Below are 56,817 nucleotides of genomic sequence, written 5' to 3' on the forward strand. Positions count from 1 at the left end.
TTGAGATCGTTTTGATAAGTATATTTAGTCTAGACTTTTTAATTGACTTATTATGATTGGCTTATTTTTTATTTGGCAATTGTTCTATTTTTCTGCTTTTGTTCAATCAGAAACAAACCTGACTACGGGCAGTAATCAAGTTCAGGATTTCGAATCTGAAATTTCTATTCAAAGCTACCCTGATGAGTTTTTGCCAAGTTGGTATGCTAATGAAATTAGAAGTACTTCCTCTCGCATTTATCAAGCAAATGGGTTGGGGAAAAATGGCAGTAAAGCTTTAGCCGTTCAGCCAATCTCTACTTTTGACGGTGAAGTGATTATTCGTCTTTCTCCTCAAGAATTTGATGATCCTAAAGTTCGGTTTTGGGCAAGGTCGGTCAAAAACGGAACTGGTGATCGACCTGCTTTGGTTTCATTTCGATGGGGAGAGCAGCTGATGGGGAATTATTCAGTTCGAGAAATTCTTGCTGGAGCAAATGAATTTGGGAATGAGGACCAGGAATTCAGATTGTTTGAGTTGGAATTACCAGATGAATATAATGGTGCCGAGGAAATTTTCCTTATGCTAGAAATCCGTTATGGACCTGGGTCAGGAAGCTGCGCAAAATGGCTGATGGATGACTTTGAGTTTGGAGAATTTTTAGCGGATACAACGCCTCCAAAGATTACAAGGGTTCGTGGGTATGATGAAGGACAAATTGAAATTCAGTTTGATGAAGCGGTAGATCCAGTCTTTTCTGAATTTGCATTTAACTATAGCATGAGTGAACTAGAACCGTCATTTGTGAATAGGAAGTCAGATTCCCTGGTGTATTTAAATTTCGTTGAAAAGCTTGAACATGGGAGAAGCTATGAGTTGAAAGTATCCAAGATTCCGGATTTGGAAGGAAACTTTCTAAAGGATACCCTAATTTCCTTTCAGTTTTTTGATCCGACTTTTATCTCTTACAAAACCCTTGTGATCAATGAAATCATGCCAGCTCCAAAAGCCGATCTTGATCTTCCAAATATTGAATATGTAGAGATTTTTCATGCTGGGGAATATCCTATTCGTCTAGAAGGGTTGTCCTATTCCAATTCTCGATCGACTGTGGTTTTGCAGGAGGCATGGATTCAGCCAAATGAGTTTTTTCTTTTGGCACCAGAAAATCAAGCTTCACAATTGAAAGAATATGGTGAAGCCATAGGTGTTAAATCTTGGCCGACATTGTTAAATTCAGGCGATCAATTGAATTTGAAAGATGATCAGGGAAATGTGATCGACATAATTTCTTACTCAACGAGTAGTTGGGCTGGAAGTGAATTTGCAAACGGTGGATACAGCCTAGAAGTAGCTAATCCATTTTATGCCTGTGAGCAAAATGATTTGTTGAGAGCTTCAATTGACCCGCTTCGGGGTACTCCTGGACGGCAGAATTCAGTATTTGATTTGACTCCTGACGAGACAGAACCAGTTCTTAACTCTTATGAATTCATCACTTCGAAAAGTCTTTTGCTGACATTTTCCAAACCAATTCTTTCTGGATTTGATAATTCAGGTTTTGAGTTGGATCCAAGTTTGGAGATAGATTCTATTATTCAGCCAAATTCCAGCCAAGTTCATATTGTCTTCGCTTCGGAAGTTGCTGCCAATACAATTTATAAACTGAGCATAAATAATTTGTCTGATTGCTCTGGGAATGAATATGTCCAAGTCGAGCCTTTGGAGCTCGTATTGCCTGTGGATGCAAAGATTGGCGATGTGTTGATCAATGAACTTCTCTTTAACCCGAGGACAGGTTCACCCAAGTTTGTAGAGTTGGTCAACATCACAGATAATTTTTTAGAGTTGAAGCATTGGAAACTTGCAAATCTTGATGAAACTGGAGGAGCGGATCAGGTAAAAAAAATCAGCGAATCTTCAGTTATTATTCCACCCAAAGGCTTTCTAGCGATCACTACCAGCCCAGAACAATTGAAGCTAGATTACCCCAAATCTACATTCTCAGAATTCATAAAAATAGCAACCCTTCCTAGCTATCCAATAGCTGGTGGAACTGTGGTTTTATTGGATTCAGCTGGAGTTTTGGCTGAGGCTTTTTCTTACTCAGAAGATCTCCATCACCCATTGTTGAGGGATCCGAAAGGTGTTTCTCTAGAGCGGCTTTCGACGGAATCTCCAGCTTCTTTATCAGCAAATTGGCACTCCGCCTCAGCAATTGAGGAATATGCCACTCCAGGGCGAAAGAATTCTCAGTTGATTTCCGGAGAATTCGAAGGAGAGTTGATTCTAATTGACCCAGAAGTCTTTGACCCGGAAGGAAGCAATGGAAATACATTTACCTCTATTCGTTACGAGCTTGATCAAGCTGGGTGGATCGGGAGTTTTCGGATTTATTCTACTACAGGTCAGTTGATGGCATCACTAGCTCAAAATGAGCTATTGGGTGTGTCAGGTTTGTTTACTTGGACCGGTACAGATAGTAAGGGAAAAATCGTGAGACCTGGTTATTACATACTGCTGGTAGAATTATATGACCTCTCTGGAAAGCTGAAAACAGTTCGAAAATCGATTATCGTGGCAACAAGATTGTAATTTTAATAGAGGGTTTTTTGAGTTTCAATCTTAGAAAATAGTATCTTAAGAGACTAACACCCCAAAATCATGGCTAAAGATCTTATTACCGAAGCTTTGCAGACGATTCACCTGCAACATGGCAAAGACCTCAAAGAGGTTGGCCAATACCTGAATATGAAATATCGGATTGATGTTGAACCTGTGGTTTTGCAGAAACGATTACAGAAAATGTTACAGGAAGAAAAAGCCGTCGCATGACGGTTTTTTATTTTACTTGATCTATTCAAGGTCAAATAATTTGATCCTGTATATTAATTTTTCAACAGGAATTACACAATTGAATATATCCTTTCAGATGTTTCTATTGTTAAAATTTTTCTACAAACTAAATGGTGGTTTACAAGATTGGGCTTGTAGTGTTTTGATTATCAGCTTTTTGAAACATTTCCTAAGGTTTGATTTCACTTTTTAGTGTCTTTGGACGTAAATAATGCATGTTTTTGTCATGGTAAGACCATCATGCCTCTTGCTTATGAATATAATTCTGGAGTGAAATTTTCATGTAAAAGCTGTGTCTTGAATCCTTGTAAATCCAACCCGTAAATGTATTTTAGGGAACTATTTCTAAAATGAACCGTCCCAATACTGTTATCTAATATTAGTTGGCTATGAGCAAGGAAGAAAAGACCGCATATTCTCAGGAAGAATTACAAGAATTCGAGGGGATAATATTAAAGAAACTTCAAAGTGCAAAAGAGGAACTTCACGCCTTGAAAGAGTCATTGAGTAAGAAAAATGATAGTGGCACTGACTACACAGCTTCTACCTCCAAATTACTGGAAGATGGCGCTGATACACTTGAGCGTGAGAGTCAGAACCAACTGGCAGCTAGACAGCAAAAGTTTATCTATAATCTGGAAAATGCGTTGATCCGTATCAAAAATGGCACTTATGGTATTTGTGTTGATACAGGAAAACTGATCGCAAAAGAAAGATTGATGGCTGTCCCACATACGATGCATTCTATCGAAGCAAAACTCGCTAAAAAGTAAGTTTTGGATTTTCTCCATAGGCATATTGAAGCATTGATTTTTTGTGCTCCAGATCCTTTACCCAAGGAGGAGATAAAAAAATGCCTTTCAGAAATGTTTGAGGCTGAGATTCCTATGGAGCATATTGATGAGGCGATTGATGAATTGATCGAAAAATACCTTTCAGAGGAATTTTCATTTCAATTGGAGCAATCAGGAGGAGGATATCAATTTTTGACAAAGCCAGCCTATCAAACCTCTATCAGCATCCTTCTTCGACAGCAATCTCAGAAGCGACTGTCAACTGCGCAGCTTGAGACGCTGTCTATTATTGCTTATAAGCAACCAGTAACCAAGGGTGATATCGAACAAATTCGGGGAGTAAATAGTGATTACTCAGTGCAAAAGCTATTAGAAAAAGAACTAGTCGATATCAAGGGGAAGTCAGAAGGCGTTGGGAGGCCTATGTTATATGGTACCTCCCGGAAATTCATGGAATACTTTGGCATAAATTCACTTTCTGAATTGCCTCAGCCAAAGGATTTTTCTCAGCCAGACAATCAAATAGGAGAGGAACGGGATTAAGCGCTTGGTTTTACTTTAGCCATTTGCGCTATCAAATATTTTCTACCGGAATTTATCTCCTCACATAACACGCGTGTTCTCCGTGTTTCTCCTTTTTCAAATTCTCTTCCTGATAACAAAAACCTACTTCCAGGCTTCAAATCAGAAAGGAAAATGACATCAGAGTGAATACTTTTTTCATCATATTTACTCATTTCCTTCATCAGAAATAGATCACGCGACGAGCTGGCCTTAGGGTTACTCATGTGCTTGCGCAAAGGAATGAGTAGATCGATAGGAAAAATCTCCGTTGAGAGGATAGGGAACATTAATCGTTGAAAAGTAGATTTCCATTCCATTCCATGGGGTGCGATAGTTCGGCCATATCGTACATAGGCGTGAAGATGAGCAACTTCATGAATGTATGTAAGCAGAAACTGATAGGGGTTGAGATCAGCGTTGATAGTGATCGTTTGGATCGTTCTGTCAGAGCGAAATCTAAAATCTCCCAACTTTGTTTTTCGCGAAGCAGTAGTTTGAAACGAAAACTGTTCTTTTTCCCAAAGATCCACGGCATAGTCGACAGCAAAGGAGGGGATTCTTTTAGAAAGGATTTGTCTGAGTTGATCTGAACCGCTCATTTCGAAAAGTACAAAAAAAAGAGCCCCGACATGCGGGGCTCAATACATTTAGGAAGGGAAGAATTATTGAGCAGGCTCAACAACCTCAGCAGTCTCTACTACAACAGTAGTATCAGCTTCGATAATGATTTCTTCCTCTACAACTGGCTCTTCAACTACCTCGATAGTCTCAACAGTCTCTTCTTTAACTTCTTTGTTACCGCATGAAGCTACAGCGAACATGCTAGCGATTGCGAAAATTGCAAATACTTTTTTCATTTTTTGTGGTTTTCTTAATTACTCTGCAAATGTATTACAGTTTTGATCAATAAAACAATAGGGATGCAAATATATTTTTATTTGTTTTTGTAAATAATTTTTACCGGAACTCCCTCGAAATCAAAGTTTTCCCGAAGCCTATTTTCAAGGTACCTTGTGTATGGGGATTTGATGTATTGAGGTAGGTTACAAAAGAATGCAAACACGGGGTTTTTTGTAGGAAGCTGTGTGGAATATTTGATTTTGATGTATTTCCCTTTCCATGCTGGTGGTGGGTATCTTTCGATTTCCGCGAGCATAACATCATTCAATTTAGAGGTGGCAATGCGACGAGTTTTGTTTTCGTAGACTTTCACTGCCAGCTCAATTGCCTGGAAAATTCGTTGTTTTTCTAGTACTGAAGTAAAGATGATCGGGATCCACTTGTTTTCACCCAATTTCTCCAACATATCATCTTTGATCTTGCCCATGGTTTTATGATCTTTTTCGATCAAGTCCCACTTATTAACCATGATCATTACGCCCTTATTGTTTTTAATTGCAAGAGAAATCAGATTCATATCCTGTGCTTCCATTCCTCTGGTGGCATCCACCATTACCATTACTACGTCGGATTCTTCCAAAGTCCTTAATGAACGCATGACCGAATAGAATTCTACATCCTCAGTGACCTTGGACTTTTTTCTGATTCCAGCAGTATCTGTAATGATGAAGTCTTGCCCATAGAGTTGATAGCGCGTGTGGATAGAATCTCTTGTGGTTCCTGCTTCATCCGTTACTATAGAACGGTCTTTGCCTATCAAGGCATTCAAGAAGGAAGATTTTCCTGCGTTCGGTCTTCCAAGAATCGAAATCTTTGGAGTATCAGCATCAGGATCTTCGATTCCTTCGTCTTCAAAGTGGGTGATTACGGCGTCCAAAAGCTCTCCAGTACCACTTCCACTTGCAGAAGCAACAGGATAGACCTCAAAGTCACTCACTCCTAATGCATAAAACTCATGAGCAGCGAAGCTTTTTTCTTGATTATCAGCTTTGTTGGCAACAACATAGATCGGCTTCTTACTGGATCGAAGTTCTTTTGCGAACTCACTGTCCAGATCTGTGAGTCCCGTATGACAATCAACAATAAATAAAATCACATCAGCTTCTTCGATAGCAAGCTTTACCTGCTTACGGATCTCTGCCTCATACATATCATCTGAGCCAGTAACATATCCTCCAGTATCAATTACTGAAAAGAATTTACCAGCCCATTGCGCATGTCCGTAGTGACGATCACGCGTCACGCCACTCATGTTATCCTCAATCGCCTTTCGTTCTTCTACCAGACGGTTGAAAAGAGTGGATTTGCCCACGTTAGGTCTTCCTACAATCGCTACTATATTTGCCATGATCAGGTTGGGTCGTACCCAAATTTTTTCAGTTTCAATTTATTTTTTCTCCAGTCTTGCTCCACCTTCACAAAGGTTTCAAGGAAGACTTTCTTGCCGAAGAACTTTTCCAATTCTTCACGGGCTTGTATCCCTACTTTCTTTATTGCAGCACCTTTGTCTCCAATGATTATTCCTTTTTGGCTATCTCGTTCTACATAAATTATAGCACGGACACTAATGATGTTTTTTTTCACTTTAAAGTCTTCTATTGAGACTTCAGAGCTGTATGGGATTTCTTTTTTGTAATTCTCAAATATTTTTTCGCGGATAATCTCAGAGGCAAAGAACCGCTCAGATCGATCTGAAAGTTCCGCTTTATCATAAAATGCCGGATGCTCAGGAAGTCTGTCGAGAATTTCTTGCATGATTTTGTCCGTATTGAATTTTTCTCCTGCGGAAATTGGAATTACTAACTCAGACTTAATTCTCGATGTCCAGTAGGCAGTAATTTCTTCCAGCTGACCTGGTTTTGCTAAGTCAATCTTATTGATAACTAGTAAAACAGGCACGCCAGACTCGTTGATTTTCTCTATCACATGCTCAATATCCGCATCTGTCTCATAAAGATCTGTGACAAAAAGAATGATGTCAGCATCTTCAAGCGAGATATTTACGAAGCTCATCATGTTCTTCTGCAGCTCGTATTGTGGCTTGAGCATTCCAGGAGTATCCGAAAATACAATCTGGTAATTATCAGCATTCGTCAATCCAATAATCCTGTGCCGAGTAGTCTGAGCCTTGGATGTAATGATAGAAAGCCGCTCACCTACCAAGATATTCATCAATGTAGACTTGCCCACATTTGGTTTTCCTATGATGTTGACGAAGCCTGCCTGATGTTTTGGTAAATCCATTGTAGAAATTTTTTACAAAGGTACTTGATTTTTAGAGACTCCAGACGTTTTTGGAGTTTTGGCGAAATAAAATTTGGCTTCAAGAACGTCTTAAATGTCTGCCTTCTAATCATTGATGTAATCGATTGATTGACAAATGTCTGCTCATATTTTCGAGAAAATTATTCCAATTGAATTAGGACTCACATGTTGAAATTTGATGCCGGAGTAATAATATTTTTCTTATCTCTAGTTTGCATTACAAAAATAAACACCTACTTTTGTATCACAATTAGCCACAAGGGCAGATTTAGATAAGAGAAAATAAGCATTAAGCTTTAAAAATATATCGCGGGGTGGAGCAGTTGGTAGCTCGTCGGGCTCATAACCCGAAGGTCATTGGTTCGAGTCCAATCCCCGCTACTACGAAGCCGGTCAGAAATGATCGGCTTTTTTGCTTTTATAAAAATAATGGAAGGAGATTCTCATTACTTGTCTCAATTCATCCTTACCAACTTGTTGTATTTATTCCTGTACTCAATCGGAGTGAGGCCTGTGATTTTTTTGAAAGTAGTCCGAAAGGCTTTTGTATCCGTGTATCCCACATCAAACATTACTTCTGAAATATTTTTAAGGGAAGTTTCGAAGCTTCTTTTTGCTGCTTCCACTTTCACCCGCTGAATGTATTCCAGCACAGAATTATTGGTAACCCGCTTGAATCTACGCTCAAAGCTCCTTCTTCCAACAGCTACTTCATCAGCCAGTGCATTGACAGTAATCCTTTCTTCCAGTTTTTTTTCTATGTATTCCTGAGCTTTTTTCACAGCTTCATCCTGATGCGATTTTTGACCTTTAAACATGGAGAAGGAATTCTGGCTATCTCTGTCTATATCTATGGCAAAATACTTGGCTGTCAGAATTGCGATTTCCCGATCTGCATATTTTTCTACCAAGTGCAGTAATAAGTTCCAGTAAGAATTGGCTCCGCCACTGGAATATATGCCATTTTCTTCCGTCACAATAGCTCCATCCTGAACTTCCACTTCAGGATAGAACTCGCGAAAAAGATTTGTAAATCCCCAATGTGTAGAACATTTTTTGCCATCCAGCAGACCTGTAGCTGCCAGCAGAAATGCGCCTACGCAAAGAGATGCGATTTCAGTTCCGGATTCATATTGAGCTTTTATCCAAGGAATGTAGGCTTTGTTTGCTTCTACAGCCATTTTCATATCTCCAAAAAGTGCAGGAATCACCACCAAATCGGGTTTCGTTGCATTATCTAAAAGTTGATTTGGAAAAACGGAATAGCAGTCACCGTTTAATTTAACTTCTCGATTCAATCCGACCAATTCTACCTTGAAAAGTGGAGTGCCTCCTGATTTGACCATGAAATCATTAACAGCAGAAAAACAATATTGGGGATCCGCAATTGCCTGTAAAACAGATTGTTCAGGAACTAGAATAGCAATGTTCTTCATGTGTTTTTAATTGAATTCGTTTGGCTAAATAGCCTTTGCTAATTTCGATTCAGGAGAAACTCGTATGATTAACAATTAACTTAACCTCTCATGCTGAAGTCATGCTCTATTATCATAAGTTGAATTTAATATTTCCCGTCGCAATTCGCCCATTATTTGTCTGAATTGACCAGGGGGCAAAGTAGTTTGACTTCCTAAATTTGTTAAGTAAATTTTTGTAATTAAATCAGAAAACCATGGATACTACTCAAAAAACCAAAATCACAGTTCATGTCGTCGTAGATGTTTCTCTTGAAAAGGCTTGGGATTATTTCACCAAACCAAAGCATATTGTGAATTGGAACTTTGCTTCTCCCGAGTGGCACACGACCAAAGCTGATGTTGACCTTCAGCCTGGCGGAAGCTTTACTTCCCGAATGGAGGCTAAGGATGGGAGCATGGGATTTGATTTTGGTGGAGTCTATCAGGAAGTAGAAACTCATTCCCATTACTCTTATATTTTGGAAGATGGGCGCACTGTAAAAGTGAAGTTTGAGGAAGTGCCTGTTGGTGTTAAAATCACTGAGGTTTTCGATGCTGAAATGGAAAATTCAGTAGAAATGCAAAGAGATGGATGGCAGGCTATTTTGGTAAACTTCAAAACTTATACAGAATCTGAATCAAACTTGATCACCTTACATTTTGAGGTTTTGATCAAAAAAACCAGAGAAGAAGTCTATAAAGTCATGCTGGAAAAGCCTACATATGAGGAGTGGACGGATGTTTTTTCTCCAGGCTCTACGTTTATAGGAACATGGGAGGAAGGGACCAAAATCTATTTCGTTGCTCAAGGAGAAGAAGGGAATCAAAATGGTATGGTAAGTAAAATAATTAAAAATGATCCGGGAAAGCATGTAGATATAGAGCATCTTGGAGAGCTAAAGGAAGGAGTAGAAATCTTGGAAGGAAAAGAAGTAGAAATGTGGAAAGGTGCTCATGAGAAGTACACTTTCGAGAAAAAAGGAGGAGATACCTTAGTTAAGATAGATCTGGATTCTTCTATGGAGTTCGATGAATATTTCTCTGGAATGTGGCCAAAAGCATTGGACAAACTCAAAAAAATCTGTGAGAGAAATGGATAGTCATTCTGTAAACACGCTAAATAGTGCCATTTACCCTTGCTTGTGGTTTGATGGTAATGCAAAGGAGGCTGCAGAGTTCTATTGCTCATTATTTTCTGATTCCAAAATCGTATCTGAAAACCGGATGGTAGTCATTTTTGAGTCTTCAGGTCAGCAGTTTATGTGCCTCAATGGAGGGCCAGAATTCAAGTTTACACCTGCGATTTCCTTTTACACCATTATTCCTGATGAAACTGAGATCCAAGCAGTCTGGGATAAACTCATCGACAATGGAAGGGCATTGATGCCTATGGATTCTTATCCTTGGAGCAAGAAGTACGGTTGGGTGCAAGATCAATTCGGCGTGACTTGGCAATTAACTATTGATAAACCAGCCGATTCTGAGGAGAAATTCATCCCAGCTTTATTGTTCTCCGGTACTAATTTTGGCAAGGCTGAGGAAGCAATCGAATTCTACACCGGGATTTTCTATAAGTCTTCTATAGAGCTGATCTCAAGATATGAGGTTGATGATCCTAATGGTCAAGATGGTAAAATCAATCATGCTCAGTTTGAATTAAACGGGAAATTGTTTGCAGCAATGGATAGTGCGATCGTCCATGATTTTGATTTCAACGAAGCACTTTCATTGGTGGTAGAATGCAGAGATCAGGAGCAGATTGATTATTTCTGGGAAAAGCTTTTGGAGGGTGGAGGAAAGGAAAGTCAATGTGGATGGCTGAAGGATAGGTTTGGAGTTTCTTGGCAGATTGTACCTGAAATCCTTTCTGCCTTAATGTCTGATCCTGAGCGATCTGGGCGAGTTGTTCAGGCTTTTATGAAAATGAAAAAGTTTGATATTGAGACGCTTAAAAACGCATAAAATCAATTCTTATCCTGCTTCTCAAGAAGCAGGATTTTTTAATGGTCCCCAGTAAATCAATAGAGAAATTACTCCTCCACCAACCTACCTCTGTACACTGTAAAATCCTCCTGCTCCTCTTCGCCAGTATGTTTTTTCATCCACCAGATATCTTCTCCAAGTACAGAGAAATCATATAGAATCATTTCTGGCAAACTTAGAGGGACAATGTCTCCCTTTTGAGTCAATATCACTGTTCGTTTTTTTGATTCTTCGTAGAGCTTAGCCTTTAGCTCTTTGGAAACTTCCCCTGAAGCTGCTAGCGCCAAGTCACCCTTGTCTGCTGGTGTTGGCTTATATGTTATTAATATATCTTCTCCATATTTTTCCAAATTGAGAACTGACGAGGGATAAGGGTTGATCTTATTGTCTGAAATTTTACCGAAGTCCACTGCTCCTTTTTCGAATCCCTCCCCAGCTACAAATCCGGTTAGATCTAGCTTTGTTTGATCTTTTAAAATAGGCTCTTCTCCAGACCAGTCATAGGTATAAAGAATAGGCTCATTCTGAAACACGAGATATAGCAGTTGAGATTTCTCATCGTATGTGAATACTGGTCTGAAATCGCCGAAGAGAAATACATTTCCATTTAGAAATTGAGATCCTTCTGGGAATGGTAGAAAGGTTTTGGTTTCCTCAGTTTCAAGATCTGTTAGTATCAAGTTGTTTCTTGCTTGGAGGTATTCAGGGCCGTAGTCGCCTGTCGTGTCTTCAATTATGTCCAGTGAATATAGTAAGTATTCCTTTCCTTCTTTTTTGATAACCTGATAGGATTTAAAAAGTGAAAAAGGTCCTCCCAAACTCCATTGGTGCTGATAGATTCCAAAGTTCTGAACGATGTCGCCATTTTTCTTGAATACTTTTAGGCCTTGCATTATATCCAAAATCACCAAATTACCTGATTTATCTAGTGTTAAATTTCCACTAGCCATGGAGAAAGCTCCCGGAATATCACCAGTCTTGTCCCATTTATATGTTGGGTTTCCATCTCTGTCGAATACATAAACATCAGAAGTAGCTCTATCCCTAAAAACAACATGATCCTTATCGGCTGTCTGAAACATGAAAATTCGGGCAAGAATACCTTTTACAGTAACAGAATCTACTGTTTCCATGCGGTAGCGAGGAAGGTCATTTGCATTGTTTTCAGACTGATTTTCTTTGGTTTGGCAAGAAAAAACCAGGAAAGCGAAAAAGGCAAAAATGCAGGTAGTCTTCATACGTGTAGTTTTATGACTACTAGTATAAGGAAAAAATAACCGATTACCTTAGGTCAATAACTTCTATCCCTGGGAATTGCTTTGTGTCAAATACAAAATAAGAAGATGGGAGATTAGCCTGAGGTTTTAGATTCTTGAACGTGTAAGAAAAGACACCTCCCTGACCGTCAAACATCTCCCAGCCTAGTAGATTTGAAGTGCTTTTATCGATCATCAATTTTACCTGTTCGAAAGGGGCGTTGTTCTTCTCCGCAAGTAATTCTACTATCTGCGCAGTCTTACCTTGGAATTGCTTTTCCGCGAGGAGCTTGTAACTGTAACCTGATTCGTAAAGTCTATAAATGTTTGAAGGTGTTAACTCTCCCTCCATTTGATCTGCATCATTGATGGTCACTTCCTTGTAATTATCCGATTGGATAAAAGTCCAGACTGTTTTACCGTCATTATAGATTTCCTGATCGGGGAGTTTAAGTCGGTATTGTTCGCCTTTTACAGCGATATCACCTGATTGTCGATCTCCGGGGCCAGAGGCATCTTGGAAGGTGAAGTCAAAATTTGCCGTAAAACCATTCATTGCTTGAAACTTTTGGCTCATTGCATCTAAAACAACTTTTGCTTTAGGATCTTTTTGAGCGGATGCTTCGAATGAGAATAGTAGGGCTAGAAAAAGCGTATAAACTAGGGCGATTTTTTTCATGTAATGGGCTGTTTGAACTAATTGAACAGCTTCTACAAACTATTCAATAACCGTTCCAAACTAGCTTCATCCTGAATAAGCACCTCACGTGCTTTGGAGCCTTCGAATGCGCCGACGATCCCTGCAGCTTCTAATTGATCGATGATCCTACCGGCGCGATTGTAGCCAAGTTTAAGCTTACGCTGTATTAAGGATGTGCTTCCTTGTTGGTGCATCACCAGTAGCCTTGCAGCGTCATTGAAAAGTGGATCAAGATCTGAGAAATCAACATCTCCAATAGAATTGTCAGAATCTTCTCCTTCAAACTCAGGAAGTAAATATGCATCTGAATATCCTTTTTGCTCGCCAATCCAATCACAAATAGAATCCACCTCAGGAGTATCCAAGAAGGCACATTGGATTCGAGTCACTTCAGAACCATGAGATAAAAGCATGTCTCCCATACCGATCAACTGATCAGCTCCCCCAGCATCGAGAATAGTGCGGCTATCGATTTTGGATGTCACCCGGAATGAAAGTCTTGCAGGGAAATTCGCCTTGATTATACCGGTTATCACGTTTACAGAAGGTCTTTGCGTGGCGACTACCAAGTGAATACCAATTGCACGGGCCAATTGTGCGAGTCGTGCAATCGGGCCTTCGATTTCCTTACCTGCAGTCATCATCAAATCAGCAAGCTCGTCAATTACCAAGACGATGTATGGCATAAAGCGATGTCCATTTTCTGGATTGAGCTTACGCGCTACGAACTTCGCGTTGTATTCCTTGAGATTTCTTGTGCCGGCATCTTTCAGAAGATTGTATCGATTGTCCATTTCGATACAAAGAGAATTTAGCGTATAAATCACCTTTTTGGTATCGGTGATTATGGCCTCTTCAGCTCCTGGAAGTTTTGCCAAAAAGTGCCTCTCGATCTTGTTGAAAAGGGTTAATTCTACCTTTTTAGGATCTACCAGAACAAACTTCAATTGTGAAGGATGCTTCTTGTAAATCAGCGAAGCCAAGATCATGTTCAAACCTACAGACTTACCTTGACCAGTAGCACCAGCCATCAGTAGGTGTGGCATTTTTGCCAAATCAACGACAAAGACTTCATTGGAAATAGTTTTTCCAAGTGCGATAGGGAGATCTTTATCAGAGCGCATGAATTTCTCAGTACCTAATACTGCCCGAGCTGGAACTAATTCTCTGTTTTTGTTTGGCACTTCTATACCGATCGTACCTTTTCCGGGAATTGGAGCTATAATCCTAATTCCTAATGCAGCTAAGCTCAGTGCAATATCATCCTCCAAATTCTTGATTTTGGAGATTTTGACACCAGGTTCTGGGACGATTTCGTAAAGTGTCACTGTCGGTCCAATTGTCGCTTTGATCTCCTGAATTCCAATCTTGAAGTTTTCAAGAGTCTCAACAATCTTGTTCTTGTTGTCTTCAAGTTCCTGACGACTTACTGTGACTTTTTGAACGTCGTATTCATTCAGCAAATCAAGCGTAGGATATTTATAGTGTGGAAGGTCTAGGGTAGGATCATACGCGTCTAAATTTTCGACTTCCTCAGCTGTTTTTTCTTCACCTGCAGGCTTTACGACAGAGAAGTTTTTTTCGTCAGCTTTCTTTTCTTCCTCACGATCAACAATAGGATCCAAGATGTTCAATTGAGGAACATCGAAAGCAATCTCCTCTTTTTTAGGCTTTGGAGGTGACTCAGGAGTTAGTGCTATAGGTGACGTTGCTTTTTCATCTTCCTCTTGACCCTTGACAGTCCAAGAACTACCGTCGTCGTCAATTTCTTCTTCATCTTCTAATTCCTCATCCTCTTTGAAAGGGTTTTTAACAGGAGAAGCAGCGACGGTTTCTAGCTCATCTTCTTCCAATTCAGAATCGGAAGTCTTCGCACTAAACCAGTCCAATTTGTCAATGTCAAAAAAGAAAATCACAAAAATGAGCATGGATCCGCCCAGTAGAATGAACGTGCCCCAGCTCAGAAAATCCGCGGAAAGCTTAGCCAATTCATAGCCAAATCCGCCCGAAAGAAAGCTCCAATAAGAGTAACCTTGGATCAAAATGACCACATATCCTGTCAATAAACCTAGCCAGAATGTGAAGAAAAGAGCGAATGATGTATAACGTGTGAGGGAAACTAGAGAGATTTTGAAAGCCCATTTGAACCCAAGCAAAAACAGAAAGGGAGGAAATAAGAAGGCTGCAATTCCAAACCAGCGATAGATCATCCAGTTTCCTGCTTGTGCACCTAGGTATCCTAGCCAATTAGTGGATTCACGGGCAGTATCTCGAATCGCCTCGTCGGGATTATTCATAACCAGACTTTGATCCGCAGGGCCATTTAGGAGGTAGCTGATAAATGCAATAAACAGAAAAATAGCTGTAGACATTAGCAGAATTCCCAGCGTCAAGCTGATCTTGGCCGTTTTTATCTTACCAAAAGAAAGACTCGGTGCTTTGAAGCCTGCTCCTTTCTTTTTGGTGGGTTCTCCTTTTTTTCTAAAAGTATTGGTCCTTGGTGAATTGGTGGCCATGTATTCGATTCAAATCCGATTTAAGATAAGATTAATGAAATTAGATTGACAAATTATTGCGAAAAATGAGCCAATAATCCTTTTTTAATCTTTTTGATCAACCCAGGTCCCTCATAAATCATGCCCGAGTACACCTGGATTAGGCTAGCCCCAGCTTCGAGTTTTTCTATTGCGTCTTCGGCTGAAAAGATTCCACCCACTCCGATGATTGGAAAGGCTTTATTCGACTTTTCGGATAGGTATCGGATTACTTCAGTACTCCGCTTACCTAACACTTTTCCACTTACTCCTCCTGCGCCAATTTCATTTACTTCAGCTTTTGAAGTGCTCAGTTGCGAACGGTCTATCGTTGTATTGGTCGCAATTACGCCATCGATTTTCGTTTCTTGGACTATTTCTACGATATCATCTAATTGCCCATCTGTCAAATCCGGAGCAATTTTCAGCAAGATTGGTTTTGGCTTGGACTTCAGATCATTTGCATTTTTTACTGCCTGTAGTAAGGCTTTGAGTGGCTCTTTTTCCTGCAAATCCCGAAGATTTGGGGTGTTTGGAGAACTTACATTTACGACGAAATAATCCACGTAATCATGCAGTGCTTCCAGGCAAATTAAATAATCATCTACAGCATTTTCGTTCGGAGTGACTTTGTTTTTACCAATATTCCCTCCCACCAAGACGTTTGACTTGCGTTTTTTCAAACGCTCTACTGCCTCGAAAACTCCTCCATTATTGAATCCCATACGATTGATAAGTGATTCGTCTTGAGGAAGTCGAAATAAACGAGGCTGAGGGTTTCCTTCTTGAGGCTTTGGTGTTAGTGTTCCGATTTCGATAAAACCAAAACCTAGCATAGCCATTTCATCAATGACCTTCGCGTCTTTATCAAATCCTGCAGCCAAGCCTACGGGATTCTTGAATTTCAATCCAAAAACTTCCCTTTCTAGCCTTTTGTCTTCCAGTTTGAAAGTCGATTCTACTATCGAGCCTATAATTGGAAGGTTGAAACTGAAGCGTGTCAGATCTACCGTAAAGTGATGTGCATCTTCAGGGTTTTTTAAGAAAAAAAGTGGTTTGAGTAGGGATTTATACACGGAGTTTTTGATTGCGTTCTTGGGGCAAAGATATCGTTTTATAAAATTTGACGATTGGAAAAGTCAAATCAATTTTATTCAACCGTTAAGTGCAGATAGGATTCAAAAGCACATCAACCAAAGTTGAGGCGCCGGGGCATCTTCGTTTTTCCTAGAACTAAAAAAAGGCTACTGGATTTCTCCAATAGCCTTTTCAGTCTAAGAGATAAAATTAATTATCTATCAGTTCTAGTGTTTGTGCCATCAACTCTTGGCTTATTTTCTCTGTTTGCTACATCCCAAACTGTGTGGAAAATCAACCTAGCTCTTTTTTCCATTAACGGGAATTCGATTTTATCCACCGTATCAGTTACTTGGTGATAATCGTCATGAACTCCGTTGAAGAAGAATGCTACTGGGATGTTATGCTTCGCAAAGTTGTAATGATCTGATCTGTAGTAGAATCTGTTTGGATCATCTTCAGCGTCATATCTATAATCCAAGATCAAGTCAGAGTAAGTGATGTTGTTGTATTCTAAGATTTTTTTCAAATCTGTAGAAAGCATTTCAGAACCGATCACATAGACGAAATCTGTATTTTCAGCATCTTGATATTCGTAATCAATTCGACCCACCATGTCAATATTGAAGTTTACTACTGTGTTTTCCAGTGGGAAAATCGCATTATCAGAGTAGTACTCAGATCCCAAAAGTCCTTTTTCCTCACCAGTTACATTTAGGAATAGAATGGATCTTCTTGGTTTGATGCCGTCTTTTGCTGCCATTGCAAATGCTTCAGCAATTTCAGTAACAGAAACAGTTCCTGAGCCATCATCATCAGCTCCGTTGAATACTTCGCCTGTGCTGCTTACTCCTACGTGATCATAGTGAGAAGAAATAACAACTAACTCATCTTTCTTATCAGTTCCTTCTAAGTAGCCCATTACGTTTGAGCTTTCTACCTCTTCAACTATCTTCTCGATTTGGTAGGTAGCTTTTTGAGACTTGATAGACTCAGGATTTGTTTTTGCTGCTTCTTTAAGCTCTTCTACAGGCGTGTTGAATAATTCTCCCATTTTGTCAGAGCTTACCATAAATACTGGTTTTTGCTCAACTTCCTTAGGGAAGCCAATTCTTCCTTTACCTGATAAGCTTTTGTAACGGTTAGCAATACGGTCAAAATTAGCCTGACCTTCCATAGTTACTATCACGATTCCTGCTGCACCAGCATCCATCACCTGGGTCAAAAGATCGTTTGACCTTACGCCTACAGCCCAGATGCCCACCAGCTTGTCTTTTACGTCAACTTTAGCAAGGTTTTCTTCAGATACTAGACCAAGGAAAACTAGGTCAGTTTTCGCTGCTTTCTTCATATCACCGTCTCCTATGAAAACGAAATCCTCATTATTGACCAATTTATTTTTGCCTACTTTCAGAGAAACATCACCAAAAGAAGCGCTTACTAACTCTACTGGCTGTAAGTAACTTCCAGCTACAGGGCCAGTTAAGCCAATTTTCTTGTAAAAGTCTGCTAAGTAGTTAGCGGCAACTTTTTGTTCTTCGGAGCCTGTATCTCTACCCTTCATTTCGTCTGAAGCTAGGTAGGTAAGACGTTCTTTCAGGTCTTCGGCGGTGATGGTGTTGGCGTACTTCACCTGTGCAGGTTGCTGAGCCAACGACGGAAGTGCAAGGCCAAGAGCCATTGCGCCCGTCAATAACAGACTTTTGTTCATCAGTTTATAGTTAGGTTTTTTTGATTTCAGATTGAAATTTCTCTAAGCTCACTCAAATAACCAAAGAGTGATTAAAGGTCTGATTTCAATCTATTTGCATTTCAGGCGCTAAACTAGAGAAATTTTCTACCCTACAATAAACCGTTTATAAATTTTGATCGAACAAAAAGGAAATAATGGGGTTCATGAAAGCATTATCTTTCAATAAATTGTACCTTTGCACCTTGAAAAATCAGCAGATTTCAAACCCAAATAGTTCATCGTCTTAACGTTCTTATATGAAGATCAATCTTTCTAATGCTGTCAAATTTGAGAGCAGACACAATGGCCCGACAGATGCAGAGATCTCAGCGATGCTGGAGAAAATCGGAGCTTCAACTTTAGAGGAATTAATCAACCAAACCGTACCAAAATCTATCCAACTGGAGCGCCCGTTGGATCTTCCGGCAGCAAAGTTGGAATCTGAGTTTTTGAAGGATTTCAAAAAACTTGCTTCTAAAAACAAAGTATTCAAGTCATTTATAGGCTTAGGGTATTACGACACATTAGTCCCTGGAGTGATTTTGAGAAACGTCCTTGAAAACCCAGGATGGTATACTGCCTACACTCCCTATCAGGCAGAAATCGCACAAGGCAGATTGGAAGCTTTGATCAATTTTCAGACCGTAGTGATGGAATTGACAGGAATGGAGCTTGCAAATGCTTCGCTTCTTGACGAAGGAACTGCAGCTGCTGAGGCGATGAATATGCTTTTTGCTGCAAAGCCACGAGAAAAAAAGAACGCGACAAAATTCTTTGTAGACGAGAAAGTATTTCCGCAGACCAAAGCTGTCCTTGAGACAAGAGCTGAGCCAGTAGGAATTGAGCTGGTTTATGGGTCCATTGATACTTTGGACTTGACTGACGAGAATCTTTTTGGAGTATTGTTCCAATACCCAGATGCTGACGGGGAAGCGCGTGATTACTCTGCGATTGTGGCCGCTGCCAAAGAAAACAATGTAACTACAGCGTTTGCTGCTGATCTTTTAGCTTTAACTCTGTTAACCGCTCCTGGAGAAATGGGTGCTGACGTAGTGGTTGGATCTTCCCAGCGTTTTGGAGTACCAATGGGCTATGGTGGACCTCACGCTGCATTCTTTGCTACCAAAGAAGCTTACAAGCGTCAGATTCCGGGAAGAATCATTGGTGTTTCTCAGGATCGGGAAGGCAACAAAGCTTACAGAATGGCTTTGCAAACCCGTGAGCAACATATCAAAAGAGAAAAAGCAACTTCAAATATTTGTACTGCACAGGTTCTTTTAGCTGTAATGGCTAGTTTCTATGCAGTCTATCACGGACCAAAAGGTCTGAAGAATATAGCATTAAGAACACATGGACTTGCTAAACTAACGGTAAAGGCTCTTGAGCAATTGGGTTACGAAGTGCCATCCAAGAATTTCTTTGATACCATTAAAGTAACTATTGAAACCAAATCGCTAAATGCGATCCAGTCTTTGGCACTTTCTTCAGAAATGAACTTCCGTTATGACTACGATACAGTTTTCTTGACGTTTGATGAGGCTAAGACTTTGGAAGATGTTGCTTCTGTTGTCGAAGTGTTTGCGAAAGCAAAAGGAGTAGAAGCTCCTGATCTTTCTGCATTGGCAACTGAAATCGAGTTAGACTTACCGGCAGGATTGGTAAGAACTTCTGAATACTTGACTCATCCAGTATTTAACAATTTTCAAAGTGAGCATGAGATGCTCCGTTACATCAAGCGTTTGGAGAACAAAGATTTGTCTTTGGTTCATTCCATGATTTCGTTGGGATCTTGTACAATGAAACTGAACGCAACTGCGGAAATGATCCCAGTGACCTGGCCTGAGTTTGGACAAATGCATCCATTTGCACCAACTGATCAGACTGCCGGATACCAAGAGCTTTTCGCAAACTTGAGACATTGGCTGAATGAGATCACTGGTTTTGCAGATACTTCTTTACAGCCAAATTCTGGTGCTCAAGGTGAATTTGCAGGCCTTATGGTAATTCGTGCTTATCACCAAAGTAGAGGTGACCATCATAGAAATGTAGCTTTGATCCCAACTTCCGCTCACGGTACCAACCCTGCTTCGGCTGTCATGGCTGGAATGAAAGTAGTATTGGTGAAATGTGACGAAAAGGGAAATATTGATATAGAGGACCTCAGAGAAAAAGCAACAGCTCATTCTAATGATCTTTCCTCACTTTTGGTTACTTATCCTTCTACACACGGTGTATTCGAAGTAGCAATTCAGGAAATCTGCCAGATCATTCACGAGAATGGTGGACAGGTTTACATGGATGGAGCAAATATGAATGCGCAGGTAGGTTTGACTAGCCCAGGAAGAATTGGGGCTGACGTTTGTCACCTGAATCTGCATAAAACATTCTGTATTCCTCACGGTGGTGGTGGACCAGGCATGGGGCCAATTTGCGTAGCAAGTCATTTGGCACCATTCCTTCCAGGAAATCCTGTAGTGAAAGCTGGCGGAGAGCAGGCTGTATCTTCTATCTCAGCAGCACCATATGGTAGTGCGAGCATTTTGCCAATATCATATGCATACATCGCAATGATGGGAGGAGATGGCTTGGAGAATGCAACGAAAATGGCGATCCTAAATGCCAACTATATCAAAGAAAGATTGAAAGATCATTTCCCTATCCTTTACACCGGAACTCAAGGAAGAGCGGCTCACGAGATGATCGTGGATTGCAGAGCTTTCAAAGAAGTGGGTGTAGAAGTGGAAGATATCGCGAAGCGTTTGATGGATTATGGGTACCATGCACCTACAGTTTCTTTCCCGGTTGCAGGTACGTTGATGATCGAGCCAACGGAGTCTGAGACTAAAGCTGAATTGGATAAATTCTGCGATGCCTTGCTTTCTATCCGTGCTGAGATACAGGAGATCGAAGATGGAAAAGCTGATAAAGTAGAGAACGTATTGAAAAATGCACCGCACACTGCGACTATGGTTCTTACTGATGATTGGAACTTGCCTTATTCTAGAGAAAAAGCAGTGTATCCACTTGAGTATGTAAAAGGGAATAAATTCTGGCCAACTGTTAGAAGAATTGATTCTGCATTTGGAGACAGAAACCTGATCTGTAGCTGTATTCCAGTGGAAGCTTATGCTAGTGAAGAAGCCTAATTGGCTTTGCATATAATTAAAGAAAGGGCTGCCGATTTGGTAGCCCTTTTCATTTTAACTGCAGGGATCCCCGACGTCATGTGGAGTGCGCAATTGTATGTATCCAATTTTATATTTCAATTAACGAATGTGATATTTTGTCCTAGGGGGACAATGACTGGTAGCTTATTTGTGCTAATTCACTACTGATTGTTTACATCATCGGAATTTCATCATCCTTCGAAAGTTGGATTTCCAAGCCTCCGATTTTAGATGCTACAAAATTGTAAATCACTGCTCCCAATGCTCCGACTACAAAACCTATTATTCCATACATGATGGGAAAAACAATTACCATGATTAATCCTATGCCGCCTGCTCCGGCGATAGGAAAAGAATCACCTAACAAGCCAGAAAAGGCAGATAGGAAAATCGCATAGAATATGCCGATTACAAAGCCAAGGACACCCAGTGTCAAACCATAGATTTTGGCTGCGGAGGAAACTCCAATTTTTTCAATTTTTACCATTTGGTTAAAAGTTTAGTGTGAGATAATCTCTCTCAAAATATTAAAAAATTAGGCATAAAAAAAGCACACCCGAAAGTGTGCTTAAAATATTCGCTTATTAAGTTTTTGGATAGATTGTTTTCTGCTAAGAGGAAAAAGAATTGTAGGAATTGGTTAACACTAGCGAATTCGCTACTTCGGTCACCCGTCTTCGGTCTTTGGTCCGGTAAAGCAGAGGAAGTTAGGGTACTGGCATCAATTAGCTTAATATCTAGACATTCACATGTCTTTCTGCATGATAAGATGATCTTACCAGCGGACCTGATTCTACGTATTTTAATCCTCTTGCTAATCCTTCTTCTCTGTATTCTGCGAAAAGGTCTGGGTGGATAAACTCTGCCACTTCGATGTGCATTTTGGTAGGCTGGAGGTATTGCCCCAGTGTCAGGATATCACAGCCATGTTCTGCCAGATCATCCATTGCTTTGAATACCTCTTCTTTTTTCTCTCCCAATCCTAACATAATGCCAGTTTTGGTTCTCTTACCGTACTCTTTTGTCAGCTTGGTTTGTTCAAGTGAACGGGCATATTTTGCCTGAGGGCGAACTCTTCGGTAAAGGCTTTCCACAGTTTCCATATTATGTGAAACTACTTCCTGCCCTGCGCTGATCATTCGGTATAGTGCATCCCAATTTGATTTGACATCTGGGATAAGTGTTTCTATAGTAGTCTCAGGTGAAAGTTCTTTAGTCTGAACCACAGTTTGATACCAGATTTCAGCCCCTTTATCTTTCAATTCATCACGGTTTACAGAAGTCAAAACAGCATGTTTTACACCCATGAGTTTGATAGCTTCCGCTACTCGTCTAGGTTCGTCAGTATCATACTCTGGCGGTCTCCCAGTTGCAACAGCGCAAAATGAACATGAACGTGTACACACATTTCCTAAAATCATAAAGGTAGCAGTACCGGCTCCCCAGCATTCGCCCATGTTTGGGCAATTGCCGCTTTCGCAAATCGTATGAAGCTTGTGCTCATCTACCAGTTTGCGGACTTTGGCGTATTCTTTTCCTACAGGAAGTTTTACTCTAAGCCAATCTGGCTTTTTTCTTCGGGTAGCTTCTTCGGAAATTACAGGTAATTCGATCATTGATTTCTGATTTGATGCAAAGGTAAGTCAGGCAAGGGCAAAACCCAAGTTGACTTACTGTCTGAACCCGTAGAAAAACGTGAAGTAAACTGATTGGAATAGTTGACGATTTTCCGTAGTAGGGATCAGAGGAATTTCTTTGGTAAAACCCTCGAGCATATAACCAAGTTCCAATCCTGTTGCATTTGAGCGAAAAACTCCAAATTCAAAGGATAATGCAGCCTTAAGATTGGCGCCAATAGCAAACTCTGATTGCCCTATTCCTTCGAAAAGACGACCTGTGCCTAAAATATTGAATCGACTTTGGTGAATTTCTGGATCGTATTGCTCGCGTACAGTTTCTACTCTGTTCAGTGCATATTCTATGTAATAAGGAGCAATGAGGCCGAATGTTGGCCCTACAGCCGCAAGTGCTGAAACTTGTACACCTTGATTTGGTGCTTTTTTGAAGAGGATTATTTCACGACCATATTGTGGTCTGATCGAATAGAGGTAGTTAGACTTACCGAAAATATAGCTGTTGCCCAGAACGGTATTGTATCTGATTTCCTTTGGATTCTTGACGTTTGAAAACTCTAAAGCCCAAAAGCTAAACTGCGTATCGTCCAAACGTGTACCTACTTTGAAGACTATACCACCGATTAAACCTCCATTCGTGTTCTTGTTTAAGCCAAACATGTATTCCTTATCATATTCGTAATTGCCTATGTCTTCTCTTTGGGCAAAAGAATCAATGGAAAAGGTGAGTAATAACAGCGGTAAAATGAATTTCAGTTTGTTCATTCGGGTTGGTCGAAAATATAGCCCTATTTTTGGGTGTTAGTATTTTAACTGATTTTAAAAATAAGAGTTTATGCCCACTATAAAAAGTTCATATTTAGGGAATTTGAGAACAGAGTCTGAGCACCTGCATTCAGGTACCCAATTAATTACCGATGCTCCTGTTGATAATAATGGAAAAGGCGAGAAGTTTTCCCCTACTGATTTGGTTGCTAGTGCTTTAGGAAGTTGTATGGTGACGATTATGGGCATTGTTGCAACTAGAGATTCTGTATCTTTAGATGGCTTGACTTGGGAAGTGACTAAAATAATGCAGTCTAATCCTCGAAAAATAAGTGAGATCATTGTTGAGTTTCACTGGGAAAATCCAATTAATGATGCTGCGATGATCCAAAAATTGAAAAATGCAGCCAAGACTTGTCCAGTTGCTTTGAGCTTAGATCCAGAGATTAAGCAGACACTGAAGTTTGATTTCTGAGTAATCTAAGTATACGACAACAGCAATCTATGAATTGTTAGACTTTAATTGGCGAGCCACATCGGTCTTCTAGCTAGTATTACAAAGAAGTTTAGATTGCTGTAATTATCAATAAGGAAACTATAGAATATAACCCCATCCAACATGAGCTATTTATTTGAATCCTTTAAGGGCTGGAAGAGCTATTGTGAAGAGAAAAATATATCGCTACCTGAGTCGGTAATTGAATATGAAGTAGATCAGAAAAATGGTAGACATGATCAGATAAAAGACGGTCTTTTGCAGGCGTATGGAGTAATGAAAGATGCTGTGAAAACTGGTTTGGAGGAGGAAATGACCTCCCGTTCTGGAATGATCAACAATGGTGCGAAGAAAGTATATAATCATCCACTTTCAGTGCTTTCTCCGGAGTTTCAAAAGCTAATTTCGAGAGCATTAGCTGCCAAGGAGGTTAATTCTTGTATGGGAAGGGTAGTTGCTGCACCTACGGCAGGGGCAAGTGGAATATTGCCAGGGACTTTGGTTACGCTACAGGAAATCCATGGATTGACTGATGAGCAGATTGTTGAGGGACTATTGGTAGGAGCAGGAATTGCACTGATTATAGAGGAAAAAGCGAGTTTGGCAGGTGCTGTGGGAGGATGTCAAGCCGAAACAGGCTCAGCTGCAGCTATGGCATCTGGAGCAATCGTTTATTGCTTGGGAGGAAATACAGATCAGATTTTCAATGCTGTGGCTGTGACTATTCAATGCATGTTGGGATTGATATGTGATCCAGTGGCAGGCTTAGTAGAAGTACCCTGTGTGGTTAGAAATGCAAGTGCAGCAGCCATTGCTTTCAGTTCTGCTCAGATTGCTTTAGCAAATGTAAGTGCTGTCATCCCTGTAGATGAATGTGTGGAAGCAATGGGTGAAGTTGGAGCTTCAATGGAAAGTCGCTACAAGGAAACGGCTCTTGGAGGATTGGCAGCTACTTTGACTGGACAGGCTATTTCTGAGCGGGTTCTGATAAAAGATATAGAAATCTTACCTGATGATGAATTAGAGCAATAAGCTTTGGACTAAAGGAACCGCTAAAATTTTATCTATAGTTAGGCAAATGATTATTGCCCATAAACATGCACTCCAGAGCATATGCATGTAAATGTGTCTTTTTTTGACTCCAAAGGAAACCATGATCAGTGTCCCTCCGACAGGTGTAAATAAAAGAGGGGTAAAGAATGCAATTCCTATTTCACCGTATTTTCTCCAAAGATGAACTATTCGTCTATTTTTTGTGGAGAAGATCAACTTTGGTTTTTTCTGGAAATTACCTTCGAAAAGAGCCTTTATCTTTGATCCCAGAAGTGTAAAAATCATTACACTTGTCATCATTCCGGCAATAGTGATCAAGATATTCTCAATTGTAGAATAGCCTGCGGCAGAGCCTAAAACAGGTCCAGCTAGAAATTTAAACCAAGATAGAAAGTAAATTCCGAGAAGAGTTAGAATATTCTCGATCATAGAAGGAAGAACAAGTAGGCAGCATAGCTAAGCAATAGTAGCGAGCCTTCAACTTTTGAAACTCTCATCTTCGTACGCATTAGCAAGAATAAGAACAGCGTAATCCCAAGCATCCAAAGGAAATCTGAATCGATAAATTCCTGTGATACTCCGATCGGCTTAATGATCGCCGTAAGGCCGATTATGGATAGAATATTCATGATATTGCTACCTAAAATATTCCCTAATGCTAAATCCGTTCTTTTGGATAAAGCGGCTATAATTGAGGTGATTAGCTCAGGAAGGCTAGTTCCAATAGCTATGATTGTAACTCCAATTATTCGTTCGGAAACCCCGAATTCTCTGGAGATTTTTACGGCATTTGTTACCAATAGTTCTGACCCAAAATATAATCCTAAAACGCCTCCAAGAAATAATGCAATGGAAGCCAGCCAAGAGTGATTTTTCACTTGTTCTATTTCCTCTTCTACTTCCGTATTATCCACTAACTCTGATGTAGGGCTTTTGAAAAGGTAGATATTAAATCCAATAAATAACCCGAACAGCAAGATGCCTTCCCAAAGTCCTATAAGTCCATTGTAACTTAACCCATAGAAGAGAATTGAAACAAATAAGGTCACCAAATAGTCAAAGCGGATATGGCTTTTTTTGATCAAAATGGGATAGAAAATACCGCTTATTCCGAGTACTAGGGCAATATTGGCAATATTAGAACCAATAACGTTCCCTATAGAAATATCACTATTGCCTTTCAAGGCAGCATTGACGCTTACTAACAATTCTGGCGCCGATGTGCCAAATGCAACTACTGTCATTCCAATCAAGCCTGCGCTCATGCCTAGCTTTACAGCCATTGCGGAGGCACCGTCTACGAGGATTTTTCCCCCGTATAACAAAATAGCCAGGCCAAGAAATAATAGAAAGTATGGGAGCATGGAGTGATTAAAGTTTTGGACCAAAAGCAAGATCTCCCGCATCTCCTAGGCCAGGAACGATGTAGGATTGGTGATTTAATTTTTCGTCAATTGCACCTACCCAAAGTGAAAAAGGGCAAGAAGTATTTTCTTTGATGTAATTGATGCCTTCGGGAGCGGCAATTACTGAGGCTATATGAATATGTTTGGGTTTGCCGTGGGTAAGTAGGGTAGTGATAGATTCTACTATTGATTTGCCAGTTGCAAGCATAGGATCGGCTAGGATTATGATCTTTCCTTCTAAACTTGGGCTCGCGTGATAGCCTAGTTGGACCTTGACTTCTCCCGCTGTACTTTCATCTCTGAATGCCCCAATAAATCCACTTTCTGCTTTATCGAAATAATTTAAAAAGCCATTATAAAATGGTAACGAAGCTCTCATTACTGAGATAATAACTGGATTATCTGTTGCTGTGAACACCGAAGTTGAAGTGAGTGGAGTTTGTATGCTCTTTTTGGAATATTCGAAAGACTTTGAAATTTCATAGGCTAAAATTTCACCCATTCGCTCTAAGTTTTTCCGAAATCTCATTCTATCGTCCTGTGTGAGTACATCTCTCATTTCGCTCAAGAAATGATTTGCCAAGGAAGGAGTGTCAGATAAAACAAACATGCTGCGAAGATAAAATAAAAACCCGGCTCTTTGGGAACCGGGTTTTTGTAAAGTTTGAAATAATAGTTATTTCACTTCAAAGCTAGCTCTTCTAGCCATTTGCCTCGCATCGGTAGATGATTTGTCTACACTAGTGTCTTCACCATAACCTTTGAATGAAAGTCTTGAAGCATCAACTCCACTGGCAATTAAGATATCGTAAACAGACTTAGCTCTTTTCTCAGAGAGTTTCATGTTGTAATCTTCAGGGCCTAGTTCGTCAGCATATCCTTTGATTTCAACACTTATGCCCGGATTCTTTTTTAAGAAGTTTGACACATAGCTGGCGGAGCTAGTTGAGTAATCGAGAGGTTTAGCGCTATCAAAAGCATAGTAGACATTCACATAGCCGTCATTAATCGCTTTTTTGAAAAAATCAACTTGTTCTTTTATCTCTTCTACTGGACATCCATTTGTAGAAGATGGGCCAGGAATGAATGGGCATTTATCTAGATGATCAGGGGTTCCATCACTATCAGAGTCCATCGTTACTCCTGAAGTGTTCACTCTTGCTCCAGCGGGTGTATTTGGCTCTTTATCCAAGTAATCAGGAATGCCATCGCCATCCGAGTCTTTCAACATGTCTTTGATACCATTGATTTCAGAAGCAAGCTCTGCTTTTGTTGCATATTTATCAGCAGCGATATACCAATCTGCATGCTCTTCATTTTTTCCAAGGTAGAAATTAAGTCCTAGGGTAGCTGTCCACCAAGTTCCTGTGGCATGTCCATTAGGCACTTCTGGCAAGTCCGGTCTGCCAGGTGAATTGAATTCATTTCCATCAAAAGTATATCTTTGACGACCATTGATAATTACCGCGGTATTACCTGCTAACGAGATTCTGTTTGATAATCTATAGAGTAAAGCAATACTCGAATTAATAGAATAGACTTGGTCAGGATTAAAGTCTATTATATCCTCTGGTCGGGCCTCATGTTTGAGATACCCTACACCTGGGCCAAAAGTCATTAGGGCTCCGAACTTTCTGGTAAATGATTCCCAGTTCATTATCCGAGATAAATTAAAAACGCCTTGAAAACTAACGTTTACATACTTTGTGCTAAATTCAGGACTTTCATCTTTAAACTCGGAGAAGGACCCAAAACCACCATCTGCTTTTAAACCGAATTTTTCATTGAACATGTAGCGAACACCCAAATCCAGATGACCTAAATTCAATGTCGGAGAAAGATACCCTGCAGTAATTGGCCCCATAGGTTTATTGAAGCCAGCATTTGCTTCTAGTGACCAGCGATTGAATTCACTTTGTCCAATTACAAGGTTTGCTAGCCCTAGAAGAATTAAGGTAAGTAACTGTTTTTTCATTTGATGATGGGGTAATTTTAGGATGATTTGGCAAATCAACGCAAAATCTATGCTCAATTCAAATAAATTTTGAATATAAAAAAGCCTGGAATGGACCAGGCTTTAAGTTAAAGTTATTCTTCTTCAGGCTTTTGCTCCTCTTTCTTTTTTTGAGGTTCTATTAGGTCATCACCTTTCAAATAGGTTGGGAGATTCAGTCCTGCCATGTTAAAGAGTTCATTCAATGGAGGTACAGTTTTCATCATTCCTGATACAAAATTAGCTGTGGATCCATTTCCGTTTTCACCTTGACCAGAATCCCAAACAGTAATCTTATCGATCTTAATATTCTTCACAGCCTCCACTTGAGTTTTTACCAATTCAGGTAATTTCTCAATCAAAAGAAGTTGGAAGGCTTTGGTAGGGTCTCCACCTGCTGCACTTACCACTTCACGGTAGCCTTCCGCTTGTTTGGTCAAGATTTCGTAAAGGCCTCTTGCTTCTGCGTCCATCTTGGCGAAGATTGCGTCAGCCTCGCCCTTGGCCTGTTCTCTGATTCGCTCTGCCTCGGCTTGGGCATCTATGATTGCACGTTGTTTGGCGATTTCTGCTGGAACTACAATGTTAGCATTCTGAGTAGATCTTTCCCTGTCGGCTCTGGCAGTTTCAGCTTTTTGCTCCGCGAGATAGGCTTCTTCGAGTGCTCGGGCACTTTGCACTTTTTCTGATGCCAAGGCAATTCTTAATGCTTCTGCTTCTTTTTCTCGTCGCTGAGCATCAGACTGAGCAATGGAGATTTTAGCTTCGTTTTCTCCTTTGATTGCGATTGCATTTGCTTCTGAGGTTTTTACTCTGGTATCCCGCTGAGCCTCAGCTTTACCGATGCTCTCGTCCTTTGCTGCTTCCGCGATGCTTACCTCTCGGTTTTTATTGGTAATCGCTATTTTCACATCACGATCACGTTGGGTGTCTGCTATCTGAACATCCTTTTCACGATCCGCCAATGCCTTTCCAGTTTCACCTATTTTTTCTTGCTCAGCAACTGAAATTTTTGCCTCATTGATTGCCTTTGCAGCAGCTTCCTTACCAAGAGCTTCAATGTATCCAGATTCGTCCTTGATATCTGTTACGTTGACGTTGATCAATTTCAAACCGATTTTCTTGAGCTCACTGTCTACATTTTTAGAAATGCTTTCCAAAAATTTATCCCGATCAGAATTGATTTCCTCGATAGTCATGGTAGCAATCACCAAACGCAATTGGCCAAAAAGAATATCCTTAGAAAGCTCCTGAATCTGCTCATGGGCCAATCCTAACAAGCGCTCAGCAGCAGTATTCATCGTATCTGTATCCGTTGAAATCGCAATTGTAAACCTACAGGGAACATCCACGCGGATATTTTGACGGCTGAGTGCATTAGTCAAATTAGCTTCGATGGAAATCGGCTTCAAATCCAAGTAAGCGTAATCCTGAATCACTGGCCAGATGAATGCTCCGCCTCCGTGGATGCAGCGTGCGGAAGTACCTCCAGTTTTACCATATACAACTAGGATTTTGTCTGATGGGCAGCGCTTGTATCTTGAAACAAGTGCTAGAATGGTCACGAAGGCGACAACGGTCGCAACGACGATCAGTATTAATGGATCCATGAATGAATTGAGTTAAAGCTTTTCTACGATAAGGATATTGCCACTTTCTACTCGCTTGATTCTTACGGTGGCGTTGGTTTCTATTTTGTCTTGCTCGGTCATGGCATCAATTTCACGCACAGAGCCATTTAAACTTACCATGATTTTACCTTTTCCCTGCATTCTGCCAGGGATAGCTAGGTAGACATCAGCTATTTTATTCAGCGTTTTTTCCAGGCGAAAAGTATTGTCTTCTCCGAGTTTTTGGATTTGCTTAATGATGAGAAAAAAGAAATATACAAAGGCGAAGCCTACGGCTAAACTGATTACTATTAGCAGTGTGGTATTTGGGATAAGTTTGTAAAATGAAATCCCTGTCCAGCTAAAACCAAGCAGGAAATTAATCAAGTTACGAAAAGAGAACATCTGAAATGGCGCTTCTCCACCGTCAAAATCACCGTCAAAATCAGCTTCCAACCCATCTGAATCTCCAGATCCTACGAAAGTTAGGATGGTCTGAAGCACAAAAATCAGAGAAACTGGGATCGCGATGTACCAGAAGAGTTTGAGTTGTGGATCTAATCCATCTAAAAATTCCATGTTCTGTTGAGTTAGTGCCTGCTTTGACAGTCTCAAAATATTAAAAAATATCTAATTACTAACTTTTTATTTTAGAATAATTAAACATGAATTCAAACCTTGATTGTGTGAGCACTGAAAGTCATTTTCTTTAAGGTTCATGAAACCAAAAACCAAAGAAATTTTACTTCTGGGATTTCAAAATGTTTAATTAATTACACTGTACAGTTTTTTCAAGTTTACTGAGGTCAAATCCTTTCTCTTTGACTCTCTGCAAAATGCCATCATAAGTCGCCGAATCCATTTCTTGAGTTCTTGATAAAATCCAGAGGTAATCTCTATTAGGATGACCCACTACTGCATAGGAATAATCTTTGGCCAGATCGATGATCCAATATTTTCCCTTGAACGGCCAAAAGAATTGCACTTTTAGCTTTGAGTTTCCTGAACCATCTACTACAAATGCTTTGGCAGTGGTGGTTTTTGTTTTTCCTTTTGCCGGAAGATTACAACTGTTTACTACATGAATAGTACCATCCTCGTTAGGTGTATAAGTGGCTTTGGTACAGGTGCACCCCTGTTGGAAAAACTGCGGAAAGGAAGCGATTTCATACCATTCGCCTGCATACTTTTCAAGATCCACGTAAGGAACTGTCTCTAAATCTTGGGCTTGAGTGTTATGAGATAGAAAGATGATGCCTGCTACGGCCAGTATTGGCATTGCCAAGGCAAATTTTTCTGATTTATTTAAAGTTCTCATGTTAGGTTTTAGGTGGTTCGATTAAGATTAAATGGTGCAGTATTCCTGTTTTTGTAGCCGTGAATACTGACGGCGACGAACAGCACTGAGGCTCCGATTAATGCGGTCCATTGGATAGCGGGAATGCTTTCCCAATGTCTGACTGCAATGGCTATTAAAGCCCAAATGCCTACACAAGCAAATTCTCTCAGGTTTCTAGTGGCGATCATAAACAGATTTACCACTACAGCTACGATGATCATGATTATCGCCCAAGTGATTTCGGTGATTCCACCTGTCCAACCAGTTTTGGCTAGATATGCCGAAATATTCGCAATGGTAGCCACCGCAATCCAACCGCTGTAAAGAGCGATAGGCCACCATAGCCAGAAAATAATAGGCCGGGGAGCGTCCCACCGTTCCATGTTCGTATTCAGTATGACGATAAGCAGTGAAGTAAGAATTCCCAACATGACAATGACGCTGAGTCCTGTGTGTTCCATGAGCCACATATAGATCCAAAGTCCATTTCCAATATTGGCCATAATCAAATATGGACCAATTTGCGAGAGGAAGTCAGAGTCTTTTTCAGTATCAAATGCTCTTAGGATAAAGAAAGTTGCCTGCGCAAGCAGTGTCACATAGATCAATCCCCAGATGGAAAATGCATATCCAGCTGGAGTGAAAAGATTTTCATAATCTGCACTCAGCGAACTCACGGTATTCCCATTGAGACCTTTTGCATTTACCCAGTAATTCCAAAAGATGATTGCCAGCAGGACGATCAGGTTGAGAATAGCGTATGCTTTATGTGATTTTTTCATGTGATTAATGATCAACTTTTTTAAGTTGTTGAAGTAGGGTAGGGATGAGTTCAGTTACGGTAGGATGGGTCTGTACAGAGTTCATGAGCGTTTTGTAGCTCAGCTTCGAATACATGGCAGTCAAAAACGTACCTATGATTTCATCGCCGCCAGTGCCACAAACTGCGGCTCCCAATATTTGCTCGCTGTCAGCATCTACGATTACCTCCATTTTGCCTTGAGTTTCTCCTTTTTCTTTTGCCCGCGAAATATCACTCATGGGCATACGTGCAAATAATAAATTCTTTCCTGACTCCTTTGCCTGCGAAAGCGTCATCCCTGCTCTACCAAGTGGTGGGTCGATGTACAAGGCATAATTGGTTATCCGATCATCCAGCGTTCGTTTCTTTTCTCCCAAAAGCTGATCTGCCAGGATCTCGTAATCATTGTAGGAAGTATGAGTAAAAGCCCCTTGACCATTGCAGTCTCCCAATGCATAGATTCCCTCTACGTTGGTTTCCAGTATGCTATTCACTTCAACATATCCATGGTCATTGATTTTCAATCCCGCCTTTTCGGGCTTGAGTATATCAGAATTAGGGATTCTTCCTGTGGCAAGCAAGACATGTGTACCACTGACTTTACTTTCCTTCCTGTCTTTTTCGAAAGAAACAGTGACACCTCCCGATTTTTTATTTTTGCCTTTCAAGCATTTTGCGCCGCAGATTACTTTTATACCCTCTTTTTCAATTATTTCTCTGACCAGTTCGCTCGTGTGATGATCTTCTTTTGAGATCAAATAATCGCCCATTTCTAAAATGGTCACTTTGGATCCCAATCTTTTGAAAATCTGAGCGAATTCCAGCCCAATGTAGCTTCCGCCAACTATAATTAGCTGATCAGGAACCTTATCAAGCTGAAGAATTGATGAATTTGTAAGGTAATCTGCCTCTTCAAATCCTTCAGGAGTTCTAGCTCTGGCGCCTACGTTCAGAAAGATTTTGTAAGACTTCAGAATTCGAGAACCCACTTTTATTCTGGTTTTATCCACAAATGTCGCAGTTCCTCTGATCATCGAGACTTGAGGTGAATCAACCAAAGATTTTCGGACACCGATTCTGGAATCATTGACAAGTTTGTCTTTTCTCTTTTTGATAGCTTTTAGATTGACCTTGGGCGATTTGGGCACTTCGATTCCCAGATTATGAGCATTGGAAATTGCCCAAGCGGCTCTTGCACTGGCTACGTAAGCTTTGGTGGGGGTACATCCTGTATTGACGCATGTTCCTCCCAAAGCGCCTTTCTCCACTATCGCTACTTTCCATTTTTCCTTGGCTAGCGCCAAAGCAAGGGGATTCCCAGCCTGACCCGAACCGATTATGATGGCATCAAAAGTTTCTACTCTGTCCTCTATCATGGGCTAAAAAGTTTGGTAAATGAATTTTGTTTCCCTAAAAGTTACAAACAGAAAGCCAGACACAAAAAAAGGAGCCTGATATTCAGACTCCTTCCCTAGCAGTAAGTTTGTGCTCTTAGATTTTTGAAATTATCCAATTCCTTACATTTTCATGAAATTCATTGATCGCCTTGGTGTGAAAGTAGGGATAAATTACCTTGTCTCTGAACCAAGAGCCACTCCTATAAAATGTTTTATGCGAAACTTCTGTTTTGCCATTTGCCAGAGACTTGAATCGGATAAATTGGGAGCCTTCAGATTTGGAGTTCTCCAAATAGCAGATTCTAATCAGCTTTTTCGCTTTATCTATTTCCATTACTTCATGACCTACCTGGAGTTTCACAGCACCATTGAAGACATGTAAGTTCAAAATAAGGACTTGTCCTTCACCCATTCCGCCAGTATAAACCTGTCCGGGAAAAACCTCTTCTCCGGTTTGTCTGGAGTACAATTGATGAAAATGTATCATTCTCCCGCTCCATGCTTTTTCAGGTGAAATATTTATGTAGCTATCCCAAACTGTGTCAAAATCCTGTTCATAGATGTAGGTCTCCAAATGTTCATGATAGTTGGGGTCTGTATCTTGATAGCAAATGGAGCGTAGCTTCGCAAAATCAAATTCTGAATGACTGCTCTTTTTTTCGGTGGTTTCTTGCATGAGGTGTTTTGATTCGCTTTGGCGAATGGAGGTTTAAAGAAAGGGAAAGTGAAACGATTCCCCAACCTTTTGATGATAAGAGGAAGCTTTTCCATGAAAGCAAGTAGTCACGCAAAAGCAGTTAAATAAAAAAAGGAGCCTTTTACAGCTCCTTTTGTATTAAAATGCTCTTTCTTCTAGATGTTCATCCAGATCAATCTTGTCAATTCCTTTTGACATCCATTCAGGAGCTTTTTCTCCTTTTAAATGATGATCAAAGAACTCCATCATTCGCACCGAGTAATCCTTTCTGTTTTCCAGTTTACCCAGACCGTGATTTTCTCCTTTGTATTGAACCAATATCACTGGCTTTTTCAATCTTCTCAAAGCTGAATAATACTCAATTCCTTGCGTGAAGTCCACTGCTCCGTCCTTGTCATTATGAAGCATTAAAAGTGGAGTGGTTACATTTTTCACATGATAGACTGGGCTGTTTCTCTCATATGCTTCCCAGTTTTCCCAAGGCCCTCCGGTAAATCGACCTTGTGAAGCTTCGAATATCGACATGTTTCCTCCTCCTGAATTCCAGTAGATCAAATCATACATAGAAATCATATTCGTCAATGGAGCTCCTGCAGCCGCTGCTTTGAACATATCGGTCTGAGTGATCAGGAATGAGGTTTGATATCCACCCCAAGAATGGCCATGTATTCCTATGTTATTCTCGTCGATTACACCTGTTTCAATCGCAGCTTTTACGCCAGGGATTACGCACCACACGGCTGACATTCCCGGATCATCCATGGTATAGACGATATCCGGAATAAATACTGCAAAACCATTACTCGTGTAAACGTTCGGGTTCCAGCCAGTTCCGCTAAAGCCAGGATTTGTCCAGTTGTGACGAGTTTGGGAGAGCTTTTCATAGTAGTAAACTACTGTAGGATATTTCTCTCCTTCCACATAATTGGCAGGAAGGAAAAGCGCGCCCTGAAGTGAGTCTCCTTTATCTGAAACATAATCAACCAATCTAGTGCCAGCAGACCAAGCATATTTATCTGCTTTAGGTGCATTTTCAGTCACTTTTGTTGGCGATGAAAGAGATGCATCTGCTGTGAAAATTTGAGTTGGTGTATTGAATGTTTCTTTACTAAAGAAATACACATCCGCATTTTCTGCTTTTCTCAAAGAGCCAATACTTGCATCCTCCCAAATCAAGGATTCTGCACCTGGTTCCAGTCCTTTTTTCGAAGCGTTAATTTTGGCAATTCCACTTTTCTTAGTCCATTCACCGTAGGTTCTTATGTAAAGCGGCTTGCTGAGATTGATACCTTTTTCATCCGGATCCAAAGAAAACCTGTATTGATACCTGATCTTTTCCTTTCTGCCGTTTTGAGTTAAATTAACTGCTTCACCCTTTGCCGTCACTGGTACTTGCCAGATGTCCCAACCGTCATTCAATAGCACGTATTGGCTGTCACTACTCCAACCTAGAGAACCCTCCAACGGCTTTTTCACATTGTGGTCGTCATCTTCATTCACGAAAGAAACGGGTAAACCAGCAGTCAGATTAGTTTCCTCGCCTGAGGCGATATCGTAGCTGTAATAATTCCCATCGTATCCATAAATCAGCTTCGTTCCATCTGTGGATCCACGAGGGTAGGAAGTATACCCTGGAAGGTAGAAGTTGGTGAAAAGTGTTTTTTTCTCACCGGTCATTAGGTCTACAATATAAAAATCCTGGTAATTCTGTCCATCAAGATTGCTTTGAAGTTCATAGGTCTGATTGTCAGATCCTACCGCATATTTCTCCTTATCCAAAATACTTAGACTGCGCATGCTGCTATCCTGAAGCTGGATATGTTTGCCGGTGGCCACATTGTACATCGCATAGAAACTGTAGTTTTTATCCTGGTTTTCCAGCACTTGCTGACGGGATTGAAGTCGGCTGTCATTCCAATGCCAAATGGTCATATCTGGTTTGTCTGCATCGTTGTCTTTGGGACTTACTTTTCCAGAATCCAGTTTCGAAAGTGCTTTTTTCAGATCAGCAATGGAATTCATAGATGTATCAGCCATGATTTTCTTCATAGCTTCAGCCTCCGCAATTTTCACAGAATCCTGATCTAATTCTTTCTTTACCTCTTCTTTTTTAGCTAAAACTAATGGATGAATTCCGTAGAAAAGTCTGGTTAAATCTTCCGACCACATCGGACGGCGATTTGGGCTGATGGTATATTCTTTAGAAAATCCAGTGGAATCTTTCGCTGGATCATAAACGGTCACTTGAGGACTGCTGAGGTTTTTTACGCCAACCAATTTGCCATGGTCTTGCTTATACTTTTTGTCTTTGACCATTTTCAAAGCCGCAAATGCATCTCCTTTTTCTGTCCAATTGAGGGATTTGTAAGATGCTTTGTCAGAATCCAGCACGCTAGTACTATTATTGGACATGTTCAGGAGGTAAATACCATTACCAGATTCATTCGCAGCATCGACTGTGTAGGCTAGGTAGTTTCCGCTTTTGTTGAAAGAGAACTCAGCTACATTTCCCAGGTTTTGCGCTTTTTTGGTGTTGAGGTGATAGATCAATAAATCGGAACCTTTGGCATCTCCACCACCGTCCTTGGTAAGATTTAGCGCGAGGTGGGTAGAAGCATCCCTGTTGAAAGAAAAGTTACTCACGTTTTCGAAGGTCTTTTTGTCTTCCTTATCGCTTGATCCTAATTTCATTAGTGTAACCTTGTCATGAAGCGGTTTTCCCTTTGACTTTTTATTGGCTTCTTTTTCCTTGAAAGTTGGATATTCTTTGAATGCTATCCACTTGCTATCCTCACTAAATTGAATGGAAGGGTAGGAGGTAAATCCTATTTTAAAAGTCTGAGTGGAATCGGGGTCACTCACATATTGAAGGATTACTTCCCCATCCGCTTCAAGAGCAGTCATCCCATAGGCAACCCATTTGCCATCGGGAGAGATTTGGAAAGTGCCTGTGTTCATGGATTTCCAAGTGGGAATATCCTTCCAAGAAATGGGCTTTGGAGCTTCATCTTGAGCATTTGCCAGGTGAAATACCAAGCAAAAAAGCCAGAAAAATGTAAAGAGTTTTTTCATAGTGAATTCTGTTTAGGAGTGTAAAATAAGTTTTTTTGATAGAACGAGGGTGTTAAATTGATAGATCATTAATAATGCGTGATGAAAAAGTAGATTATTGGGTTTTGAGAAAACAAAAAGTCCCAAACCTTCCGGTCTGAGACTTTCTGAAAATTGCAAACTGAATAGTTGGAAAGTCGTTTTTCTTTAACCGACAACTTACAACCGACAACCGACAACCTACTTTTTATACACCACTTTTCCCCCCACTACAGTCATAGCTACTTTGGTATTCAAAATTTCATCTTCCGGAACTTCCATGATGTTCTTATCAAAAACCGTGAAATCAGCTGCTTTTCCGACTTCTATCGACCCTTTGAAATCTTCTTCAAACTCGGCAAAGGCACCGTCCAGCGTATAGGATTTTAATGCTTCGGCACGTGTCATTTTCTGATCTCCTTCATATCCACCTTCTGGCATTCCTTCTAAAGTTTTACGAGTTACGGAAGCATAAAAAGATGGAATAGGATCAACAGGCTCCACAGGTGCATCTGTTCCGTTGGTTACTACAGCTCCAGTTTGCATCAGCTTTTGCCAAACATAAGCGCCGTCTATGATGCGTTTTTCACCTAATCTATCGATAGCCCAAGGACGATCTGAACTAAGGTGAATGGCTTGCATAGCAGCGATCACGCCCATTTCGCCAAACCTTGGAATGTCATCTGGATGGATATGTTGAGCATGCTCGATGCGGAATCTCAGTTTTTTGGAATCTGGATGGTTTGCAAAAGCAGCTTCGTAGCGATCAAGAATTTCCTGATTAGCACGATCTCCGATGGCATGTGAACAAACTTGGAAGCCAGCAGGAATTGCTTTCTCTGAAACTTCAGATACCACTTCCATTGGCAAGGTCTCATGACCGCGATGATCGGGTCTGTCTGAATAGTCTTCCAACAACCATGCACCACGATTTCCCAATGCCCCGTCACAGTTCAATTTGATCGAACGTACAGTAAGCATGTGATCTGCACTATCGATCATTGGCCCTTTTTTGTACCACTCTTCCAAAAGTGCAGGTTGAGTACCTGTTAGCATCACATATTGACGGACAGTGAGTTTGCCTTCATTTTTGAATTTTTGGATCAGATCAATCACGTTTTGACCACTGCCAGCATCGTGAAAACTGGTAATTCCTTTTTCATTCAATTCTTTCAAAGCTAAAGTCAATGCTTCTTCCGCTCTTTCAGGGGTCTCCGCCGGGATCAATCTAGCGACTAGCCCTGAAGCTCTTTCGGAAAGTATTCCAGTTGGGTTTCCTAACTCATCGAGAATGATTTCTCCACCTTCTACTTCTCCTGGTCGCTCACCTTTCAGATTGCTGATCCCTGCCAGTTCAAGGGCTTTACCATTTGCGAAAGCGGCGTGACCACTCGCGTGTCTCAAAAACACGGGATTGTCTGGGGAAACCTCATTGAGTTTATCGTTGGTCTGGAAGCCTTTCACCAGTTTCTCAGGCTTCTCAATCCATTTGTCCTGATGCCAGCCTCTACCGGTGATCCAATCTCCGGGTTTTGCTTTGGCAACAGCTTCTGCTACTTTCTCTACCAGTTCGTCATAGGTTTTGACATACATAAGGTCGAGTTCGAGTTTGTTGTAGCCGATTCCCATCAAGTGAGCATGGGATTCGATGATGCCAGGAGTCATGGTTTCGCCATTTAAATCGATGACCTCGGTGTTTTCTGCTTTGTGTTTTTCGATTTCTTCTGCTGTGCCTACGGCCAAAATCATCCCGTCCTTTACCGCCACAGCTTCGGCCGTCGGCTGGGCTTCATTTACTGTATAAATGATACCATTGGTGAAAATCAGATCGGCGGGATCGGCCTTTTCTGTTGAGCAGGAAATGAGGAATATCCCCAAGATTACGAATAAGTAGATGTTTTTCATGGATTTATATTTCAGCCTGAAATCTACTTCATTTCAAACAATCCAAAAAGCCAGTCCTGTAATTAGCGCATCCAGATTTTGCGGGTTTCCTTGAATTTACCTTCTGATTCAAGGATTAAGATATATAGTCCAGGAGTTAAAAATCCTGCTTGTATCTCTACTTCTCTATTAGCAGGGAAAGCTAGGTCGCTCAATAATTCCTGTCCAATTGAATTGATCAAAGTACCAGTTGAGGTTTTGTTCGTCAGAACTTTGATCGGTCCATCATTTGGGTTGGGATAGACTTTGATTTGGTATTTGTCTTCGTTAGGATTGGATTCCTTAGTAGAGCTTAAATAAATCAAACCACCAGCTCGAGTTCCCAAAATCAAATCTGTAGCGCCACTAAAAGCTTCCGTAACTGTGCTGATCCAAGTATTCCTACCCAAACGGGTTGGGAGGTTTTGATTCCCGATTTGGACTAAAACTTCCGAAATGGTAGCGGACCGCATAAAGTCTTCGATTTTGCTAATTACCCCATTTTGATCCACAGCATATAGATCAGGATTGGTTTTTTGCACCACGGCAACACTTAAATTTCTATTGGCAGGATTGTCAGTAAACCCTAAAAAGTCTGATTCTAAGAGTGTTGCTGTAAAATTGGAGAAATCAACCCCATACAAGTCCAGACTCCCGTTTTGCGAAGCTACTAGCATCATGTCTTCTTTTTCATAAGCGAAAAACTGAAGATAATCTCCCCGCTGGGGCTGATAGCCAGTGATGGTGATTGGTTGATAATCAGATTCCTCCAACTCATAAAGTAGCTGAGTTGGGACGTTTCCTTGTCTGGATATTCCTGTGATCAGCTGATGGTGTTTGCCTGCTTTATCATTATATAGAAGTTTTTGAGCATCAATAAGTTTTAAGTTTTCAAGTGATTCATTATAAACGTCTACATAATTGAATGCTCCATCTTCTAGAAAAAGCATGGATTCTGCGGCAATTACTTCTCCGTTTTTAAATTTATTTGAGATGATGAATAAGCTCCCATTTGACTTATTTCCAATGTGGAAAGGCTTCGCATTTTCTCCCAAGTCGATCATTTGATTTTGTAGGAACTCAAAGTCGGCATTCCCCCGCGTATCAATTCTCACGATAGAATTGGCGAAATCTATCCCATAATTGGAGGAGGCTTCACTTGTGTTTAAGGATACAAGAAGTTCCTCATCGATCAGTTGGCCAATATGGTAAACTGGGAATTCCGGAAAGGCTCCGTAGCCTGGAAGAGAATTTGAAAAGTTGGTGAAAATCGGTTCGATAGTAGTCCCTGAATTGGGAAGAAAATAGAGGATATCGCATTCATCACGACCTAAAACCAAGTCTTCAATTCCATCTCCATTAAAATCCTGATACAAAATAGAATGCCCGCCAGCATGCTCGATTCGTTTGTCTTCTTCTTCTGAGGTCGTTTTTGCCAAAGGCGCTCCTGAGCAAGTACTTCCAAAAGATAGGTCTCCGCAACCGCAAAATTCAAAGCTTCCCCAATGGCTTACTCCGAAAGCAAAACCGTCGATATCCGCTATCCCTCTTCGCTCTACACTGGTGTTTTTGTAAAACTCCATGTAGTCGCCTCCTGCGAAATTGAAAATCACTAAGTCCAAATCCCCGTCTCCATCCAAATCTTGAATCAGTGGAGTGTCGAGGTTGTTGGTCTGAATATTCCCGGAACTGTCTAGTTTCAGGAAATTTTGAGCGATTTCCCAAGAAATTTGATCTCCTGTTGAGGTGTTTTTATAGCCTTTGATTCCTAAGGCCGTGGAAGTGAACAAATCCTTTTTGCCATCCCCATCAAAATCCGCCAAGACGAGAAAACCATTGATGTCGTTAGGGAAGGCATAAGTTAATTCTGGCTGATGGATGAAATTTTCCCCTTCTTTTTTGAAGACCAAAAGCTGACGGGAATTGATATCCCAAGTCACCCATTCTTCATTGCCATCGTTAGTCAAATCGATCGTTTCAATTTGCGCAGCATTGATCCCTCCGGTAAATGGAGTGGGAAGGATAGTGTTGGCAAATGTGACTTGAGGGGTCTGATCTAAGCGAAAAATTTCTTGTGCATTCAGCTGAAAGCTGCTGATGAGAAAAGTGAAAATCCAGAATTTGCGCATGGAATGGTGATAGCTAAGACAAATTAATACGGTTGTCCCCCTCCAAAGATGTGAATGATTCCTTTATTTTGGGAATTAATTCTTTCGAAAACGATGAATCTCTCCATTTTATATACTCTCTTCAAAAAATCAACAGGCGTAAGCACTGACACTCGGAAAATCGAAAAAGGCAATCTCTTTTTTGCATTGAAAGGACCAAACTTCGATGCGAATGCTTTTGCGCCAAAAGCGTTGGAAATGGGCGCTTCAGTAGTCGTTATTGATGATATAACCCATTTTGTTGAGGACGATGAGCGCTATTTTTTGGCGGAAGATTGTCTGAAGATGCTTCAAGATTTGGCAAATCATCATCGAAAGCAATTGGATATTCCGATTATTGGGCTGACTGGTTCAAATGGCAAAACAACCTCCAAGGAATTGATGAAGGCTGTTTTGAGTAAGAAATTCAAAACTGCAGCAACAGTAGGGAATCTTAATAACCACATTGGGGTGCCACTGACTTTGCTCTCAATTACTGAAGCGCACGAAATCGCGATCGTGGAAATGGGAGCGAATAAGCAGGGCGATATTGAAGAGCTTTGTTTGATCGCCGAGCCGACTCATGGCGTGATCACCAATATCGGGAAAGCGCATTTGGAAGGCATGGGAGGGCCGGAAGGTGTTCTTAAAACTAAGACTGAGCTATTCCAGTTTTTGAGAGAAAATCACGGAAAGGTTTTTATCAATTCTCAGGATCCAATCTTGTCCAATTTTTCAAAAAGATTCGAGGCACCAATTCTTTATCCTGCTAAGGGAGATTTCTGTGAGGTGAACTTTATAGATGCCAATCCTTTTGTGAAATTTTCGGTGGGAGGAGATGACTCAGTTTACTTAAGCCACTTAATCGGGGCTTATAATTTTGGAAATATTGCTACCGCTTTGACGATTGGGAAGTTTTTTGGCGTGAAAATGCAGGATGCTGTGGAGGCGATTGTAGCTTATCAGCCTTCAAATATGCGTTCTCAATTGGTAGAGAAGCGAAGTAATCTGATTATTCTGGATGCTTACAATGCGAATCCTTCAAGTATGGAGGTGGCCATTCGGACTTTCGGGACTATGACTGGCAAAAAGCATAGAATGCTGATTCTCGGGGATATGTTTGAATTGGGAGATCATGCTGAATCGGAGCATGCCAAGCTGGGAGAAATCATCAGCGAATATGAGATAGACAAGGTTTGTTTTACAGGTCAGTTGATAGTTTCAGCCTTGGCGAAGTATCCTAAGGCATTGTACTTCCCAGATCCTTTTTCGTTTAGAAACTGGCTTCAGGATAGTAACTTGGAGGATTACCTGATTCTGATCAAAGGTAGCCGTGGGATGAAGCTGGAGGGATTGGTGGATTTTATTTGAAAAGGGCTATGAGTTCTGTGGGAGTTATTACTGCAAGAGTTGATAATCGATAATCGTTGATATTCCGAGTCACAATGGCTTTAATCGCTGGGTTTTGAATAGCTACCTGATGCTGAATACCATCTTCAAAGTCTGAAAAGCCACTTTTGATTGAATTTCTTATTTCAGATTCTCCGACTGGAAGTACTTTAAAATATCCAAGTAATTTGTCAATGGAACTGTATGCACGGTTTGAGTTGAATTGTTTTTTGACCAGGTAAAAAACATTTGTAATAATAATAGAGCTGCAAAAGATTTCAATTTCTCCACTTGCAACTAATTTAAAAATACTTCTAGTATTTACAGCGAAAGGCTCTATGTCTAGCAGCGCATCTAATATGACCTCTGAGTCAATGAAAAAACTAGAGACCATGTTTTTGTTTTAAGTGCTCCCATTTTGCGCTCTCAATATCATCCTCAGACATTCCTTTTAAAATACCGAAAAAATCTTCCAGATCTTCTGGAAGAGGCTCCGTTCCGTCCAGAATTCTCTTTACGCGCTCAGGGTTTTTGGGCGATATTTTCTCTAAGACTTTTCTCTTAGGTTCAGTGATGTCAGATAGAAATTTTTCAACTAAATCAGATAGATTTTGTCCTTGCTCTTCAGCATACTTTTTTGCTTTCGCAGCAATTTTTTCGTTGATGTCAAATGTTACCTTCGTTGTCATATCCTCAGGATTATTCGATTTAATTTAAGAAGTTTCCTCGAATGTTGAAATCAATTTTCATTCAATTAAGTTTAATCTCAAGTCAGCCCCATGACGATTTTCAGATTTATATAGTTCAAAACACAAACCTAATGCGTCCATACTTACCTTTTCTAGCTGCCCTTGCCGAACATAACTCCAAAGAATGGATGGATGCCAATAAGAAATGGTATCAGGATACGAAAGCTGAATTTTTGGAAGATGTGGCAGTATTGCTGAAAGGAATTGGCGAGTGGGAACCTGAACTATTGGTGTTTAAACCCAAGGATTGTGTCTTCCGACAAAACCGGGATATCCGCTTCTCAGCGAATAAACAACCTTACAAAACCAACTTTGGGGCCTATTTCTCTCCAAAAGGCAAGAAGTCCGAAGGTCCTGGTTATTACCTTCAGGTTCAGCCCGGCAACTCGTTTTTAGCTGGTGGAATATGGATGCCTCAGGCAGAAACGCTGAAGAAAATAAGGAAAGAAATTGATTACTCAGGAGCTGAACTGGCCAAAATAGAAAACAATTCTGAGTTCAGGTCACTCTTTGGTCATATCGAAGGTGAAAAACTCAAAACCAGCCCCCGTGATTACGAGGCTGATCATGAATTTATAGAGTATTTGAGATTGAAGAGCTTTACAGTTTCGTCGAAAATCTCTGATGGAGACATTGAATCAGGTAACTTTATCAATATCACTTTAGAAGGTTTTCAGAAAATGAGACCACTGCAGGATTTTCTTTCCAAAGCAATAGAGGATGTAGAAGACGGATCGGGAATTTTGTAGATTTTAAGTAGCAAGTATCAAGTCGCTAGATTCAAATCTATAGAACCGAGGGCCTAGATTCAAGAGCCAATCTCAAATTTCAAATCTCGGATTTTCTCTAAGGTAGCAGCCACTCCATCCTCTTTGTTATTATGAGTGATTTCTTTGGCGACATCCTTCACTTCCATTCGTGCATTGTCCACCGCGACTCCCCAGCCTACGGATTGTAGGAGATCGATGTCATTATAGTTATCTCCAAAAGCGACCACGGATTCCATCCCGAAATCAAATGAATGTTCCAGGATTTTCCTCAAGCCGGTGGCTTTTGAAATAGCTTTTGGTGCAATTTCTAGGTAGGTATCACTGGATCGATACAAGTGCAAATCAAGAGAATGCTCGAAATGTAGCTCACCAAAGAGCCATGCCATCTCATTCGATTCACCCATGCACATGACTTTGTGAGCGCCAGAATTATTCTTTGTCCAAAGATCAACCACTTCGTGACTAGGAAGCCAATCACATTGAACTTTAGTATTTTTCACTTCCCGCTGAGACCAATAATCATCTTTTTCCTCGTACCATTTTTCCCCCTGATACAAGCTCACATGGATATCAGTTTTTTCGGTTAGTTTAAGAATTTTGGCTACCAAGTCCACAGGAATGGTCACGTCCTCCAATACTTCTCCACCAGCACTTAGCACATAGCCACCATTGTATGCAATCAAAGGTTGGGGGATACGATTCAAGTCATGAAGCAAATGTCGCATGGCATCAGGCATCCGTGAACTAGCCAAAATCACCGGAAAATTCTCAGGTAAATCTGCCACCACAGCTTTGAGACGAGGTGAAAGATCGCGCAATGAATTGAGGAGGGTGCCGTCAATATCAGAGCAAAAAGCTTTTATCTGCATTAATCGAAGTCGGACCAGTTTACGTCATCAGCAAAATTGGCGAAGACACCAAAGCCAATTATAGCTATAAAAATTATTACAAGGGCGAAAATTATAAGTTTCACGATCAGCTCAGCTTTTGCCCAGTTTGCCTTATCAGGATCTGTGTTTTTGTCCGTTGCCCATATGATGAGCATGATTAAGCCTATCAATGGAAGGCGTTTAATAAGAACTGCGATAATCCATTCACCAAGTGAGGTAGGCGGTTTCTTGTATTCGTTTGGTAATTCCATAAAGAATAGGTTGAGTTAAAAATCTTTCGTGTCAAACATATACTCCTGCATTGCCACATTTTCCGGATTTGTAGGGTCTGTTTGAATAAACTGTACCGTAATTTGTTGATAATCTTCAGCATTTTCAAAATCCCGTAGGTAAAGTTCAGCACATTTTCTTGCCAAAACCTCCGGTTGGTTTCCCAGAATTAATGGGTCTCCATTCTGTAATTTTAGGTAAATAGTGGAGATTGTCTCTTCATCGGAGGTGGACTTGCTGAGGTTGACATTCATCCCTTGAAAATTGCCGAGTCTCCTAATTTCATCAGATGGCATAAATCCTTCGCCCATCATCGCTTCCATGCCTTTGAACGCAAATTTTGCGATGTTTTCAGGGTTACAGGAGCAGGAACTGAAGGTTACTTGTAAAACTAGGATGATAAGTATTCGATTTCGCATGTTGATTTCCAGTTGGGAAGAATGTCATGCGAATTTAAACAATCTTAGGTAGATCTTTTTGAGAGGATTAAAATAGCCCGTTTGTCTTCGGGTTCATGAGGGTTGTTAAGGTCTGGGTAGGGAACGGCGTCGATCAATTTTACCGTAAATTCTGAAGTGGAAAATTCTGCGGGAAATCCACTGAATGACTCTTCCGTGCTGAGTTTAAGCTCATAATCTTTTCCTTCAATTGAAAGCTTACCTTCTATCAAAATCATCCCTTGCCAAATACATACACCACCTGCTGGGCAACGAGAGTCTTGAATATCTAAAAGTGTGACTGAAATATTTTTTGAACAGTTTTGTAAGGTTTCATTTATGGCTATTTCAAATTCTTTGCCTACATCAAATCCTTCGCAATCATTACTGTCATTACAAGAAAATAGTAGCGACGATGAAAGAAATAAAACTAATAGACGATGCATTGAGATTCAGTTTAAATATGTTTCAAAAGTATATTTAATACGGATTTGGCGAAGTAAGAGCTACATAAAAGTTTCAGAAGTATTGAATTGGCCTAACTTAAAAAACAAAAAGCTCCACATTCCTGTGAAGCTTTCGTGGAGAATACCGGAGTCGAACCGGTGACCTCCACACTGCCAGTGTGGCGCTCTAGCCAGCTGAGCTAATCCCCCATTAAATGATAAGTTTGCCTAGATAACCTTCCCGACTAATGTCGGGAAGCTCTAGCCTCCCGATAGCTATCGGGATGAGCTAATCCCCCGTTTTGGTTTGCAAATATAGACTTAGGTTTTTCCTACGCAAAAGAAATTTTACTCGGTAGCGTAATTAATTCGGGTCATGATACTACGGCCAAGAGTTACTTCATCAGTGAACTCTAGCTCACCACCCACAGGAATTCCCCTCGCAATTGAACTCACCTGCACACCTTTTTCTTTTAGCTTTTTCGCCAGATAAAAAGAAGTGGTGTCTCCTTCCATGGTAGCGCTGAGTGCCAAAATCACTTCTTTGATAGGCTCATTTTGTATTGCCCCTTCTACCCGAGAGAGTAAAGACTCTATTTTCAGTTCCTCAGGACCTATACCTTGAATAGGAGAAATCACTCCTCCAAGCACATGGTATTTTCCTTGAAACTGATTTGTATTCTCTATAGCCAGCACGTCACGAATATCTTCGACCACGCAAAGAAGCGAACCGTCGCGTCGATGACTTATGCAAATGCTACATTCTTCGGCATCGGAGATGTTGTGGCAGGTTTTGCAATACTGGATTTCCGTACGCATACGGGTGATGGCCAACGCCAAGGCTTCGGTGTTTGCCTCGTGCTGCTTGAGAAGGTGAAGTGCTAGTCGAAGGGCTGTTTTCTTTCCAATACCCGGGAGTCGGGAGATTTCGGTGACAGCATCTTCTATCAGTTTGGAGGGGAAATTCACTTAGGCGTAGTTGTGTTATTCTATTGCGGCTTGGATTCCGGCATCTAATATAGCTTCACACATAGGTTTTAGCTCTGTCATGCTGCCTTTTTTTACCGCACATTTCCCTCTATAATGAATGGTGATCGTGCATTGTTCCGCTTGCTCTATGTTATGTTTGCAGACTTTCATCAGAATCTTGATCACATGATCGAAGGTGTTGAACTCGTCATTGTACACGATCAGGTCGTTGGATTCAATATCTATCAAATCCTCCACCAGAACTTCTGATTCCTCAATGTATGGAAGTGGGTCGTTTGAATGATTCATTTTGCAAAATTAAGAATATTGGACAACTTAGCGAACCCACTTCAATACGATTTATGAATTCACAACTAGTTCTCCTGGTAATCTGTTGTTATTTTTTACTGTTATTTCTAATTTCTTACTTCACTTCCCGCAAAGTTTCAGCTGATACCTTCTTCACCGGAGACCGTCAATCGCCTTGGTTTTTAGTGGCTTTCGGGATGATAGGAGCCTCTCTTTCAGGAGTTACATTTATCTCAGTTCCCGGGGAAGTAGGCAATACTAACTTTTTTTACTTCCAAGTTGTTTTGGGCTATACGCTTGGATATTTCGTGATTGCTAAGGTGCTTTTGCCGCTTTATTACCGATTAAATCTCGTTTCCATCTATTCATATCTGGACGATAGATTTGGCTTTTGGTCCTATAAAACAGGGGCTTTTTTCTTTATTCTGTCCAGAACTTTAGGCTCATCGATTCGGGTTTTTCTGGTTGCAAGTGTACTTCAACTCATCCTTTTTGATTCCTTGGGAATTCCATTTTGGGTTTCGGTATTGATAACCGTTGGTTTGATATGGTTATATACTCATCGAGGAGGGATCAAGACGGTAGTTTGGACAGATACACTTCAGACATTTTTTATGCTTGCCGCTGTTGTAGTTTGTGTGATTATGGTCGGAAATGAACTGAATTTTGATGGGGTTGGTGATTACATCAAGGCTGTTTCCGATGATTCACGCTCTCAGATTTTTAACTGGGATTGGAAAGCAGGTACGAATTTCTTCAAGCAATTTATTTCAGGGGCATTTATTACCATTGTGATGACAGGTTTGGATCAGGATATGATGCAAAAGAACCTGACTTGTAAGAACATTGGCGAGGCGCAAAAAAATATGTTCTGGTTTACGATCATTCTTGTATTCGTAAATCTCCTTTTTCTCTCATTAGGAGTATTATTATACCTGTATTCAGAGACTCAAGGTATACAGATTCCTTTAAAAACTGACGAGCTTTTCCCACTCCTTGCTACAGAGTATTTCTCTCCATTTGCCGGAATAATTTTCGTTTTGGGAATCACGGCTGCGGCCTATTCAAGTGCTGATTCTACATTGACAGCGTTGACGACATCATTTTGTATAGATTTCTTAGAGATAGAAAAAAGATACCCTGCGGAAAAAAGAGTCTCAGTGCGTAAGAAAGTCCATATAGTATTCACTTTTATCATGTTCTTGGTCATTATGGCTTTTCATGTAATCAATAACCAAAGTGTGATTAATTCTGTATTTGTGATTGCAGGATATACCTATGGTCCATTGCTTGGTCTGTATTCCTTTGGGCTTTTCACCAAATGGAAGGTGAAAGATAAGTTTGTGCCTTACCTCGCAGTCTTTGCACCGGTTCTGACTTTTGCGATAGCTTCCAATTCCGAGAAATTATTCTGGGGCTACAAATTCGGCTTCGAAGCTCTGATTTTGAATGGACTGATTATGTTTGTTGGGTTGTATTTATTGAGGAGGAAGTGATTTTTCACTAGACGTTCCTACGGAACGATAATGGAAATTCTACAATCTATTTGCTACCAACCAGACATTCCTACGGAATGAATAAATGACTCTTCAAGGATTTTTTGCGATTGTCCCAGCGGGACATTTGGTTGGTAGCAAAAGACAAGTATTTTCGAGGGAGCGTTCCATCGGAACGCCTGGTGAATTTCATTTATATCAAATCATGAAAAATGTATTTTTCATCCCATTCCAATTCAAAAGCATCTAGGATTGACTTATACTCTTCAATGAATGATTTTTTGGAATGATGCTCTTCTTGATTCTGGATGTATTTAATGACTTGAGGGAGTTGGCTTTTTGCATAGGAGAATGCTCCAAATCCATCTTGCCACTGGAATTTTGATGCGCTTAATTTATTGACATTCACCCATTTTGAACTCTCTGTTTTTGTGTTTTGAATTAAAGAAGATAGAGATTGGTCAGGTCTTAATCCTATCAAAATATGGATATGGTCAGGCATGCTTTCAATCTGTAAAACCTTATGTTTATTGCCCTGAATAATTCCTGTCAGGTATTGGTGAAGACGTTCTTTCCAGCTTGAGTGAATTTGTGCCTTTCTGAATTTGACCGCAAATATTAGATGAATGTGGATTTGAGTGTAAGTATTTGGCATGATCAAAAAGGTAAAAAGTATCGTTCACTTTAATTTTTAAAAAAGGCATTACCAAACGTTCCTATGGAACGACTTAACCTAAATCAACCCATTGTTCTACCAACCCGACGTTCCTACGGAACGATCTGGTAAAATCTCATTTTATCTACCACTTACCACTTCCTAAGGGAGGACATCTCTAGATTTTGCACCGTTGATCTACCAGACATTCGCAGGTACGGAACTATCAAAATTACCACATGGGACTGGATCTCACTGATCATATATTCTATTAAATAATATAGTGAGCTTCTCAAAATTAAGATTGAATGTCCCAGCGGGATATTTGGTCGGTAGCAAAATAATAGGTTTCTACGAGAAGCGTTCCGCAGGAACGCCTGTTGATTATTTTAATAAAATTATAAACGTCTATTAATCACAAGGCCAACTCCAACTCAGGATTCCAAAAAACCTTTTCGAAATTCTGGACTTTGTCTTTCACGACTTTTACCCCTTCTTTTTCCAGCAATTCCTGCATTTTGGTGGGCGTTTCGAAATGTCCTTTTCCGGTAAGCAACCCTTGACTATTCACCACGCGATGCGCAGGAACATCTGACATGGTGTGCGCCGCATTCATGGCATATCCGACCATTCTGGCACCACTTTTAATTCCCAAGTAATGGGCAATTGCCCCGTAATTGGTGACTCTGCCACTAGGAATGAGACGGACTACCTGATAAACGAGATCGAAATAATTAGGCTTTTCGGTTTTCATTTGACCAGTTGATTAAGGCTTGGTTTACAGTTTTCTTGACGTTTTTCTCGATGATTTTCTCCCCGGATTTGATTGGGAATTGGAAGCGAACGATGATGCTTTCTGGTTTTCTCTCGATTATTGTTAATTGAGCGCCATCTATAAACACGTGATCAGAAAATTCTCGCAATGAATGACTTAACGCACTTTCAAGATCATTCAATAAGATCGCAGAATAGAAAGGGATTTCTGAATCCAGGATGACCTGATGTGAATTATTTTTGGAGTAATTTACTACTTCAGAGGTAAGGGCGAGCGTGTTTGGGATAATGATAATTTCGCCAGTCTCAGTTTTCAGTTCCATATTGATCAGCGTAATATCTCTGATAAATCCCATGCTTTTTCCGATCAAAATCTTATCTCCAATCTCCAATTGATCTGAAAACATCATGATCAAACCGTTTACGATATTGGTAATGTAATCCTTCGTGAGCAGTGCAATTGCTGCAGCCACGATTGTGATGCTTGTCAAAAATTCTAGTGGGCGGACTCCAAAAGCGAGCATCATCGTGATCAAAATGATCATAATGTTTAGCAAAGTGGAGAGACGGTCTATACCGATTACAAAGTTGGGCTGTACTCTGGATTCCTCCGTTCTTTTGAGGTAAAACTGTAGTGTGATAATTCTCGCAAGAGAAATAATCAAGTTTCCGCTAAGTAAGAATATTGCAGCTCTAATCAGATTTGAAGCGATAATATGCGTATCGAAGAAGGGGCTAAACCAGCTATTTGATTCAAAAGCTGTGATCAAAACCACAAGTAGGAGGAACTTTAAAAAGAAATTTCTTCTTCGTATGTTTTCCTGATTCTTTATTATGCTTTTGAGTTGATTCATGACGTTTTTGAAAAATTAAGGCTAATTTTAACAAATATCAGAAAGAATTTTGGAGTAGTATGAGCAGAAATATTATTATCACAGGAGCAGGAGGAAATTTAGGTTCGGCAGTAGTTGAGAAGTTTAAGCGTGAAGGCTATCATATCATTGCGCTTCTCCATCCCGGAAAAAACGAGGAGGTAGAAGAATCTGATGATGCCTACGAGGTGGACGTAACTGATGAAAAAGCAGTTGCTGAATTTATCAAAGAGTATAATATGCAGTATGGCGATGTAGATGCCTTAGCTTTTCTAGTTGGGGGCTACTCCTCTGGTGGATTATCTGCTACAAGTCAGGCTGAATTGGAGAAAATGTTTTCGCTTAATTTCTTTTCAGCTTTTCATTTAGTGAAGGGCTTTTTGCCAATCATGAAGTCGCAGGGCAAAGGTACTTTTCTTTTTGTGGGTGCTAGACCGGCGCTACAAATGGAGGACGCTGGTGGATCTTTGGCATATGCCTTAAGTAAAAAGTTGGTGATTTCTTTAGCTGAAATAGTTGGTGAGGAGACTAAAAATACGCCAATTAGATCGCATGTTTTCGTGCCAAGCATCATTGATACACCGCCTAATCGTGAGTCAATGCCTGACGCCGATTTTAGTAAATGGGTGCGGGCGGACGAGATTGCAGAGGCAATGCATTACGCTGTAAATACACATTCTTTGAGAAATATGACATTCAAACTTTACGGTGAAGTTTAAGTTAAAACTAGTGAAAATGAAAAATCTACTATTCGTTCTATTCTCCCTTATTTTGGCATTTCCTGCTTTTTCGCAGACAGATGAAGCTGATGTAAAGGAAGTGATTCAGACACTTTTTGATGGGATGAGAGCAAAAAATACTGAGCAGATTGCTTCGGTTTTTTCAGAAAATGCCATCATGCAGACTATAGAAACAACGGGTGATACCGGCACAGTAAAAGCTGGTTCAGTGGCTGATTTTGTGAAAGGAATTGGAAGTCTTCCTGCGGAAATGAAGCTTGACGAACGAATCACTGACTACCAAATCAACATTGACGGGCCTATGGCTACAGCTTGGACTCCTTATGAGTTTTATGCCAATGACAAATTCAGCCATTGCGGCGTGAATTCATTTCAATTAGTCAAAATGGCCTCAGGCTGGAAAATAGTTTACATCATCGATACTCGCCGAAAAGACGGCTGCTCTTGATATTTTATGAATACGTTTAAAGAAAAAATTTACCAAACTGCGATTGTGCAGGTGAAAGAGAAAATCAACTTATTGAAAGCCGAGCGAAAAGCGATCAATGATGGGATTTTGGAAGATACTAAAAGTAGTGCAGGAGATAAGTTTGAGACAGGACGGGAAACAATGTCCCGTGATCTGATGACTGTAGAAAATCAGTTGAAGCAAGCAAATTTTGAATTTGACGAGCTGTGCAGACTGCAGGCGATCAAAGAGCCTTCTCCTTCCGTTCAGGAGGGTAGCTTGGTCCAGTTGGGTAACGACAAATACCTGATTTCAATTAGCCTCGGACAAATCGCTGTGGACGATCAGAAGCTTTTTATGCTCAGTAAAAACTCACCCCTTGGCGAAATTTTGGTTGGGCGCAAAAAAAATGAGCAGGTAGAATTCCGCGGCAAAAATCTCACGATCACAGAATTGCTATAAATTAACCTAGTCTTTTTTAGGGACAAAACTCATCAACTCGGTGGCTCCATCAAGTAAGATGAGTTTGTCTTTACTGATATTCAGTTCTTTTACCTTAGTCAAAGCTGAAATAAAGACCTTTTCCCCATTGCCGGGACACATTTTTTTGGTTATTGCCCCAGGGTCCAAGAGAAGTCCAGTGCCTTCCAGCATGAAGTTTCCCGAGAAGTTATTGCAACCTGTGAACCCTGCAAGGTTTCCGTCATCAAGAAAGCTCAAGGAAGGAACTCCTCCAGCAAATTGACTCATGTCCAGTCCGCTGCCCATTAATGATGAAAGTGCCCAGCTATTGCTTTTTAGGCTATTGAGGGGATTTATTGCTTTGGTCCCTGCGCAGCTCATAAAAAGCAGGAAGATAAGTCCAAATGAGTAAGTTTTGGCAGTGCGCATTTTTCCTTGGATTTAGTGGTATTCTAAAATAAGCAAAATGAGTCCAAATTCAATTTTGTATTTAAATCACTTTGGCGATGATTATATTAGAATCTCAGTTTTTCTTAGAATTCTTGCCTTATTACTAATGGAATTTCCTTTTTTTTCAAAAAACTACAATGGATTGTTTGGCTAATAGAAATTTTGGCAGTAAGATTGTCACATCAATTGTCCAGTTATGGTATTTGCAGCAAAAACCTCTTTAGACCTAAATCTACTTCCAGCCATGGAAGCGAGCGCCTGCACCACTTTTTCTATGACGACATGGATGGGTACCACCATTACGGGTTGATCCCGTCTATATATTTTAAGTATCCGCCCCCGAGGCCTTAATTGGCTAATTTTAATTTCCCAAGTAATTAATTCCAGTAGTAAAATTTATGAAATCGAGCATGGCCGAAGGTTCAAATAAAGGTATGATTACCAACTATGCGAGACTCCAAAGCCTGTCCCGAATAATCGGGATGACTAATAAAAACCAGTTATAAGACATGAAAATCATCAAGTTTGGTGGCTCATCCGTAGCGAATCCAGAAAATATACAGCGAGTTTTTTCAATCATTCAGGACAAACTGAAGGAAGATGAAGTAGCAATAGTTTTTTCTGCTTTTGGTGGAGTCACAGAGAGTTTACTGAAAATTGCACAGTTGGCGAGAGAAGGAGATGAAGCATATCGCGAGGTCCTTCAAATGCTGGAAGAAAAGCACCTGACTATTGTGCGTCAACTGATAGCAGTGCAAAGTCAATCCACTGTGATGACTTTTGTGAAAGTGAGATTCAAAGAGTTAGAGGACCTTTTCCATGGAATATACCTCATCAAAGAAAATTCTGTTCGCACACTTGATTATGTAGCAAGTTTTGGAGAAAGACTAGCGGCATTTATCCTTGCGGAGTCCATGCAGGGACATGGATTTAAAACGCAGTTTCTTGATGCAAGGGAAGTTATCCGCACCAATGACAGATTTGGCCAGGCAAAAGTAGATTTTGAATTCACTAACTCTGCCATCAAAAATTACTTTTCGAAGCATGACGGGATCAAAGTAATCACTGGTTTTATTGCATCTACTGCAAAAGGAGAAACTACTACGCTAGGTAGATCGGGGTCTGACTATACTGCGGCTATTTTTGCTGCGGCTTTGGATGCTGAGAATTTGGAGATTTGGACAGATGTTTCTGGAGTTTTGACTTCTGATCCAAAGTTGGTTTATACAGCATTCACCATTCCTCAGCTGAGTTACAATGAGGCTATGGAACTTTCGCATTTCGGGGCCAAAGTAATTTTCCCAGCGACTATGCAGCCTGCGATGCGTAAGAGCATCCCGATTTACATTAAAAACACATTTGAGCCAGAAAATCCGGGCACGCTCATCAATGGAGAAGTAAGTCCAGGCGCACTGATCAAAGGAATAAGCTCTATTCCAAATGTGTCTATTGTAACTGTTCAGGGAGCTGGAATGCTTGACTCTGTGGTGGGTACAAGTCGTGTTTTCAAAGCTTTGGCAGAGGCAAAAGTTAATATTTTGTTGATTTCACAAGCTTCCTCTGAACATAGCATTTGTCTTGCCATCAAAACCCAAGAGTCCTATTTGGCAAAAGAAGCTGTAGAAAAAGAGTTCTTCTATGAAATTAAGTCAGGAGAAATGGACGAGGTAATCTTGTTACATGATTTGGCTACGGTGGCTGTCGTTGGAGAAAATATGAAGCATAACCCAGGTGCTTCAGGCCGGATGTTCCGCGCTCTGGGTAGAAATAATATTAACGTGGGCGCAATAGCACAAGGAAGTTCGGAGCTGAACATTTCAGCAGTAATTCCTCAGCCTGATTTGCAAAAGGCATTGAATGCACTTCACGAGGCATTTTTCCTTTCTGAGAATAAGGTGCTACACGTATTCTTAGTTGGTACGGGCTTGATCGGACAGGCATTGATCAAAATGATTACTACTCAGCAGCAAAAACTTCGCGGAGATAATGAATTAGATATTCAGGTGCATGGACTGGCTAATAGTAGGTATATGGCTTTCCATGAGGATGGTTTTGATCTCAGCAATCCATACCAATTGAGTGAGTCTGATGAAAAAACTGACCTTAGCAAATTTATCCAAACCATGGAGGAGATGAATTTCTCCAATACCGTATTTGTGGATTGTACTGCAAGTCAGGATGTGGCTGAGCTTTATTCTCAGGTTTTGGAAGCAAAAGTTGCTATCGTCACGCCTAACAAAAAGGCTAATTCTGGCTCAATGGAGCAGTACAAAAACTTAAAAAGAATTGCCAAAAAACGCGGGGTGAAATTCCTGTATGAAACCAACGTGGCAGCAGGACTTCCTGTCATCAATACGCTACAAGATTTGATGTTGAGTGGAGATAAAGTGATCCGTATCGAAGCGGTGCTTTCAGGCTCCATGAATTATATTTTCTCAGAACTTGAAAAAGGTGATCCTTTCTCAGAAGTGGTGAAAAAAGCGAAAGAATTAGGTTACACTGAGCCAGATCCTAGAGACGATTTGAGCGGAATGGATGTGGCGAGAAAGATCTTGATTTTGGGTCGTGAAGCTGAACAACATCTAGAATTTGATTCTATTGATATTCAAAGTATGGTTCCGGAAGACTGTCAGAATTTAGGTACGGTTCCTGAGTTTTTTGAAGTTTTGAAAACGCATGATAAAGACTTTGCTGAAATGCTAAAAACTGCGGAAGCCAAAGGAGAAAAACTTCGTTTCATGGCAACATTGGAGAATGGAAAAGCCAAAGTAGGCTTGAATTCACTTCCAGTTTCACATCCATTTAGTGGATTAGGAGGTTCGGATAACATGATTTTGTTGACTACAGATCGATATAAAGATAGACCAATGATCATCCGAGGTCCGGGAGCTGGAGCGGACGTGACTGCTGCAGGAGTATTTGCAGATGTGATTCGTATCGGTAACTACACTAGAGAATAATGCGCTCGGTCAAAGCATTTGCACCTGCTACTGTCGCGAATGTGTCCTGCGGATTTGATATCCTCGGGTTCGCGATAGATGCGATGGGGGATACTGTAGAGTTGGTTCTGAAAG

The 56,817-nt window shown here is 40.6% G+C and carries 56 protein-coding genes and 2 tRNA genes (1 of these 58 only partly in view); 18 read left to right on the forward strand and 40 right to left on the reverse strand.

Translation table 11 applies throughout. The features are described 5' to 3' along the window. Positions 1 to 52: 52 nt before the first annotated feature. The 4 genes from ACPUEN_RS17260 (at position 53) to scpB (ending at position 4,173) form a co-directional block, all read left to right on the forward strand. Positions 53 to 2,575, forward strand: coding sequence for a lamin tail domain-containing protein (locus ACPUEN_RS17260; protein ID WP_425637178.1), 2,523 nt, complete (start codon positions 53 to 55; stop codon positions 2,573 to 2,575). A 69-nt stretch (positions 2,576 to 2,644) separates the two neighbouring features. Next, positions 2,645 to 2,815, forward strand: a complete 171-nt coding sequence (locus ACPUEN_RS17265) for a hypothetical protein (RefSeq protein WP_425637179.1) — start codon at positions 2,645 to 2,647, stop codon at positions 2,813 to 2,815. Between the two features lie 410 nt (positions 2,816 to 3,225). Then, a complete protein-coding gene (locus ACPUEN_RS17270; protein WP_425637180.1) occupies positions 3,226 to 3,609 on the forward strand; it encodes a TraR/DksA family transcriptional regulator in 384 nt (127 codons plus the stop codon). A 3-nt stretch (positions 3,610 to 3,612) separates the two neighbouring features. Then, positions 3,613 to 4,173 carry an SMC-Scp complex subunit ScpB gene (gene scpB / locus ACPUEN_RS17275; protein ID WP_425637181.1) on the forward strand — a complete coding sequence of 187 codons (561 nt, stop codon included), beginning with the start codon at positions 3,613 to 3,615 and terminating at the stop codon, positions 4,171 to 4,173. Here the strand turns inward: scpB and ACPUEN_RS17280 are convergent. The 4 genes from ACPUEN_RS17280 to era form a co-directional block, all read right to left on the reverse strand. Then, positions 4,170 to 4,793, reverse strand: coding sequence for a SprT-like domain-containing protein (locus ACPUEN_RS17280; protein WP_425637182.1), 624 nt, complete (start codon positions 4,791 to 4,793; stop codon positions 4,170 to 4,172). The two genes, scpB and ACPUEN_RS17280, sit on opposite strands and share 4 nt — an antisense overlap. A 63-nt stretch (positions 4,794 to 4,856) precedes the next feature. Beyond that, entirely contained in the window at positions 4,857 to 5,051 is a 195-nt protein-coding gene (locus ACPUEN_RS17285) for a hypothetical protein (RefSeq protein WP_111611304.1), read from the reverse strand. A 77-nt stretch (positions 5,052 to 5,128) separates the two neighbouring features. Beyond that, complete coding sequence (gene der, locus ACPUEN_RS17290) at positions 5,129 to 6,442, reverse strand: ribosome biogenesis GTPase Der (protein ID WP_111611305.1); 1,314 nt, start codon at positions 6,440 to 6,442, stop codon at positions 5,129 to 5,131. Positions 6,443 to 6,444: 2 nt separating this feature from the next. Continuing rightward, entirely contained in the window at positions 6,445 to 7,338 is an 894-nt protein-coding gene (era, locus tag ACPUEN_RS17295; protein WP_111611306.1) for a GTPase Era, read from the reverse strand. Positions 7,339 to 7,667: 329 nt separating this feature from the next. Here era and ACPUEN_RS17300 point away from each other — a divergent pair. Further along, a tRNA-Met gene (locus ACPUEN_RS17300) sits at positions 7,668 to 7,740 on the forward strand. A gap of 74 nt (positions 7,741 to 7,814) precedes the next feature. Here the strand turns inward: ACPUEN_RS17300 and ACPUEN_RS17305 are convergent. Continuing rightward, positions 7,815 to 8,795: a GlxA family transcriptional regulator gene (locus tag ACPUEN_RS17305; RefSeq protein ID WP_425637183.1), complete on the reverse strand. Its 981-nt coding sequence runs from the start codon at positions 8,793 to 8,795 to the stop codon at positions 7,815 to 7,817. A gap of 236 nt (positions 8,796 to 9,031) precedes the next feature. On the opposite strand from ACPUEN_RS17305, the gene ACPUEN_RS17310 reads away from it, so the two are divergent. Next, positions 9,032 to 9,916 (forward strand): SRPBCC family protein, encoded by an 885-nt coding sequence (locus ACPUEN_RS17310; protein ID WP_425637184.1) that lies wholly within the window; start codon positions 9,032 to 9,034, stop codon positions 9,914 to 9,916. After that, the gene (locus ACPUEN_RS17315) at positions 9,909 to 10,778 is read left to right on the forward strand and encodes a VOC family protein (protein ID WP_425637185.1); all 870 of its coding nucleotides are present in this window, start codon (positions 9,909 to 9,911) and stop codon (positions 10,776 to 10,778) included. Before ACPUEN_RS17310 ends, ACPUEN_RS17315 begins: the two co-directional genes overlap by 8 nt. A gap of 68 nt (positions 10,779 to 10,846) precedes the next feature. Here the strand turns inward: ACPUEN_RS17315 and ACPUEN_RS17320 are convergent, their stop codons facing one another. The 5 genes from ACPUEN_RS17320 to ACPUEN_RS17340 all read right to left on the reverse strand — a co-directional run bounded on the left by ACPUEN_RS17320 (position 10,847) and on the right by ACPUEN_RS17340 (position 18,077). Then, entirely contained in the window at positions 10,847 to 12,037 is a 1,191-nt protein-coding gene (locus ACPUEN_RS17320) for a hypothetical protein (protein WP_425637186.1), read from the reverse strand. A gap of 43 nt (positions 12,038 to 12,080) precedes the next feature. Further along, positions 12,081 to 12,734 carry a LolA family protein gene (locus tag ACPUEN_RS17325; RefSeq protein WP_425637187.1) on the reverse strand — a complete coding sequence of 218 codons (654 nt, stop codon included), beginning with the start codon at positions 12,732 to 12,734 and terminating at the stop codon, positions 12,081 to 12,083. 32 nt (positions 12,735 to 12,766) lie between these two features. After that, positions 12,767 to 15,271, reverse strand: coding sequence for a DNA translocase FtsK 4TM domain-containing protein (locus tag ACPUEN_RS17330; protein WP_425637188.1), 2,505 nt, complete (start codon positions 15,269 to 15,271; stop codon positions 12,767 to 12,769). Positions 15,272 to 15,324: 53 nt separating this feature from the next. Continuing rightward, on the reverse strand, positions 15,325 to 16,365 hold the full coding sequence (locus tag ACPUEN_RS17335; protein ID WP_425637189.1) for a quinone-dependent dihydroorotate dehydrogenase: 1,041 nt from the start codon (positions 16,363 to 16,365) through the stop codon (positions 15,325 to 15,327). A 215-nt stretch (positions 16,366 to 16,580) separates the two neighbouring features. After that, positions 16,581 to 18,077 (reverse strand): M28 family peptidase, encoded by a 1,497-nt coding sequence (locus ACPUEN_RS17340; RefSeq protein ID WP_425637190.1) that lies wholly within the window; start codon positions 18,075 to 18,077, stop codon positions 16,581 to 16,583. A 278-nt stretch (positions 18,078 to 18,355) separates the two neighbouring features. Here ACPUEN_RS17340 and gcvP point away from each other — a divergent pair, with 278 nt between their 5' ends. After that, positions 18,356 to 21,244 carry an aminomethyl-transferring glycine dehydrogenase gene (gene gcvP / locus ACPUEN_RS17345; RefSeq protein ID WP_425637191.1) on the forward strand — a complete coding sequence of 963 codons (2,889 nt, stop codon included), beginning with the start codon at positions 18,356 to 18,358 and terminating at the stop codon, positions 21,242 to 21,244. Between the two features lie 193 nt (positions 21,245 to 21,437). Here the strand turns inward: gcvP and ACPUEN_RS17350 are convergent, their stop codons facing one another. The 3 genes from ACPUEN_RS17350 to ACPUEN_RS17360 form a co-directional block, all read right to left on the reverse strand. After that, positions 21,438 to 21,752, reverse strand: coding sequence for a hypothetical protein (locus tag ACPUEN_RS17350; protein ID WP_425637192.1), 315 nt, complete (start codon positions 21,750 to 21,752; stop codon positions 21,438 to 21,440). Positions 21,753 to 22,002: 250 nt separating this feature from the next. Beyond that, on the reverse strand, positions 22,003 to 22,881 hold the full coding sequence (lipA, locus tag ACPUEN_RS17355; RefSeq protein ID WP_425637193.1) for a lipoyl synthase: 879 nt from the start codon (positions 22,879 to 22,881) through the stop codon (positions 22,003 to 22,005). Positions 22,882 to 22,935: 54 nt separating this feature from the next. After that, complete coding sequence (locus tag ACPUEN_RS17360) at positions 22,936 to 23,664, reverse strand: hypothetical protein (RefSeq protein WP_425637194.1); 729 nt, start codon at positions 23,662 to 23,664, stop codon at positions 22,936 to 22,938. A gap of 70 nt (positions 23,665 to 23,734) precedes the next feature. Here ACPUEN_RS17360 and ACPUEN_RS17365 point away from each other — a divergent pair, with 70 nt between their 5' ends. Together ACPUEN_RS17365 and sdaAA are read left to right on the forward strand one after the other, a co-directional pair. Then, complete coding sequence (locus ACPUEN_RS17365) at positions 23,735 to 24,139, forward strand: OsmC family protein (protein ID WP_425637196.1); 405 nt, start codon at positions 23,735 to 23,737, stop codon at positions 24,137 to 24,139. Between the two features lie 144 nt (positions 24,140 to 24,283). After that, entirely contained in the window at positions 24,284 to 25,192 is a 909-nt protein-coding gene (gene sdaAA, locus ACPUEN_RS17370) for an L-serine ammonia-lyase, iron-sulfur-dependent, subunit alpha (protein WP_425637197.1), read from the forward strand. Here the strand turns inward: sdaAA and ACPUEN_RS17375 are convergent. From ACPUEN_RS17375 to ACPUEN_RS17435, 13 genes are all read right to left on the reverse strand, one after another. Next, complete coding sequence (locus ACPUEN_RS17375) at positions 25,181 to 25,642, reverse strand: hypothetical protein (RefSeq protein ID WP_425637198.1); 462 nt, start codon at positions 25,640 to 25,642, stop codon at positions 25,181 to 25,183. The two genes, sdaAA and ACPUEN_RS17375, sit on opposite strands and share 12 nt — an antisense overlap. Continuing rightward, positions 25,639 to 26,577 (reverse strand): calcium/sodium antiporter, encoded by a 939-nt coding sequence (locus tag ACPUEN_RS17380; RefSeq protein ID WP_425637199.1) that lies wholly within the window; start codon positions 26,575 to 26,577, stop codon positions 25,639 to 25,641. Before ACPUEN_RS17380 ends, ACPUEN_RS17375 begins: the two co-directional genes overlap by 4 nt. 7 nt (positions 26,578 to 26,584) lie before the next feature. Then, entirely contained in the window at positions 26,585 to 27,229 is a 645-nt protein-coding gene (gene upp / locus ACPUEN_RS17385) for a uracil phosphoribosyltransferase (protein WP_425637200.1), read from the reverse strand. A gap of 66 nt (positions 27,230 to 27,295) precedes the next feature. Continuing rightward, positions 27,296 to 28,594, reverse strand: a complete 1,299-nt coding sequence (locus tag ACPUEN_RS17390; protein WP_425637201.1) for an OmpA family protein — start codon at positions 28,592 to 28,594, stop codon at positions 27,296 to 27,298. Positions 28,595 to 28,707: 113 nt separating this feature from the next. Further along, positions 28,708 to 30,222 carry a flotillin family protein gene (locus tag ACPUEN_RS17395; protein WP_425637203.1) on the reverse strand — a complete coding sequence of 505 codons (1,515 nt, stop codon included), beginning with the start codon at positions 30,220 to 30,222 and terminating at the stop codon, positions 28,708 to 28,710. Positions 30,223 to 30,234: 12 nt separating this feature from the next. After that, the gene (locus ACPUEN_RS17400) at positions 30,235 to 30,801 is read right to left on the reverse strand and encodes an NfeD family protein (protein ID WP_425637204.1); all 567 of its coding nucleotides are present in this window, start codon (positions 30,799 to 30,801) and stop codon (positions 30,235 to 30,237) included. 190 nt (positions 30,802 to 30,991) lie between these two features. After that, entirely contained in the window at positions 30,992 to 31,540 is a 549-nt protein-coding gene (locus tag ACPUEN_RS17405) for a lipocalin family protein (protein WP_425637205.1), read from the reverse strand. Between the two features lie 8 nt (positions 31,541 to 31,548). After that, positions 31,549 to 32,343 carry a hypothetical protein gene (locus ACPUEN_RS17410; RefSeq protein WP_425637207.1) on the reverse strand — a complete coding sequence of 265 codons (795 nt, stop codon included), beginning with the start codon at positions 32,341 to 32,343 and terminating at the stop codon, positions 31,549 to 31,551. Between the two features lie 4 nt (positions 32,344 to 32,347). Then, on the reverse strand, positions 32,348 to 33,739 hold the full coding sequence (locus ACPUEN_RS17415; RefSeq protein ID WP_425637208.1) for a mercuric reductase: 1,392 nt from the start codon (positions 33,737 to 33,739) through the stop codon (positions 32,348 to 32,350). A gap of 115 nt (positions 33,740 to 33,854) precedes the next feature. Then, on the reverse strand, positions 33,855 to 34,436 hold the full coding sequence (locus tag ACPUEN_RS17420; protein ID WP_425637210.1) for a hypothetical protein: 582 nt from the start codon (positions 34,434 to 34,436) through the stop codon (positions 33,855 to 33,857). Positions 34,437 to 34,595: 159 nt separating this feature from the next. Next, positions 34,596 to 37,529 (reverse strand): prolyl oligopeptidase family serine peptidase, encoded by a 2,934-nt coding sequence (locus ACPUEN_RS17425; RefSeq protein WP_425637212.1) that lies wholly within the window; start codon positions 37,527 to 37,529, stop codon positions 34,596 to 34,598. Between the two features lie 219 nt (positions 37,530 to 37,748). Beyond that, the gene (locus tag ACPUEN_RS17430) at positions 37,749 to 39,452 is read right to left on the reverse strand and encodes an amidohydrolase (protein WP_425637214.1); all 1,704 of its coding nucleotides are present in this window, start codon (positions 39,450 to 39,452) and stop codon (positions 37,749 to 37,751) included. 62 nt (positions 39,453 to 39,514) lie between these two features. Then, positions 39,515 to 41,599: a T9SS type A sorting domain-containing protein gene (locus ACPUEN_RS17435; RefSeq protein WP_425637216.1), complete on the reverse strand. Its 2,085-nt coding sequence runs from the start codon at positions 41,597 to 41,599 to the stop codon at positions 39,515 to 39,517. A gap of 93 nt (positions 41,600 to 41,692) precedes the next feature. Between ACPUEN_RS17435 and ACPUEN_RS17440 the strand changes: the two genes are divergently transcribed. After that, positions 41,693 to 42,988: a UDP-N-acetylmuramoyl-tripeptide--D-alanyl-D-alanine ligase gene (locus tag ACPUEN_RS17440; protein ID WP_425637217.1), complete on the forward strand. Its 1,296-nt coding sequence runs from the start codon at positions 41,693 to 41,695 to the stop codon at positions 42,986 to 42,988. Here the strand turns inward: ACPUEN_RS17440 and ACPUEN_RS17445 are convergent. Together ACPUEN_RS17445 and ACPUEN_RS17450 are read right to left on the reverse strand one after the other, a co-directional pair. Next, entirely contained in the window at positions 42,981 to 43,400 is a 420-nt protein-coding gene (locus ACPUEN_RS17445) for a PIN domain-containing protein (RefSeq protein WP_425637219.1), read from the reverse strand. The genes ACPUEN_RS17440 and ACPUEN_RS17445 overlap by 8 nt on opposite strands. Then, the gene (locus tag ACPUEN_RS17450; protein WP_425637220.1) at positions 43,390 to 43,695 is read right to left on the reverse strand and encodes a DUF6364 family protein; all 306 of its coding nucleotides are present in this window, start codon (positions 43,693 to 43,695) and stop codon (positions 43,390 to 43,392) included. The genes ACPUEN_RS17445 and ACPUEN_RS17450 overlap by 11 nt, the downstream gene beginning before the upstream one ends. 131 nt (positions 43,696 to 43,826) lie before the next feature. Between ACPUEN_RS17450 and ACPUEN_RS17455 the strand changes: the two genes are divergently transcribed. Further along, a complete protein-coding gene (locus ACPUEN_RS17455) occupies positions 43,827 to 44,504 on the forward strand; it encodes a DUF2461 domain-containing protein (RefSeq protein ID WP_425637221.1) in 678 nt (225 codons plus the stop codon). 59 nt (positions 44,505 to 44,563) lie between these two features. Here ACPUEN_RS17455 and ACPUEN_RS17460 read toward each other — a convergent pair whose 3' ends face one another. The 7 genes from ACPUEN_RS17460 to ACPUEN_RS17490 all read right to left on the reverse strand — a co-directional run bounded on the left by ACPUEN_RS17460 (position 44,564) and on the right by ACPUEN_RS17490 (position 47,846). Then, on the reverse strand, positions 44,564 to 45,394 hold the full coding sequence (locus ACPUEN_RS17460) for a Cof-type HAD-IIB family hydrolase (protein ID WP_425637223.1): 831 nt from the start codon (positions 45,392 to 45,394) through the stop codon (positions 44,564 to 44,566). Continuing rightward, a complete protein-coding gene (locus ACPUEN_RS17465; RefSeq protein WP_425637225.1) occupies positions 45,394 to 45,666 on the reverse strand; it encodes a hypothetical protein in 273 nt (90 codons plus the stop codon). Before ACPUEN_RS17465 ends, ACPUEN_RS17460 begins: the two co-directional genes overlap by 1 nt. Before the next feature lie 15 nt (positions 45,667 to 45,681). After that, a complete protein-coding gene (locus ACPUEN_RS17470; RefSeq protein WP_425637227.1) occupies positions 45,682 to 46,104 on the reverse strand; it encodes a hypothetical protein in 423 nt (140 codons plus the stop codon). 44 nt (positions 46,105 to 46,148) lie between these two features. After that, positions 46,149 to 46,568, reverse strand: a complete 420-nt coding sequence (locus ACPUEN_RS17475) for a hypothetical protein (protein WP_425637228.1) — start codon at positions 46,566 to 46,568, stop codon at positions 46,149 to 46,151. Positions 46,569 to 46,704: 136 nt separating this feature from the next. After that, a tRNA-Ala gene (locus tag ACPUEN_RS17480) sits at positions 46,705 to 46,778 on the reverse strand. Positions 46,779 to 46,916: 138 nt separating this feature from the next. Next, the gene (recR, locus tag ACPUEN_RS17485) at positions 46,917 to 47,537 is read right to left on the reverse strand and encodes a recombination mediator RecR (protein WP_425637229.1); all 621 of its coding nucleotides are present in this window, start codon (positions 47,535 to 47,537) and stop codon (positions 46,917 to 46,919) included. A 15-nt stretch (positions 47,538 to 47,552) separates the two neighbouring features. Further along, positions 47,553 to 47,846, reverse strand: a complete 294-nt coding sequence (locus ACPUEN_RS17490) for an ATP-dependent Clp protease adaptor ClpS (RefSeq protein ID WP_425637230.1) — start codon at positions 47,844 to 47,846, stop codon at positions 47,553 to 47,555. Between the two features lie 53 nt (positions 47,847 to 47,899). Here ACPUEN_RS17490 and ACPUEN_RS17495 point away from each other — a divergent pair, with 53 nt between their 5' ends. Further along, the gene (locus ACPUEN_RS17495) at positions 47,900 to 49,342 is read left to right on the forward strand and encodes a sodium:solute symporter (protein ID WP_425637232.1); all 1,443 of its coding nucleotides are present in this window, start codon (positions 47,900 to 47,902) and stop codon (positions 49,340 to 49,342) included. A gap of 193 nt (positions 49,343 to 49,535) precedes the next feature. Here ACPUEN_RS17495 and tnpA read toward each other — a convergent pair whose 3' ends face one another. The 3 genes from tnpA to ACPUEN_RS17510 all read right to left on the reverse strand — a co-directional run bounded on the left by tnpA (position 49,536) and on the right by ACPUEN_RS17510 (position 51,625). Continuing rightward, positions 49,536 to 49,997, reverse strand: a complete 462-nt coding sequence (tnpA, locus tag ACPUEN_RS17500; protein ID WP_425637233.1) for an IS200/IS605 family transposase — start codon at positions 49,995 to 49,997, stop codon at positions 49,536 to 49,538. Positions 49,998 to 50,412: 415 nt separating this feature from the next. Continuing rightward, a complete protein-coding gene (locus ACPUEN_RS17505; protein WP_425637234.1) occupies positions 50,413 to 50,751 on the reverse strand; it encodes an MGMT family protein in 339 nt (112 codons plus the stop codon). Beyond that, positions 50,732 to 51,625, reverse strand: a complete 894-nt coding sequence (locus tag ACPUEN_RS17510; RefSeq protein ID WP_425637236.1) for a mechanosensitive ion channel family protein — start codon at positions 51,623 to 51,625, stop codon at positions 50,732 to 50,734. Before ACPUEN_RS17510 ends, ACPUEN_RS17505 begins: the two co-directional genes overlap by 20 nt. A 59-nt stretch (positions 51,626 to 51,684) precedes the next feature. Between ACPUEN_RS17510 and ACPUEN_RS17515 the strand changes: the two genes are divergently transcribed. Genes ACPUEN_RS17515 through ACPUEN_RS17525 form a run of 3 tightly spaced genes read left to right on the forward strand, consistent with a single transcriptional unit; the run spans position 51,685 to position 53,293 of the window. Further along, positions 51,685 to 52,362, forward strand: coding sequence for an SDR family NAD(P)-dependent oxidoreductase (locus tag ACPUEN_RS17515; RefSeq protein WP_425637237.1), 678 nt, complete (start codon positions 51,685 to 51,687; stop codon positions 52,360 to 52,362). Positions 52,363 to 52,378: 16 nt separating this feature from the next. After that, complete coding sequence (locus ACPUEN_RS17520) at positions 52,379 to 52,831, forward strand: nuclear transport factor 2 family protein (protein ID WP_425637239.1); 453 nt, start codon at positions 52,379 to 52,381, stop codon at positions 52,829 to 52,831. Positions 52,832 to 52,837: 6 nt separating this feature from the next. Next, positions 52,838 to 53,293: a hypothetical protein gene (locus tag ACPUEN_RS17525; RefSeq protein WP_425637240.1), complete on the forward strand. Its 456-nt coding sequence runs from the start codon at positions 52,838 to 52,840 to the stop codon at positions 53,291 to 53,293. Positions 53,294 to 53,299: 6 nt separating this feature from the next. Here ACPUEN_RS17525 and ACPUEN_RS17530 read toward each other — a convergent pair whose 3' ends face one another. After that, positions 53,300 to 53,722, reverse strand: coding sequence for an META domain-containing protein (locus ACPUEN_RS17530; RefSeq protein WP_111611366.1), 423 nt, complete (start codon positions 53,720 to 53,722; stop codon positions 53,300 to 53,302). A 198-nt stretch (positions 53,723 to 53,920) separates the two neighbouring features. Further along, complete coding sequence (locus tag ACPUEN_RS17535) at positions 53,921 to 54,043, reverse strand: hypothetical protein (RefSeq protein ID WP_425637242.1); 123 nt, start codon at positions 54,041 to 54,043, stop codon at positions 53,921 to 53,923. A gap of 209 nt (positions 54,044 to 54,252) precedes the next feature. Between ACPUEN_RS17535 and thrA the strand changes: the two genes are divergently transcribed. Together thrA and ACPUEN_RS17545 are read left to right on the forward strand one after the other, a co-directional pair. Continuing rightward, entirely contained in the window at positions 54,253 to 56,703 is a 2,451-nt protein-coding gene (gene thrA / locus ACPUEN_RS17540; RefSeq protein ID WP_425637243.1) for a bifunctional aspartate kinase/homoserine dehydrogenase I, read from the forward strand. Continuing rightward, on the forward strand, positions 56,703 to 56,817 hold the 5' end (the start) of the coding sequence (locus tag ACPUEN_RS17545) for a homoserine kinase (protein WP_425637244.1). The gene runs 821 nt beyond the window's last position; only the first 115 of its 936 coding nucleotides appear in the window; the start codon lies at positions 56,703 to 56,705; its stop codon lies off the right edge, out of view. The genes thrA and ACPUEN_RS17545 overlap by 1 nt, the downstream gene beginning before the upstream one ends.

This window comes from Algoriphagus yeomjeoni (assembly GCF_049821175.1).
Lineage (GTDB): Bacteria > Bacteroidota > Bacteroidia > Cytophagales > Cyclobacteriaceae > Algoriphagus > Algoriphagus yeomjeoni_A.

Excerpts from the sequence above, each read along its gene's own strand:
- ACPUEN_RS17265 (WP_425637179.1), top strand. The coding sequence starts at position 2,645 with ATGGCTAAAGATCTTATTACCGAAGCTTTGCAGACGATTCACCTGCAA.
- era (WP_111611306.1), bottom strand. The coding sequence starts at position 7,338 with ATGGATTTACCAAAACATCAGGCAGGCTTCGTCAACATCATAGGAAAA.
- ACPUEN_RS17390 (WP_425637201.1), bottom strand. The coding sequence starts at position 28,594 with ATGAAAAAACAGTTACTTACCTTAATTCTTCTAGGGCTAGCAAACCTT.
- ACPUEN_RS17440 (WP_425637217.1), top strand. The coding sequence starts at position 41,693 with ATGAATCTCTCCATTTTATATACTCTCTTCAAAAAATCAACAGGCGTA.
- tnpA (WP_425637233.1), bottom strand. The coding sequence starts at position 49,997 with ATGCCAAATACTTACACTCAAATCCACATTCATCTAATATTTGCGGTC.
- ACPUEN_RS17315 (WP_425637185.1), top strand. The coding sequence starts at position 9,909 with ATGGATAGTCATTCTGTAAACACGCTAAATAGTGCCATTTACCCTTGC.
- ACPUEN_RS17445 (WP_425637219.1), bottom strand. The coding sequence starts at position 43,400 with ATGGTCTCTAGTTTTTTCATTGACTCAGAGGTCATATTAGATGCGCTG.
- ACPUEN_RS17340 (WP_425637190.1), bottom strand. The coding sequence starts at position 18,077 with ATGAACAAAAGTCTGTTATTGACGGGCGCAATGGCTCTTGGCCTTGCA.
- ACPUEN_RS17515 (WP_425637237.1), top strand. The coding sequence starts at position 51,685 with ATGAGCAGAAATATTATTATCACAGGAGCAGGAGGAAATTTAGGTTCG.
- ACPUEN_RS17280 (WP_425637182.1), bottom strand. The coding sequence starts at position 4,793 with ATGAGCGGTTCAGATCAACTCAGACAAATCCTTTCTAAAAGAATCCCC.
- ACPUEN_RS17350 (WP_425637192.1), bottom strand. The coding sequence starts at position 21,752 with ATGGTAAAAATTGAAAAAATTGGAGTTTCCTCCGCAGCCAAAATCTAT.
- sdaAA (WP_425637197.1), top strand. The coding sequence starts at position 24,284 with ATGAGCTATTTATTTGAATCCTTTAAGGGCTGGAAGAGCTATTGTGAA.
- ACPUEN_RS17470 (WP_425637227.1), bottom strand. The coding sequence starts at position 46,104 with ATGCGAAATCGAATACTTATCATCCTAGTTTTACAAGTAACCTTCAGT.
- ACPUEN_RS17380 (WP_425637199.1), bottom strand. The coding sequence starts at position 26,577 with ATGCTCCCATACTTTCTATTATTTCTTGGCCTGGCTATTTTGTTATAC.
- ACPUEN_RS17520 (WP_425637239.1), top strand. The coding sequence starts at position 52,379 with ATGAAAAATCTACTATTCGTTCTATTCTCCCTTATTTTGGCATTTCCT.
- thrA (WP_425637243.1), top strand. The coding sequence starts at position 54,253 with ATGAAAATCATCAAGTTTGGTGGCTCATCCGTAGCGAATCCAGAAAAT.
- ACPUEN_RS17415 (WP_425637208.1), bottom strand. The coding sequence starts at position 33,739 with ATGATAGAGGACAGAGTAGAAACTTTTGATGCCATCATAATCGGTTCG.
- upp (WP_425637200.1), bottom strand. The coding sequence starts at position 27,229 with ATGTTTGTTTTATCTGACACTCCTTCCTTGGCAAATCATTTCTTGAGC.
- ACPUEN_RS17320 (WP_425637186.1), bottom strand. The coding sequence starts at position 12,037 with ATGAAGACTACCTGCATTTTTGCCTTTTTCGCTTTCCTGGTTTTTTCT.
- ACPUEN_RS17285 (WP_111611304.1), bottom strand. The coding sequence starts at position 5,051 with ATGAAAAAAGTATTTGCAATTTTCGCAATCGCTAGCATGTTCGCTGTA.
- ACPUEN_RS17430 (WP_425637214.1), bottom strand. The coding sequence starts at position 39,452 with ATGAAAAACATCTACTTATTCGTAATCTTGGGGATATTCCTCATTTCC.
- ACPUEN_RS17465 (WP_425637225.1), bottom strand. The coding sequence starts at position 45,666 with ATGGAATTACCAAACGAATACAAGAAACCGCCTACCTCACTTGGTGAA.
- ACPUEN_RS17505 (WP_425637234.1), bottom strand. The coding sequence starts at position 50,751 with ATGAAAACCGAAAAGCCTAATTATTTCGATCTCGTTTATCAGGTAGTC.
- ACPUEN_RS17260 (WP_425637178.1), top strand. The coding sequence starts at position 53 with ATGATTGGCTTATTTTTTATTTGGCAATTGTTCTATTTTTCTGCTTTT.
- ACPUEN_RS17400 (WP_425637204.1), bottom strand. The coding sequence starts at position 30,801 with ATGGAATTTTTAGATGGATTAGATCCACAACTCAAACTCTTCTGGTAC.
- ACPUEN_RS17270 (WP_425637180.1), top strand. The coding sequence starts at position 3,226 with ATGAGCAAGGAAGAAAAGACCGCATATTCTCAGGAAGAATTACAAGAA.
- ACPUEN_RS17405 (WP_425637205.1), bottom strand. The coding sequence starts at position 31,540 with ATGAGAACTTTAAATAAATCAGAAAAATTTGCCTTGGCAATGCCAATA.
- lipA (WP_425637193.1), bottom strand. The coding sequence starts at position 22,881 with ATGATCGAATTACCTGTAATTTCCGAAGAAGCTACCCGAAGAAAAAAG.
- ACPUEN_RS17530 (WP_111611366.1), bottom strand. The coding sequence starts at position 53,722 with ATGCGCACTGCCAAAACTTACTCATTTGGACTTATCTTCCTGCTTTTT.
- ACPUEN_RS17450 (WP_425637220.1), bottom strand. The coding sequence starts at position 43,695 with ATGACAACGAAGGTAACATTTGACATCAACGAAAAAATTGCTGCGAAA.
- der (WP_111611305.1), bottom strand. The coding sequence starts at position 6,442 with ATGGCAAATATAGTAGCGATTGTAGGAAGACCTAACGTGGGCAAATCC.
- ACPUEN_RS17475 (WP_425637228.1), bottom strand. The coding sequence starts at position 46,568 with ATGCATCGTCTATTAGTTTTATTTCTTTCATCGTCGCTACTATTTTCT.
- ACPUEN_RS17460 (WP_425637223.1), bottom strand. The coding sequence starts at position 45,394 with ATGCAGATAAAAGCTTTTTGCTCTGATATTGACGGCACCCTCCTCAAT.
- ACPUEN_RS17310 (WP_425637184.1), top strand. The coding sequence starts at position 9,032 with ATGGATACTACTCAAAAAACCAAAATCACAGTTCATGTCGTCGTAGAT.
- ACPUEN_RS17510 (WP_425637236.1), bottom strand. The coding sequence starts at position 51,625 with ATGAATCAACTCAAAAGCATAATAAAGAATCAGGAAAACATACGAAGA.
- ACPUEN_RS17305 (WP_425637183.1), bottom strand. The coding sequence starts at position 8,795 with ATGAAGAACATTGCTATTCTAGTTCCTGAACAATCTGTTTTACAGGCA.
- gcvP (WP_425637191.1), top strand. The coding sequence starts at position 18,356 with ATGAAGATCAATCTTTCTAATGCTGTCAAATTTGAGAGCAGACACAAT.
- ACPUEN_RS17435 (WP_425637216.1), bottom strand. The coding sequence starts at position 41,599 with ATGCGCAAATTCTGGATTTTCACTTTTCTCATCAGCAGCTTTCAGCTG.
- ACPUEN_RS17495 (WP_425637232.1), top strand. The coding sequence starts at position 47,900 with ATGAATTCACAACTAGTTCTCCTGGTAATCTGTTGTTATTTTTTACTG.
- ACPUEN_RS17330 (WP_425637188.1), bottom strand. The coding sequence starts at position 15,271 with ATGGCCACCAATTCACCAAGGACCAATACTTTTAGAAAAAAAGGAGAA.
- ACPUEN_RS17365 (WP_425637196.1), top strand. The coding sequence starts at position 23,735 with ATGCCCACTATAAAAAGTTCATATTTAGGGAATTTGAGAACAGAGTCT.
- ACPUEN_RS17490 (WP_425637230.1), bottom strand. The coding sequence starts at position 47,846 with ATGAATCATTCAAACGACCCACTTCCATACATTGAGGAATCAGAAGTT.
- ACPUEN_RS17395 (WP_425637203.1), bottom strand. The coding sequence starts at position 30,222 with ATGGATCCATTAATACTGATCGTCGTTGCGACCGTTGTCGCCTTCGTG.
- ACPUEN_RS17535 (WP_425637242.1), bottom strand. The coding sequence starts at position 54,043 with ATGGTGGTACCCATCCATGTCGTCATAGAAAAAGTGGTGCAGGCGCTC.
- ACPUEN_RS17360 (WP_425637194.1), bottom strand. The coding sequence starts at position 23,664 with ATGAACAAACTGAAATTCATTTTACCGCTGTTATTACTCACCTTTTCC.
- ACPUEN_RS17425 (WP_425637212.1), bottom strand. The coding sequence starts at position 37,529 with ATGAAAAAACTCTTTACATTTTTCTGGCTTTTTTGCTTGGTATTTCAC.
- ACPUEN_RS17455 (WP_425637221.1), top strand. The coding sequence starts at position 43,827 with ATGCGTCCATACTTACCTTTTCTAGCTGCCCTTGCCGAACATAACTCC.
- ACPUEN_RS17325 (WP_425637187.1), bottom strand. The coding sequence starts at position 12,734 with ATGAAAAAAATCGCCCTAGTTTATACGCTTTTTCTAGCCCTACTATTC.
- ACPUEN_RS17420 (WP_425637210.1), bottom strand. The coding sequence starts at position 34,436 with ATGCAAGAAACCACCGAAAAAAAGAGCAGTCATTCAGAATTTGATTTT.
- ACPUEN_RS17525 (WP_425637240.1), top strand. The coding sequence starts at position 52,838 with ATGAATACGTTTAAAGAAAAAATTTACCAAACTGCGATTGTGCAGGTG.
- ACPUEN_RS17410 (WP_425637207.1), bottom strand. The coding sequence starts at position 32,343 with ATGAAAAAATCACATAAAGCATACGCTATTCTCAACCTGATCGTCCTG.
- ACPUEN_RS17375 (WP_425637198.1), bottom strand. The coding sequence starts at position 25,642 with ATGATCGAGAATATTCTAACTCTTCTCGGAATTTACTTTCTATCTTGG.